A 54,147-nucleotide genomic window follows, 5' to 3' on the forward strand; every position below is an offset into this window, starting at 1 on the left:
TCTGAATCCGGGTATGACATTGATGTAGGTACCAAGTTGAAATGTCGCGTTTTGGGCCCCGAGAATGCAGTGATTCGCACCCATGATCGGGCCCATCCATTGGTCGCCGCGTGTTATTCGTCGGCAATCCGACTGGCGACATCGGCCGCGCCACCCTTGACTCTCAACGCATGCTCGGCGCCGAAGAAGATCTGGGTTTCGTCGGACTGGGCTTCGCGCACGAAAGTTACGCGTTCGGGATTGACGTAGACGGCATTGCCATTCACGTCTTGAAAATGCACAAACTTGGTTGCCATAGGTCTTTCGCTATCGTTATGTGATTGGCAACGCGAGTCGTTGCCGGGCGAAAAACACTATCAGAGGAGGTGCGATTTCACAATCGGGAATCCGGTTTTGCCGGATTGGCTTCGTGCAAGCGCGGGTTTCCTGGCAACCGGAAGCTGCACGACTCGAACCGACTCGAGCGTGTCCGACACCCCAACCAGGATTTGAAGTCCGGCCGCACTGGCGGGGATCGGGGCTGTTGTCGGTGACTGCAGCCATGTATGTCAGCTTTCGCGTCCGAATGCCCCCTCCTCGCCTCGATTTCGCACGCGATGCCGCGCCGCTCGTGCTCGCCGAACAGGCGATGCCCGACGGCAAGATCGATCTGATGTTCCAGGACTATCTGGCCGCGCTCTATCAGCTCGATCCGTCCTATCTCGCCGTGTTCGAAACGCAGGCGTCGGGCTTCTACACGCTGGCCGACGTCGCGCCGGACAACTTCCGGATGACCGAGTACTACCCGCGCTACTTCAAGAAAAACATCGTCGGTGACGAAGTGATGTTCTACGACCCGGGGAGAACGAGCGAGCCCGCGTGACATGCGTGACTCGCGTCCAGATCGAGCCGCAGATTCGTCACGAACGCGGCCCCCGGTTCGCGGGACAGCGTGAATCCGAGCGATCGCGCGAGGCCGGTCATCGCATCGTTCTCGCTCAATGTCGTGCCGACCATGCACTTCATGCCCGACCGTATCGCAAGATCGATCAGGCTCGACAGCAACGCACGGCCGAGTCCTTGCCGTTGCCACGCATCGTCGATCACGATCGCGCACTCGACGACATCGGATTCGCCATCGTTCATTGCGTAACGCGCGACGCCGATCAACCGCTCGCGGCCGCCGGGCCGGATCGTCGCGATCACCGCACCTTCCCGCCGGCGATCGATGCGGGTCCATCGAACCATCTCGTCTTCGGTCGGCTTGCGGGCCGACATCAGCCGCATATAGCGGCTCTGGTTCGACAGCCGGTCGACCAGGTCGCGTTCGATCCCGAGATCGCGGTGCTCGATTGCGCGCAGGAGTACCGGCGTTTTGTCCCGCGCCTCCCAGATGTGCCGGATGCTGAGGGCCGGCGCGTCCGGCATCGCGTCGCGGGACGGGGCTTGTTCGATCTCGATCGTATCCATCCTTGCCTCCGCAGGGTTGACGCTACCCGCCGTGTGTCGGATTTCCTTTCGACACCGAAAGCAAACCGCTGCCGGCTGGCGCTTCGTCATGCACTCAGTCTAGCGATACGCGCGCCTCTCCCCCAGTCGCGCCGGATCAAAGCGGTTTTCCGATCGCATCAATAATGCCGGCCGGTAGGCGTCGTGAGCACGACCGCCCGTCGGCACCGTGCGGCCCCGTCACGCGGGGCCTGCTCCCCGTTCGTCGCCGCTTGCGGCACCCGCATCCCGCCGCGCCGATTATTGACCGATCCGGAATGCCGCATTCATCGCCCCCCTCTTACTCCGCGCCGGAACGTTTCATACAGTGGCATCAAGCCCGGACGACAACGCCTCAGCGACGCCGCCCGGATCTTCCCTCCAGCGCATCGGATACGTCCATGGAACAGCCGCTTTTCTACTTCGACGATTTCACGGTCGGCGACACCTTCGTCGGCGGCTCGGTCGAGGTGACCGAGGCCGACATCAAGCGCTTCGCCGCGGAATTCGATCCGCAGCCGTTCCATCTCGACGACGAAGCCGCGCGCGGCACGATGTTCGGCGGCCTGGCCGCCAGCGGCTGGCATACCGCGGCGATCACGATGCGGCTGCTCGTGCTGAGCGGGCCGAAGCTGGCGAAAGGAATACTCGGCGCCGGCGCCGACGTCGAATGGAAACGGCCGACGCGCGCCGGCGACGTGCTGCGCGTCGAGAGCGAAGTCGTCGAGCTGACGCCGTCCCGGTCGCGCCCGCAGTACGGCGTACTGACGCTGCGAACCAGGACGCTCAATCAGCGCGGCGAAGTCGTGCAGATTCTCACCGCCAGGCTGATGGTCGAGCGTCGCGCCGCGTGACGCGCTCTGCCCTGAACCGCTCAACTAGCGGCGCGCAGCCGGATTGCGGTTTAATGGCGACACCACTCTCGACCGGAGTCGCGCACATGGACCGCATCGCTGCGATGAATGCCTTCGTCCGCGTCGTGGAGGCCGGAACCTTCACGAAAGCGGCCGATACGCTCGACATGCCGAATGCGACGCTGACGCGGTTGATCCAGAAACTCGAGGAAGACCTGCAGGTGCGCTTGCTGCATCGCACCACACGATCGGTGACGGTCACGCCCGAAGGGGCGATCTACTACGAGCGTGTCGTGCGGCTGCTTGCCGATCTCGCGGAAATCGAATCGTCGACGACCCATGCGCGCGCGAAGCCGTCCGGCAAGATTCGCGTGGATACGGCCGCGGCGATCGGCACGCTCGTTCTCGTGCCCGCGCTCGCGGCATTCTATGACGCCTACCCCGACGTCGAGATCGAACTCGATATCGGCAACAAGCGTACCGACCTGATCGCCGAAGGGATCGACTGCGCGATACGCGCGGGCGAAGTCGACGAGCAGTCGCTGGTTGCACGGCAGATCGGCAGCTTCGGCTTCACGACCTGCGCGACGCCGGCGTTTCTCGACACGCACGGCACGCCTGCGTCGCCGGATGCGCTGCGCGATTTTCCGACGCTCGGCATGATTCCTTCCCGCGGCGGCCGCTCGCTGCCGTTTCAGTTCTCGGAAGACGGCAAAAGAAACGATCTCGCATTGAATCATCGGCTCGTCGTGAACGATACGAATGCCTACCTGGCCGCGGGCCATGCGAACCTCGGCATCATCCAGGCGCCGTCCTATTCGGTCCGTGCTGCCATCGCCGCCGGCACGCTCGTGCCGATCCTCGAGGACTGGACGCCCCATGCGAATCCGGTCTACGTGATCTACGCGCCGAACCGCTACCTGAGCGCGAAAGTGCGGGTGTTCATCGACTGGGTCATCGCGCTGTTCGAGCGCGACGAACACCTCAGGCGCCGCTGACGCCGCAAACGCGGGGGTCAACCGATCGCGGCTTCCGCGTTGTCCGCGCCGCGTATTTCGCGCACGAGCCGTTCGATGCCGGCGTCATGGAGACCGAGACGCGCCAATGCCTGCACGGTCGAATCGAAGTAGTCGCGCGACGTGCCGAGCGGGCCGCGGCCGGTGCGGATCAGGTGCGCGACACGGTCGAGCGCGTATCCGCCGAGGTAACGATCGTGCGACCGGTTGACGACGAATGTCAGCGCGCGGATCGCCTGGCCGTCGACCTTCGCCGTAATCCAGCGCGGTTGGTACGAGTCGGCCAGCATTTCGCGCCGCCACAGCAAGCGCAATTCGACTTCGACCTTGGACGCGTCGATCCGGTACAGCACGCCGTCGCATCTGCCGCCGCGGTCGAGCGCGAGCATTGCGCCCGGTTGCTCGGGCGTGCCGCGCGCGATGATGAGCCGCAAGCAGAACGCGCGGTGCCAGCCGTCCACGCGCGCAACCGACGAGCCGGCCATATCGAACGCCGGATTCCACATCAGCGAGCCATATGCGAATACGTGGAGATCGCGCCCGGATGGGTGGCGGTCGAGCGTGGCCTGCAACGTGTGTTCGAGTTCCGCATCGCTTCGCACCGTCATGCCGGCCGGCGGATCCGCGCGCAGCGCGTGCAGCAGCGTGCCTCGCGCCAGACGCTCGCGCGTCATCTCGTAGTCGGAATCGGTGGTGCGTCGATCGTCGGACATGGCCGGATGCGATTGCGCGTCGTGGTGATGAAACGACTGTAGATTGCGCTGCCGGCGCGGGGAAGCCGAGCGCGAACAATGCGCTTTTGTCGCGAATGAAAAAGCGAACGCGATGCGGGCGACATGCGATCAACAGCCCTTTTCATCGGGCGGCACGATCGCTCCGGCATTTTTGTTCCAACTGGAACGTTGAATTGGAGCGACGGCCATTTATCGCGACGTCGTTCGATCCTAAGCTCCGCTCAACGACTGAAACACAGGTCGCTTCGCCGAATATTCCGGAGGTGGTCATCATGAAATCGCTGATTCGCACACTCGTCGTTGCATTCGCACTCGTCGCGCCGGCAGTCGTTTTCGCGCAGGAAACCCAGCCGCTGACGCGCGCGCAGGTTCGCGCCGAGCTCGTCGAGCTCGAGCACGCCGGTTACAACCCGATGGACTACTACTATGCGGAAAGCCTGCAGGCCGCCGAAGCGAAGGTTGCACGCCAGCACGAACTTGACGCGCAGACCGAATCCGGCAGCAAGCAGGTCATGTTTCAGGCGGAAACGCATTCGCCGCTGAACGTCACGCGGAAATGAAGTGTCGCGGTGCACGGGACCCGGCTTCCCGTGCACCAGTCGCTACGCCCTTCTCGCTTGCCTCAACGCGCGACGGAGCACTTTCCCGACCGGCGACTTCGGCAACGCGTCGATAAATTCGAATTGTCGAGGCACCTTGTATGCGGTCAGGTGCTCGCGGGCGAATCGCTGCAGAACGTCTGCCGTGAGTTCTCGCCGCCGCGACACCACGAACACCTTGAGCGCTTCACCCGTCTTTTCGTCCGGAACGCCGATACACGCGCACTCGACGACTGCGTCGTGCAGGCTGATGACGGCCTCGATCTCGTTCGGGTAGACGTTGAATCCGGACACCAGCACGACGTCCTTCTTGCGATCGACGATCGACAGGAATCCGTCCTTGTCGAGCATGCCGATATCGCCGGTTCGAAGATAACCGTCGGCGGTAAAGGTGTCGCGGGTTTCCTCGGGCCGGTTCCAGTAGCCGCTCATGACCTGCGGACCTTTTACCGTGATTTCGCCCGGCGTACCGATCGGCGCCTCGTGCCCCTCCTCGTCCAGCAGCTTGATGTCGGTCGACGGAAACGGCACGCCGACGCTATCCCGGCGCGCGAATGCATGGGGCGGTGTGGCACAGACGCTGGGCGAGGCCTCGGTCAACCCGTATGCACTGAGAAGATGGCAGCCGGTCAGTTCGAGCCACCTTCTCGCGACGCTCGCCTCCACCTGCGCGCCGGCGCCGATCGTTTGCCGGAGGCAACTGAAATCCAGCGCACGAAACGGCTCGTGTTCGAGCAGCGCATTGAACAACGTGTTGACGCCAAGCAGAAACGTAAAGCGGTGGGCGTGGAACGCATCCGCGAAATGTTCGAGATCGCGCGGGTTCGGGATCAGCACGTTCTTGCGTGTCATCGCCACCGAAAAGAAGCAGCCGACGGCCAGCCCCATGATGTGATAGATCGGCAGGACGGTCACGAGACACTCGTCACCCCGGGTGAAATCGGCGCCGAACCAGTCGCACATGATCCGGGTGTTCGCGATGATGTTCCGGTGCGACAGAATGGCCGCCTTGTTTTTTCCCGTCGTGCCGCCCGTGTACTGCAAGAAGGCATTCATGTCCGGTGTCACGACCGGATCGCGATAGGCCACGGTGCGGCCTGTCAGGAGCGCGTCCTTGAACCGGCACCGCTCCCCTTGTACCGGACTCGGAGCCGGCATGGCCGTTTGCCGCGCCCACTGTGCAAACGACGGCATTTCGTCGGCCGCCGCGACGACGACCCGGCAGGGCCGCCCCTCGACGTCGGCCGGCACCACGTCCAGCGCCGATTCCGCCACGACGAGCAGGCTTGCGCCGCTATCCTGCAGATTGAACAGCACCTCGCGCACCGTATAGAACGGATTCAGGTTCACGAGCGTGAGGCCCGCCCGCAGCGCGCCGAACACCACGACGGGATAATGAAGCAGGTTCGGCAGCATGATCGCGACACGGTCGCCGGCATGCTGCCCTTCGACGTCCAACAGGTAGCCGGCGAACGCACGACTGAGCGTATCCAGCTCCCGATAACTCAGTGTCGAGCCCAGACATACCATTGCCGTCTCGTCGGGGCGCGCGTCGGTGGCCCGGGTGAGAAAATCGACCGCCGATCGATAGCCTTCAATGTCGATGTCCGCGGGAACACCTTCCTGGTACTGCCGCTGCCAGATTCTCTTCATGCTGCCTGCCCCCTGACTGGGTTCGTTCAATCGGCTGCGAGTGCGTCGCGAACGAAGTCGAGCCGATCCTGCCCGAAGAACATGTGCTCGCCGACGAACATCGTCGGCGCGCCGAAGAGCCCTCTGGCAACCGCCGCCTCGGTGTCCGCCTTCAGCTTGTCCTTGACCGCCTGATCCTGGGTGATCTCGTAGAGCAGCCGAGGATCGAGATCGGCATCTCGCAAGACCTTTTGCAACGTCTCCATGTCGCCAAGGTTCTGCGGCGTTTCCCACATCGCCCGGAACATCGCGTCGACATATCGCTGGAACAGCGCTTCGTCGCGCATCTGCGTGCCGGTGGCGCCGCGCATCAGGACCAGCGTGTTGATGGGGAAATACGGGTTGTATGCGAAGCGCACGCCGTACTTGCGCGCGAACCGCTCGAGATCCTTGCGCATCCACGCGGACTTGGCGGGGATCGTTGCCGGCGACGCATTGTTCGTCGCCTTGTGGATGCCGCCCAGCAGAACCGGCTTGAAGACGAGCTCCGCCTGATGGTCGGCGGCGATGCCGGGAAGCTGGGTCCACGCGAGGTAGGCCGTCGGGCTGCCGAAGTCGAAGTAGAAGTCGATGCGTTTGCTCATGGAGATTCCTTTTGGATTGCGGGCCGTCGAGACGGATGACTCACCACGTCTCGCGCCACGGCCGCAGATCCAGCTCGTGCGTCCACGCATCGCGAGGTTGGGTATGCAGATGCCAGTAGTTGTCGGCGATGTGATCCGGATTGAGGATGCCGTCTTCCGCCTTCGTCGCGTACCGCTCCGGGAAATTCTCGCGAATGAATTCGGTGTCGATCGCGCCGTCCACCACGACGTGCGCGACATGGATATTCTTCTTTCCCAGTTCGCGCGCCATGCTCTGGGCCAGTGCACGCAATGCATGCTTGGCGCCGGCGAACGCCGCGAAATTGGCTGACCCGCGAATGGCGGCGGTCGCGCCGGTGAAGATGATGGTTCCCCGCTCTCGCCCGACCATGCGCTTTGCCACTTCCCGGCCGAACAGGAAGCCGCTGAAGCAGGCCATTTCCCAGATCTTGTAGTACTTGCGCGCGGTTTCCTCGAGGATGCTGCACGGCACGTTCGCACCGATGTTGAAGACCATCGCCTCGATCGGGCCGATCTCCTGTTCGATCCGCGACACGACATCGATCACGTCTTCCTCCTTGCGCGCATCGGCCCCGAAACCGACCGCCGCCCCGCCCTCGGCCTCGATTTGCCGGATCAACGGTTCGAGCTTGTCCGCCTGGCGACGCACCACGCAGGCCACCAGCCCTTCGCGCGCGAAGCGTCGCGCGATGGCGCCGCCGGTCGCATCGCCGGCGCCGATGACGAGCGCTGCCGGTCGACCCTTCACGATCTCATTGGCCATCTCTCCTCCTTTATTGATTAACGATCGTTTACTTATAGGGCGCCGGTCCCGATCTGCCTAGTCATTGATTACCCTAGTACCGTCCGGATTTCGCGGAAGGCGGCTGACGGCCCCCGGCGGCGCCAGGCGGGCGTGCTAACATCGATCGGCCCTTTTCCGCGTCAACCTTGGCGTTCGTGATCCCAGCGAGTCCAGGCTTGAATGGCTGGCAACTGACGGCTATTCTGAATTTGAATTTTTTGCCAACGATGGATCCCGGCGACCATGCGCTACTCAAGTACCCACAAGGAAGAAACCCGCCAGAAGCTGATCGCCCAGAGCCGAGCGATCGCGAAGCGCGGTGGTTTTGCGACGACGGGCATCGATGCGTTGATGGCGTCGATCGGGCTCACCGGCGGCGCCTTCTATACGCACTTCCCTTCGAAGCAGGCGCTGTTTGAAGCGCTCGTCAGCGAGGAGGTCGAGAAGAGCGCGGAGATGCTGGCCGGGGACGATGCGTCGCCTGCCGACCATGTCGCACGCTGTTTGCGAAACTACCTGAGCTCGGTTCATGCGTTGCACCCGGAGGACGGCTGCGTGCTGCCGACCCTCGGGCCGGAGATCGCACGCGCGGAACCGGAGGTTCGGGAAGTCGTGGAGCAGGCACTCAAGCGCACGCAAAAGAGCTGGAGCGGCCGCACGGGCGATGCCGATGTGGCATGGGCACTGATTGCCCAGTGCGTCGGCGCATTGGTGCTCGCACGCTCGGTGGAGTCGGAGCGCACGCGCAAGGAGATTCTTGCCGCCAGCCGGCGCTTCCTTGGCAAAGCGCTGGCGATCGATTCGCTGCGCTGAGCTGGGTCTTCACCTCTCGCCGGCGCCCGCGCTAGCGCTGCCAGCGCGCCGGCTCCAGCCAGATCGGGAACGACAGGATCACCGCCAGTCCGCGCCCGTCGATACCGTCCGCAACCTCGACCGACCCGCCGTGAGACGCGGCGATCCGCGCGACCAGCGACAGGCCGATCCCGCTGCCCGGCTGCACCGTCCCGGGCACCCGGTAGAAGCGTTCGAAGATCCGCGCACGCTCGTCGACCGGCACGCCCGGCCCGTCGTCCGCGATACGCAGCCTGACCCGCGCGCCATCCGCGTCCGCTGGACTGTCGCACGTGATCTCGACCCGCCCGCCTTCGCGGCCGTAACGCAGCGCGTTGTCGATCACGTTCCGCACCGCAATCGCGATCTCGTCCAGGTCGCCCCAGACGTGCACCGGTTCGACCGCGACCCGCATCGTCTGTCGGCGTGCATGCGCCGCCGCGTCGAAGTCGCTCGCGATCAGCGCAACGAGCCGCGACAGGTCCACCGGCCCGTGCTGCTCCGCGCGCGATCCGGCATCCAGCCGCGCCAGTTCGAGCAATTGCCCGGTTAGCCGCGCGCTGCGCTCGACGCCCGTGGCCAGCCGGCGCAGGGCTGCGTCCTTGTCCGCCAGACTGTTCGCCCGCAACGCCACTTCCGCCTGAGCCGACAACGCCGCCAGCGGAATGCGCAACTCGTGCGCCGCATCGCCGATGAAACGGCGCTCGGTGTCGACGGCCTGACTCAGCCGCGCGAGCAGACGATTGAACGAATCGACGAGCGGCCGAAGCTCGCGCGGCAGCGTCGTCAGCGGCAACGGCGAGAAATCGAATGCGGCCTTCCGCTGGATCGTGCGCTGGACGTCGCGCACCGGCCCGAACGACCAGCGGATCACCCACCAGATCGCGACGCCCAGCATCCCGAGCATCAGCGCCGTATTGAACAGGCCGAGTTGCAGCGCATTGCTCGCCTTCTCCTGCCAGGTCGTGGCCGGGCCGCCCGTCTGAACGCGAATCCGGCGCGCCGGATCCGACAGCGAGTAGACCCGCCAGGTCTCGTCGTGCGCGACGCCGCGCCCGGTGCTCACGCCGTATCCGTCCTGCGGATCGGCCTTGAGCGCCGACCCCGGCGCATCCGCGCTGTGCATCACGTTGCGGCCGTCGACCCAGATCTGGAACGCGACGTCGTATTTGCCGTACGCGGCTTTCGGCAATACCGCCTGAGCGCTTGCTTCGGGCAGCCGATCGATCGCATCGGGCAACGACAACAGCAGCAGTTGCGCGGCGCCCTCGAGCATGCCGTCGCGCCAGCCGCGCTGTTCGCGCCACAGGCCGATGCCGAGAAACGCGCCCCAACCCGCCCAGAACACGATGACCGTCGCCATCACGGTCGCGAGCAGGCGCAGGCGTAGCGACTTCATGCCGTGCCCTCCCCGACGCGATAGCCGAAGCCATGCACCGTCACGATCAGTTCGTCGCCGAGCTTGCGCCGAAGCTGATGGATGTAGACCGCGATCGTGTTGCTTTCGATCGCGCCGTCGTTGCCGTACACGCGCTCTTCGAGTTGCGTGCGCGTGACGATTCGCCCTTGCCGCTCCATCAGCGCGACCAGTGTCCGGTACTCGTGAATGCTGAGCGCAACGGGTTCGCCGGCACGCGTGACTTCCTTGCGCGCCGGATCGACGTGTACGTCGCGGTAGATCAACCGCTCCGACACGCGGCCCTGGCTGCGGCGCGTCAGCGCGCGAAGCCGCGCGTAGAGCTCCTCCAGCTGGAACGGCTTCACCAGATAGTCGTCGGCGCCCGCGTCGAGGCCACGGATTCGGTCGCTCAGCTGATCGCGCGCGGTGACGATCAATACAGGCGTCGCGTCGTAGTTCTCGCGCATCGCGGCGAGCAGCGTGAAACCGGACGCGCCGGGCAGCTGCAGGTCGAGCAGCACCGCGTCGTAGCCGTGATCGACGAGCGCGAGCCGCGCGGCCGGCACGTCGGCCGACCAGTCCGCGCGCCAGCCGTTCTGCGCCAGGCCGGCACGAACGGCATCGGCCAGCATGACATCGTCTTCCACCAACAGGATATGCATCGGTTTCGCTCCTCGAATGACGAGGTCACCAGCCTGACGGACCGCGATTAAAAACTTCTTAAAGCCCGGGGGCCACGATCCGTGTCGATCGCCGCATTGCCGGTGCAATGCATCAGGCGTTTACTCGAGAGGCCCGCCATGACTGTGTTATGTCGTTCGATTCCGTTGCTGCGATGCAAGGCGGCACGGGACTCCACCCTCGCGCTGTCCCGGTGCGGGCCATTCTGGCATGGAATGTCGTGCGCGTTGCGCGCCTGCCATGCGGGAGCGGCGCGATGAACCAGTTCGCCACGCTCGTCCCGTTCGGCCTCGCGCTCAGCCTGGCCGGCACCAATAGCATCGCCTGCCTCGTCGGCCTGTCGCTGATCGAGCGGCTGATCCCCGTGCTGCCATCCCACGTGCTCCTCACGATGATCGGCGTCGCCTGCGCGCAAGGGGCGTGGACGCTGCCGGAAGCGATCGTCGTCACGGTGCTCGGCAGCTTCGCGGGCTGCCTGTTTCATTACGCGCTCGGCAATCTGTGGCCGGAAGACAGCGCGCTGACCCTGCTGCGCCGTCTCGCACCCCTCGGCAGGCTGCAGCCCGCAAGAATGGACGCGCTGATCGCGGGAATCCGCGCGCGGCCCACACGCCTCGCGCTGTGGTCGCAACTGGTGCCGTTCGTCCGGCTCGTCGCGCCGGCACTCGCCGGCTTGCTGGAAACGAGTTTCGCGCGTTTTGCGTCGGGCGCCGCGGCCGGTATCGCGCTATGGAACACGCTGTTCATCACGGCCGGCTATCTGGCCGCGCAAGTCACCATCTAGCCGGACATGAGATGTCCCGATCGATTCCGCCAGGAGCTTGTCGATGCGAATCCCCGAATGGATGCTGTTCCTGCGGTCCTGGTTACGCAATCCGCGCCGGGTCGGCGCGCTCGCGCCGTCCGGCCCGGCACTCGCCGCGCTGATTACCGCATATATTCCGCGCGGCGGCGCATCCGTGATCGAACTCGGTGCGGGCACCGGCGTGTTCACGCGTGCACTGCTCGCGCGCGGTGTCGCGAACGACAGGCTGGTGCTGGTGGAAGCCGATCCGGCTTTCGCGAACGCCTTGCGGCATCAGTTTCCCGCGTTGCGGATCATGCAGATGGATGCGGCCCAGCTCGGCATGACGGGTGATTTCTTCGGCGGGGAGCGCGCCCATGTTATTGTGAGCGGATTGCCACTCGTCGCGATGCCGGTCGAACAGGCCGTCGCGATCGTTCACTGCGCCTTCGCGCGTCACTTGGCTACCGGTGGTGCGTTCTACCAATTCACGTATGTGCCGCGCTGCCCGATCCCGGCGCGTTATCTGGAGGCCATGCGCCTTCGCGCAGTCCGAGTCGGCATCGCGTGGATGAACTTCCCGCCCGCCTTCGTGTATCGCTTCGAACGCCGAATCGATACGGCCGGCCACCAGCGGCCTGGCACGCGGCCTCTGTCAGAGGTAGTCGCGCAAGCCACTTCTACAAACAGCCTCGACACAACCCGATTCTCCCGTACTCCATCACTCGACTCGAGCGGCGCCGGGCAGTCAACAGACGGAAGTCCATCATCATGAACGCTCTCGGGTACTGGCTGATGTTCGGCCTACTACGGTTCCTGTCTTTTCTTCCGTACTCGCTGGTCGCGAGAACCGGCAGCAGCATCGGCGCCGCGCTCTACCGCATACCGAGCCGACGCAAACACGTGGTGCATGTGAACCTGCAACTCTGCTTTCCGCTGAAGACCGACGCGGAACGCGACGTGCTCGCGCGCGCCCATTTCGAACATGTCGTCCGGAGCTACCTGGAGCGCGGATTCCAGTGGTTCGGCAGCGCGCGCTCGATCAATCGGCTGGTTGAACTGGACAGCCACATCGATCTCCACGATCCGGATGCGCCGCCGACGATCTTCATGGGTTTTCACTTCGTCGGCATCGAGGTGGGCTGCATGCTGTATTCGTCGTCGCTGCCCGTGGCGGCGCTCTACACGCGCATGTCGAACCGTCGCATGTGCGATCTCGCCAAACGTCAGCGCGGGCGCTTCGGGGCCGAGATGATCGAACGCAGCGCGAGTGCGAAACACCTCGTCAGGCTGCTGCGCGCGGGCACCCCGGTGATGCTCGCCGCGGACATGGATCACGGCACGACGGGTTCGGTGTTTGCGCCGCTGTTCGGCGTGCAGGCCTGCACGCTGACGTCGGTATCGCGGCTGGCGAAGCTGAGCGGCGCGCGGGTCGTACCGTTCGTGACCGAAGTGCTGCCGGACTTTCGCGGCTACAAGCTGACTATCTTCGAGCCGCTCGGCAGTTATCCGACCGATAGCGACTCGTTCGACGCGCGCACGATGAATGCCTTTCTCGAAGCGCAGATCCTGCGATTTCCCGAGCAGTACTACTGGGTGCACCGACGCTTCAAGCATCGTCCGGCCGGCGAGCCAGGCGTTTATTGACGGCTGCATGAGCGGCACGTCCGGCGGCTGCGGCCGTCATGCGCCGCCGTTCGTGCCGACCAGCCCGGATGCCTGCAGATCGCTCAGGTCGGGAACCGTCGACGAAAACGCCGTCGATTGCATCGCATGCTGCGCGAGACGCGCCAGTCGCGGGAAGGCATCGCCGGTGATCGCGTGCGGCATGACGACCGCGGCACTCTGAAACGCGATGACCGTCATGATGTCGGCTTGCGAAATGCGCGCGCCGAGCAACCACGGTTCCGCATGCGCGTCATTCAGTATGCCGAACCCGGCCTGCATCTGCTCCAGGTAGCCGGCCTGCAGATGCGGCAGCCGGTGAGATTCGGGGCGCAGCATCAGTTCGTCGCAATAGCGCGCCAGCTTGTCGTAGCAAGCCGCCGCATAGCTGACGAGCTGCATCGCGCGCACCCGCTCCGGGCCGCCGGCAGGCATCAGGCGCTGCTCGGCCGGAACGAGGCTGTCGAGATAGTCGACGATTGCGCCGCTGTCGATGAGCACCTGCCCGTCGTCCAGTTGCAGCGCGGGAACGCGCTTCATCGGGCTGAATGCCGCGACGCGCTCCGGTTGCCGGTAAGCGTGATAAGGCAGATGCTCGAACGGAATGTTCAGCAGATTCAAGGTCACGCCGACACGGCGCGTGTACCCGGACAACCATGGCCCCACCAGTTTCATCGCGTACGCTCCACGGACATCGGTTGAACGATCTGAAAAATCCAATGTAAGTCAATTCATTCACGCTCAACGGGCACGCGCGCAGCGGCTGCCGGCCGGCTCATCGCCGACATGAGCAAGTCGGGCAATCACGCAGCCGCCGCGGCGTGTAGCGGCCTTTCCTGCAGCGGTTTAGACTGCGCGCTGGGCGTAACGGCCCGGGTTGCGGCCTCCCACGCGTATCGAACGCGACGGGGGCTTCATGAGTTCTCAACGCGTCGTTCTGAAAGGTCCGCGCCATGGATATCGTGTTGGCCATGAGAGTATTCGCCCGCGTCGTGGAAACGAAAAGCTTCACGCGTGCGGCCGAGACGATGGACCTGACGCGGGGGCGCGTGACCGTGATCGTCCAGAGCCTCGAAGCGCACCTGAAAGCCCGGCTGCTGCAGCGCACCACGCGCAGCCTGAACCTCACGGCGGACGGCGCGGCCTATTACGAGCGATGCGTGCGCGTGCTCGCGGATCTCGACGACATCGAGAATTCGTTTCTCGGCAAGGAACGCTCGCCGCGCGGCAGGCTGCGCGTGGACATGCCCGGCGCGCTCGGGCGCGTCATCGTCATGCCCGCGCTGAGCGATTTTCATGCGCGCTATCCGGACATCGACCTGATGCTCGGCCTCGGCGACAAGCCGCTGGACCTGGTCCAGGAAGGCATCGACTGTGTGGTGCGGATCGGCACGCTGCAGGATTCGTCGCTCGTGGCACGGCGTGTCGGCATCTATCAGGGCGTGACCGTCGCGAGCCCCGGCTATCTCGAACAATCCGGCACCCCGCAGACACTCGAAGAACTCGCCGATCACCACACCGTGAACTACTACTGGGGGCGCACGGGGCGGATCATGCCGCTCACGTTCGACGTCGACGGCAAGGCGGTCGAGGTCAGGATGCGCGGCGCCATTGCCGTGAACGACGCCGAGGCCTATCTGAGCGGTGCGCTGAAGGGCCTCGGCATCGTCCAGGGCGCCCGTTTCCTTGCGCTGCCGCACCTCGAATCGGGCGCGCTGGTCGAGATCCTGTCGCAATGGAAACCCCTGCCGCTGCCGATCTCCGCGGTCTATCCGCACAATCGCCACCTCTCCGCCACCGTGCGCGCGTTCGTCGACTGGATCGCCGAGCTGTTCCGCAACGATCCGCGGTTGTCGAGCACGCCTGAGACCGATGCGCGCTGCGGCCCGGTCAGCATCGACGCGCAGGATGGCGACGCGCTCGACCTGGACGGTGACGAGGAAGAGCCGATAGCGTAGCCAGGCCCCGCCGGCAAAGGCTGCCGAATTGTTCTCGCGGCGAGAACACTGTTGCGGCAAACACGAGATTTATCGGTTCCGCGGTAACAACCAGAATGCGTTCATTGTTCAAGCACATGAGAACGCAGCCGCGTTGACTGGTATGTCTACCGTTTCCCTTTCAGGTTTGCTGGTCGAAGAAGCGCGTATCGCCGGCTACAGCCAGCCGATCGACGTGCGCAGCTTCCGGCCGTCGACGCACAAGCACCCGCTCTCGATCGTCCTTTATTTCCACGGCGGCCTGTTTACCGCCGGCTCGCTCGACGACACGAATGCCGTCTGCGAGATGCTTGCGTTGCAGGCGCGTGCATGGGTCCTCTCCGTCGGCTACTCGCTCGCCCCGGCCTTCCCGTTTCCGAATGCGGTGGAAGACGCGCATCGTGCGTTGCAGTGGGTGCGCGCGGAAGCCAGGGCGATGCGCGCGGACAAGCGGCAGATGGCCGTTGCCGGCCACGACGCGGGCGCGAATATCGCCACCGGCCTTGCCGCGATTGCGCGCGACCGCGGCGACGCCGGCATCCGTGCGCAGGTTCTGCTCGCCCCGCTGCTCGACCCGAGCATGACGCGCATCGGCCGGGACGCGATGCACGCGGCACCCGCGATCGACACGCTGGCGGCCAGCTACCGCGCGTATCTGCCGACGCTGTCGCAGCGCGTTCATCCGTATGCCGCGCCGCTCGAATCGTGCCGCTTGGCCCATCTACCGGCCACGTTCATCGCCACGGTCGAGCACGACCGGCTGCATATCGAAGCCGAACATTACGCCGCGTCGTTGATCGCCGCGGGCGTCCCCACGGAATGCGCGCGTTTTGCCGGCACGACGCGCGCTGGCATCGCAACGCATGCGCCGACGTTGCTCGCGGCCAGCGGCTTCCTGCAGCGCCAGCTTGCGGGCAGCTAGTCGGCCATCGCGTTCGCGGCAGCCCGGTGTACAGCGAATCCGAAGTCCCTTGATCGATCTTCACCCACCCAGGAGCACGCATCATGAAACTCAGCGGAAACACCCTCTTCATCACCGGCGGCACGTCGGGTATCGGCCGTGCGCTGGCGGAAGCCCTCCACCGGCGCGGCAACAAGGTCATCGTCGCGGGCCGGCGCAAGGCGCTGCTCGATGAAATCGCGCAACAGAACCCCGGCATCGACACGGTCGAGCTCGATATCGGCGACGCGGCGCAGATCCGCGCGGTCGCCGCGCAACTGATCGAGCGTTATCCGGCGCTGAACGTCGTAATCAACAACGCGGGCATCATGCCGTTCGACGATGCCGGCGGGCCGCTCGACGACGAACAGGCAGTGCAGCTCGTCACGACGAACCTGCTCGGCCCCGTGCGCGTGAGCGCGGCGTTCGTCGAGCATCTGAAGCAGCAGCCCGACGCGACCATCATCAACAACAGCTCGGTGCTCGCGTATGTGCCGCTCGCCGCGACGGCCCTCTACTCGGCGACGAAGGCCGCGATCCATTCGTACACGCTGTCGCAGCGTTTCGCGCTGCGCGACACCAGCGTGCGCGTGCTCGAAATCGCGCCGCCGTGGGTCGACACCGATCTCGTGCACAAGAGCGGCGACCCGCGCGCGATGCCGGTCGACGCGTTCGTCGCCGAGACGCTGGCGCTGCTCGAAACCGCGACGACGGAGGTGGTCGTCGCGGCAGGCAAGCCGTTGCGCGACAACGCGGGGCCGAACGAACACGCGTTCGTCGAGCAGTTCAACCAGTTCATCGCGGACAACCCGATTCCGGTCGCATGACAGCAGCAAGCGCCTCGTCTTCGCGGCGCGGGAAGATGTACTGAAGACGCTTTTCCATTCACCCTGCGGTGTCGTTCCGGACCCTCGAGCCCGGGCGAAAGCAAACCGGAACGAACGAAACGACACCTCGAATCATCGGAGTCCGAATCATGTCAAAGGCACTGGAAGAAAAGAATATCGCGTTCGTTCTCGACGCGCTCGACACGTTGTTCAACAAGAAGGATTACGACAAGGCCGCGCAGTTCTGGTCCGACGCGTACATCCAGCACAGCCAGCACGTGCCGGCCGGCCGCGACGGCCTGTTCGGCCTCGTAGACTCGATGCCCGACCTGCGTTTCGAGTACGACATGGTGGCCGCCAACGGCGATTTCGTGTGGGTGCACAGCCGCTACAGCAACTCGGCCACGCCCACCGCGCTGATCGCGATGGATATCCTGCGGATCGAGAACGGCAAGCTGGTCGAGCATTGGGACGTGCTGCAGAACGAAGCGGCGCGCAGCGAATCCGCCGGCGGCCATCCGATGTTCGGCGACACGTTCGGCGACGAGCGCTAACGCGCTCGCGACAGGCCGCTCAACCCACGGAGGACGCAATGAGTACGCTGCTCGAACAGGCCATCCACGCGCATGGCGGGATCGACAACTGGGACAGGTTCCGCACGGTTTCGGCGGAACTCGATATCGGGGGCGCCGTCTGGCATCTGAAAGACCAGCCCGGCCTGTTCCAGGGTATCGAGCTGGCGGCCGACCTGCGGCGCCAGCACGTCGCCATCACGTCGAGGGCCGGCGGCTGGCGCGGCACGTTCGAGCCGGACGTCGTCGGTATCGGTGCGCTGAACGGCGCGGCGCGCGAAGAACGGCGCACGCCGCGCGACGCGTATCAAGGCCATACCCAGCAAACCCGTTGGGATCGCCTGCATGCGCTGTACTTCACCGGCTACGCGCTCTGGACCTACCTCACCATTCCGTTTCTCTACGCCCGCCCGGGTTTCCGGACGGAAGAACTGCCCGACTGGCACGAGAACGGCGAAACCTGGCGGCGCCTGAAGGTCACGTTCCCGGAAACGATCGCGAGCCACAGTCGCGAGCAGGTGTCCTACTTCGGCGAGGACGGATTGCTGCGCCGCCACGATTACACGGTGGACGTGATGGGCGGTGCGCGCGGCGCGAACTACGCGTCGGGCTATCGCGACGTTCGCGGCGTGATGGTGCCGATGTCGCGCCGGGTGTTTGCCTATGACGACGCGACGCAAAAGATCGACGAACCGCTGCTGGTGTCGATCGATTTCCGCAGCATCGATTTCCACACCGAATAGGCGCGTGACGCCCTTCACTTTCGCCGGGGATCAAGCCTGAGCGAGCGGACGCGAGGCCTGGTCGGCGCCGCCGAACTCGGCCGGATGAAACCCACGAGCCGCCTCGTCAATACGTCGCGCGGCCCCATCGTCGATACGGCTGCGTTGCTCGCCGCGCTGAAGAGCGGGCAGATCGCCGGGGCCGCGATCGATGTCTCCGATACCGAGCCGCTGGAACCGGCGAACCCGTTGCGCTCGCTGGACAACGTGCTTGCCACGCCGCATATCGGCTATGTGACGCGCGAACTCTACGAGACGTTCTATGGCGATACCGTGCGCAACATCGTCGAATGGCTCGACCAGACGCAATCTCCTGCGCTTCCATGATTTTCGGCAAACTCGGCGCGATCGGACTGCATTCCGACGCGCGTCGAACCAATGCCGGCGCATGCGCTGCATGACCTGATGCGAAAGACGTGACAGAAACGAAAGGCCGCGCCCCGATTCGGGCGCGGCCTTTCAATGCATCGGTCTTCATTCGGCATTCGGCGTTCGACCGACAGAAGCATCACCGCCGAACGCCTGCCCTCCTCCTTTCAGTGCGCGGCCGCCGCCGCGTCGCTCGACCCGCTTGCCTTGCCCGGCTTGGTGATCCAGATGAGCGGGATGATCAGGATCATCACGACCGCCGCGCCGTAGAACACGTCGTTCAGCCCAAGCATCGCCGACTGCGACTGCACGACGTGGTCGAACAACGCATACGACGATCCCTGTCCGAGGCCGAGCAGCGAATGGTAGCTGTCCATCTGCGCATTGAAGAGCGGGTTGGTCGGGCTCGACTGCTGCGTCAGGATCTCGTGGTGCATGATCGTCCGGTTGTTCCACACGACGCCCGCGAGCGACGTGCCGATGCCGCCGAAGAACATCCGCGCGAAGGTCGACAGGCCAGCCGCGGCCGGCACCTTTTCAGGCGGCTGACCCGACAGGATGATCACGGTCAGCGGCGCGAAGAACAGTGCCATCGGGATACCCTGCAGCAGGGTCGGCAGGATGATGTAGCCCTCGCTGATGTCCGTGAAGAAGAACGTGCGCATGTAATAGACGATCGCGAAGCCGACGAACGCGAGCGTGCCGATGATGCGTGCGTCCGAGCGCGGCAGGAGCTTGCCCATGATCGGCGCGCCGATCACCGCGAAGATGCCGAGCGGTGCCGTCGCGAGACCCGAGTCGACGGCGCGGTAGCCGAGATATTCCTGCATCCACTGCGGCAGCAGCACGAGCGTGCCGAAGAAGATCCCGTAGGCAATCGCGATCGAAATCGTGCCGCCGAGGAAATTGCGCTGCTTGAAGAGCGTGAGGTCGACGACCGGATTCTTGTCGGTCAGCTCCCAGATGATGAACAGCACGAGACCCACGACCGCGACGATGGTCAGGATCACGATCGTGCTCGACGAGAACCAGTCGAGATCCTTGCCCTTGTCGAGCATCACCTGGAGCGACGCGACCCAGACGATCAGCAAGGTCAGCCCCACGAAGTCGATCGGCAGTTTCCGGGTGGGTGTGTCGCGCTTGCGGTACAGGAACCAGACCATCGTGGCGGCGAACAACCCGACCGGGATATTGATGTAGAAGATCCACGACCACGCGTAGCTGTCGGTGACCCAGCCGCCGAGCGACGGCCCGACGATCGGCCCGGTCACGACGATCATCGAGAACAGCGATAACGCCAGCGACGATTTCGCCTTCGGCCACGAACTGAGCAGCAGCGCCTGCGACATCGGGATCAGCGGCCCCGCCACGAGGCCCTGCAGCACGCGCGCGCCCAACAGGAACGGCAGCGACGGCGCGATGCCGCACAGCCACGATGCGAGCACGAACAGCAGGATCGAGCCGACGAACAGCTTGACCTGCCCCAGCCGCTGCGTGAGCCAGCCGGTCAGCGGGATCGCGACGGAATTCGCCGCGGCAAAGACGGTGATGACCCAGGTGCCCTCGTCGACCGATACGCCGAGGTTGCCGGAGATGGTGGGGATCGCGACGTTGGCGATCGAGGAATCGAGGACGGTCATGAAACCCGCGAGGCCCACGCTCAACGAGCCCAGTGCGAGTGCCGTCCCCGTCAGCGGAGGAGGATTCGATTGATTGGCGGTCATGGTGATAATCCGGTTACGGTCGGGCCGGCGACGCGGACGCAGGCTGTTTCGCACGCGCGTTCGCCGGGCGTCGGGAGGTCATTTGTTGGCGGCGATGATGGTGGCGATCGCGGCATCGGCCTGATCGCCGTACTTCGCGAACACGTCGGTCTTGTAGATCGACGGCGGATCGGTTTCCGGGCCGGCGCTGCGCTGCTCCTTCACGTTGACGTCGACATTCATCGACAGCCCCACGCGCAACGGATGCTTTTCCAGCTCCTCCGGCGGAACCTCGATCCGCACCGGCAGCCGCTGCACGACCTTGATCCAGTTGCCCGTCGCGTTCTGCGCGGGCAGCAGCGCGAGCGCCGACCCGGTGCCCGGCGTGAAGCCCACCACCTTGCCGTGGTAGACGGCCGACGAGCCGTAGACATCCGCCGTCAGCTCGACCGGCTGCCCGATGCGGATGTGGCGCAGCTGCCACTCCTTGAAGTTCGCGTCGACCCATACCTGGTTCAACGGCACGACCGACATCAGCGCGGCCCCCGGCGACACGCGCTGGCCGACCTGGACCGAGCGCTGCGCGATGTAACCGGTGACCGGCGCCGGCAGCGTCGTGCGCGAATAGGCCAGGTACGCGTCGCGAACGCGCGCGGCGCTCGCCATCACGTCCGGATGCTGGTCGACGGTCGTGTTCGACGTCAGCGCACGATTCGAGCCGAGCTGCTGCTTCGCGGCGTCGAGCGCGGCCTGCGCCGACCGCACGGCGTCCCGTGCATGCGAGATGTCTTCCTCCGACACCGCGCCCGTCATGCCGGTCGACTGGCGGCGTCGCAGGTCGTCCTGCGCCTTCGCGAGATCGGATTGCCGCTCCGCGATGTTCGCGCGGTACTTATCGTCGTCGACATACAGGCCGTGAACCTTGCGCACGGTCTGGCCGAGATTCGCTTCCGCCTGCTGCAGCCCGATCTTCGCGTCGGCGGGATCGATCTGCACGAGCGGCTCGCCGGCCTTCACGATCTGCGTGTTGTCCGCGTTCACCGCGATGACCGTGCCCGATACCTGCGGCGTGATCTGCACGACGTTGCCGTTGACGTACGCATCATCGGTTTCGACGTGATATCGCGCGTCGAGGAAGTAATAGGCGCCGTAAGCGGCGCCGGCGACACCGAGGGACGCGGCGACCAGTGCGAGCAGCGCGCGGCGCTTGCCCGGTTGTTTCGGTGCGTCGTCGATCGGCTGTGAATCGGGGGTGTTCATGAATGGCTCCAGTCAAGGTTGAGGTTCAAGGTTTTCCGTTCGGCGCGCGCGAGAGCCGCCGAATCAATCGATCAGTTCGACGCCACGGGGCGCGACGGCGCGGGAATCGGCGTTTCGGCACTCGCCGCGAGACCGGCATGCGACGCATCGAAGCCGCCGCCGAGTGCCTTGATCAGCCCGATCTGCTGGCTGCGACGACCCATCTCGAGATTGACGACGGCCGTCTCGGCCGCCAGCCGGTTGTCGTCCGCGTTCAGTACCTGCAGTTGCGGGTTCAGCCCCGCCCGGTAGCGGGCGATCGCCAGTTGATAGGCGGTGGTTTGCGCATCCAGCGCCTTGCGCGCATCGACCAGTTGAAGATCGGTCGAGCGGATCTGCGTGACCTGCGTGGCGACGTCGGACAGTGCGCCGATCAGCGTCTGGTTGTAGGTCGCGACGTCGTAGTCGAAGTCCGCATAACGACCCTTCAGTTGCGCGCGCAGCGCGCCGGCGTCGAAGATCGGCAGGTGAATGGCCGGGGCCGCCTGGAACTGCCCGCTGCCGGCCGTCAGGAAACGGCCCCAGCCGAACGCGTCGAGCCCGGCCGCCAGCGACAGATTGACGTCGGGGTAGAACTCGGCCTTGGCTTCCTTCACGTCGTGAACGGCCGCGTCCACCTTCCAGTAGGCCGCGACGATGTCGGGCCGGCGCGACAGCAGGTCGGCCGGCAGGTTGTCGGGCAGCGCGACGACGTCGCCGCCATGCAGTGCCGGCGCGGCGATCGCGAGGCCGCGATCCGGGCCCGCGCCGAGCAGCGCGCCCAGCTGGTAGCGCACCGTCTTGATCTGGCCGTCGAGATCGCTGACGCTGGAACGGCTCGTCGCGGTTTCGCCGTACGCGGTCTGCCGCTCCACGTTGCTGTCGAGGCCCGCATTGACGCGGCCTTCGGTGAGGTGCGAAATCGTCTCGCGGTTCGATACTTCATGAACCTGGATGTCGCGCAGCGCGTAGAGCAGCGCGAGCTGGTTGTAGGTGCTCGCCACCGACGCGGCGAGCGTGATGCGCACCTCCTCGGCTTCCGCGTCCGCCACCTTTTCCCCGGAGACGGCCTGACGCAGCCGCTCGCGGTTCTTGCCCCACAGGTCGAGATCCCACGACACGCTCGCCAGCAGGCTGTTCTCGCTCTGCCACGAGCCGCCGTACGGCGGCGGCACGATGCCGTTTTCGGTGTAGCGCTGGCGCGTCCACGTATAGCTGCCGTTCGCATTCGGATAGAGCGCGGATCGCGCGGTGCCGATATACGCCGACGCCTTCTCGATCCGCGCACGCGCCTGGTCGATCGTCGGATTGCCGCGCAACGCTTCGTCGATCAGCGCCGGCAGCTGCGGATCGCCGAACTGGCTGGCCCAGTTCATCGCCGGCCACTTGCCGCCCTCGGCCGGCAGGCTCTCGGTCGACGCGAACTGCGTCGGGGCCGCCATCTGCTTGTCGCTCTTGATGCCCGCGTAGTTCACGCAGCCGGCCAGGCTGAACGCCAGCGCCGCGGCGGCGATCCATCCCTTACGAATGCCCGACTGCGGCCGGGCGAGCGAGTGATACGTCATCGTTTCCATTTCCATGTTTCCCTGAGTCATCAAGTCATCGAACGATTAATGAGTGCATATGCACAAGTTAGCGATCCGGCAGTCGTGCATCAATGTCTGGAACGGCATGAATGAGTTGTCGGGGCGGCTAACTGTCTGACGTGTCGTGCGTCATGCGAAACAGTTCGCGACGCAGATGTGCCGCCTGTTGCGAGCCGAATTCGCGTTCGAAGCTGGCCTGCGCCCTCGCCCAGTGAACGGCGGCTTCATCGAGCTTCTTCGATCCATGCGCGGTCAATACGACCTGCAGCCGACGATGGCGCTTCCCTTCGGCGGGCGCCGCCACCAGGCCGCGCCGCAGCAACGGCTTGAGGGCGCGCACCAGCGTCGTTCGGTCCATCACCATCGCTTTCGCGAGTTCGGCCATCGTCAGGCCGGCCCTCAGGCCGAGCGTGCCGAGGATGCTGAACTGCGTGGGCGTGATGCCGACGGCGGACAGGTGGTGCTCGTAAAGCTTCGAGATATGCCGCGAAGCCTGGCGAAGCGCGAAACAGTCGTCGTCGAGGAAGTCGATTGAGTGCATGCGCACAGCGTAGTGCGCGGCCTGCCGCGGGGCGATGGCAGGCGGGTTATCAGATTGTTGTCGCTGGGAGCAGGAATGGCGCGCGGGCCGCGGTTTACCGGGTTCGCGCTGTCTCGAAGAAATCGACCGCGTGGTCGATGAACGCGCGGACCTTGGCGGGCAGCAGCGTCCGGTTGCTGTAAGCGAGTTGAAGCTCGATGCTCTCGTCGATCAGCGGGAACTCGGCGAGCAGCCGCACCAGCCTGCCGGACGCCAGGTCGCTTTCGACCAGCGCCAGCGGCGTGATGCCGATGCCCAGCCCCTGCAGCACCATTTCGCGGTTGAACGCGGGACTGTTGGACGAAATGTCGAAGCTCAGCGCGATGGCGAGCTCCTCTCCGTCGATGCGGAAGCGGAGGTCGGGACGGCGCATCGACGCCGACAGCGGCACGAAATGGTGGCTGGCCAGATCCGACGGATGCACGGGTGTCGAGCTGGCCTTCAGGTAGTCGGGCGTCGCAACGAGGACGATCGGAATCCGGTCGAGCACCCGGATGACTGTCGTTTCGCTCATCAGCATGAAGGGCACGACGATGCCCAGGTCGTACCCTTCGCCGACCAGGTCGACCGGCCGTTCCGTCAGCGTCACGTCGAGCGTGACCTTCGGATGGGCCCGCTTGAATCCGGCAATGAGCGGGACGAGGCGATGTATCGTCGCGGTCGCATGCGCGACCAGGCGCAACACGCCCTGGGCCTCCCGCGTCTGGTTCGCGACCGCCGCCTCGACCGTATCCACCTCTTCGAGAATGCGCACGCAGCTTTCGTAGAACCGCTCCGCGGCTTCCGTGAGCGATATCCGGCGGGTCGTCCGGTTCAACAGCCGGCACCCCATCCGCTGCTCGAGCGCCGAGATCGCCCGCGATACAGCCGGCGGCGCCATGCCGTGATGATCGGCTGCGCGGGTGAAGCTCTTCAGTTCCACCACCGTCCGAAAAATACGCATGCTTTCGATGTAATCCATGGCCGCATCTCGAGAACGGGTAGAGGTCAGACGCAACACGGGCGTGCTTCAAGGGGGCTTGTGACGCGAAACGGTGTTGCAGGCTTGTTCGCAGAAATATAGCAAAACCGGACCGCGGGGCCGATGCAGGCGTGCTGTCGAAGACCGCTGCCCTGCCCTCGAATCGATCATGGGTTGCATCTGAATGGTCTGGATGGAGACGTCAGACGCGTTTCTGAAATGACGAGTTTGGATTTGCGATAGTGCTATTGTGATAAGAAAAGTTATCCAAATGACATTTTCAAGATTCCATCCTTGAGTGCGAGCAACTCGTTATTGGTCGCTTCGCTCGTGGCAACCCATTGCGTGCCCAGACGTGCGCGCCACATCGCATCGAATCCGGGTGCAGGCGCTGACTGCGGCGACGATAGCTGCTGGGCCTCGGGCCTCACCATGCTGGCATAGCTGGCGCTTAACGCATCGCGCTTCAGCAGATAGCGATAGCTGTACGCCTGCCCGTTCGGGTCGATGCCCGAAATCACCTTGAACGCATAGCTCGCCGGGTCGCCGCCGCTCCACCACCAGCCGTCGCTGCGGTACTGATTATCGCGCCGCGCCGTCAACGAGCGGCTTCCACCCGCCCTCCCCTGCGTCATTCATCGCATACTGGTTGAGCGCGAAGCTGTTGTCCGTATCGACCACGACCTGGATCACTTTGTCGTGGCTGCCATAGATGCCGGCGGCCGATGCCACGTCGGCGCGGTGGACGCGATCTGCCTGCCCTGGAACACGTCGCGGTTCAGGAGGATTTGCGCGAGCTTCATCATGTCGGCGGACGTGGTGTTCAATTCGCCGCTCGCGTAACCGTTCACGAATTCCAGCGTGTCGAGGAATCGGCCTTTCAGGTAGGGCATCGCGTACGAACTGGCGGGCGGCGACGCGCTCGTGAGGAACCCCGAGTTCGTCATGTTCAGCGGCGTCAGAATGTTCTGCTGCACGAAATCGACATAGCTTTGTCCCGTCACCGCCGCGACGACGTGTTCCACCATCGCAAAACCATCGTTGCAGTACACGGCCATTTCGCCTGGGAGATGTTTCAGGTGCGAATTGGCGAGCATGGCCTGCGTCGCTTCGGCCAACCCGGCAAAAGGCGCGCCGAGCGTGTTCGCGTTATGCAGTGTCATTCCGGGAATCCCGGACGAATGCGACAGCAAGTGGCGCATCGTTATCTGCGTGTATTCGGGTGACAGCATCGTGAACGACGGCAGGTACCGGACGATCGGCGTATCGAGATCGAACTTCCCGCGATCCTGCAGGATCAGGCCCGAGAGTGCGGCCATGACCTTGCTGACCGAGTTGATGTTGAAGCGTGTCTGGACATTGGTTTTTGTCATTGGCAGACGCGTAGAGCAAAATCGCCGACTGGCGAACGTACTATGACGAGGTTCGCCCCACTCTGTATTGCAGTGGATAAAGCCCGCAGAATTCCCCCGTCAGCCACGGGAAACCGCTTCACCTGACAACTCAACCAAGCCGGAAATTTCCACTTCCGACCGAAACCAATTCTGGTTAAGGGTCGGATTGATATAGTTTTTTTATGAATTATTCGATCGGGATCATTTTTGCGAATATTTCACGAATTCAAGTCGATTCTCTTGGTTGAACCGGATTGAGGGGGCTTTGAGTTTTATGGGAATGGTTAAAATACCAATGCCGATCATTGATTGCGGCTCCCTTGATCTTCTAAATGCAACCTACTATATTGATTTCGTTATTCATCGGGCGACGATTGCGGCGATAAATTAAGGAAGTGCTACGTGATGAATTTTCTTTTGCCATGCATCGAACCAATGCCAGTTGCTGTAAGTTTGATCGATGGTCGACGCTAGCCAACTGAAGCGGAATGTTGCCGGGGAAAACTATGCTCGCGAGTCATACGGAACGTAGCCGCTTGCTATTGCATACGGCCCGATTTGCAACGCTTGCAAGTGTATCCGTAGAAGGTGATCCTTGGGCGAGCGTCGTGAATTTTGTCACGATTTCCCCTCCAATTCGAATTATTTGGTATTCGTTGAAAGAGGCGCTGCATTCCCGCAATCTGCTCCACCGGCCAGATGTTTCAGGCGCCATCTACCGGGCGGATCTCGGTGATGTGTCGCCGCTAGGCCTAGATGGTGCGCAATTCACTGGAAAATGTCGCGTCATTCCGGACGACGAAGCCGAGGATATTCATCGGCAATATTATTGTTTGAATTTCCCCGATGCGACGGTTCGTCACGCGTGGATGTTGCCTCTCGATAGCTTCGTTGGCGAAGGTTCAAGACGATTTTACGAAGTCGCGATAGAGGCGTGGTGGCTGTTCGATATCGACGGCTGGTTGAAGGACAAATGCGACCGACGCATCCCGGTGGCAATCGAGACTATTTGAATTCCGGTATGACCTATGAACGCAAAAGAAATTTTGTCGGGGAAACTGATTGTCTCATGCCAGGCGCTTCCGGATGAACCATTGCACGGCGGCGTCTTCATGGAGAGAATGGCCGCTGCCGCAAGCCAGGGTGGCGCTGGCGGAATTATTGCAAACGGCCCCGATGACACGCGTGCAATCAAGCAGGGAACTGTTGCGTTGCCCGTTATCGGCGTGCTGAGTCGTGCCTACCCGAATTCGCCCGTCATGCTTACTGCGACGATGCGCGAGGTTGATGAACTGGTGGAGGCCGGTGTCGATATCGTTGCACTCGATGTCACGGCGCGACTGCGCCCGGCTGGCGAATCGCTGGCCCAATTGGTTTCCCGAGTCAGGCGCAAATACAGTGCTTTACCGCTGATAGCTGAAATTTCGACGTTCGACGAAGCCCTGCAGGCCGAGTCACTCGGATTTGATTGCATCTCGAGCGCGATGGTTGGCTATACCGACTCGACCAGAGGGCGCACCAATCCAGACGACGATTTTGCATTGATTCGATCTCTTCGGGCGCGATCGTCATGTTTCTTGATTGCAGAAGGCGGCATTAAAACACCTGAGCAAGCTGCCGCCGCGATGCGAGCAGGTGCACACGCGGTTACCGTCGGTTCTGCCATCACGCGCCCGCAGTTCATTACGAGCTGGTTTTCCCGTGCGGTGCGAGATGCAATAAAGAATAACGTCGACGCAGTCGAAAGCGTCGATCGATAGAAATTCGCCTTATTCGAAAACCATTCCGCATTGATGATATGCATCGCACAAGCTCACCGTCTGCGGTTCATGCAGAAATTGCTCCTGTCACAGGTCGTCTATAACCACCCTGGAGGCAACATGGAGAGTCAATTCGACGATCTCCCCTCTCTATATGAGAATATGGCCGAATGGCCATTTCGGCGCGACGTCGAGATTCCGAACGTCTTCGCGACCTTGGGAGACGTTCGCAACCGCGACATCTTGGACTTCGGATGCGGAAATGGCATGTATTCGCGCTGGCTAAAGAAACGCGGAGCGGACAAAGTCGTGGGCTACGACGTTTCGGAAGGCATGCTGAGGTATGCGCGTCGGTGGGAAGAAGAAGATCCGGTCGGCATCGAATTCATCTCGAACCTACCGCCTGAATCGGATGGGCAATTCGATATCGTGCTTGCGGTTTATGTATTGCCATATGCAAGGACCGTCGACGAGCTGCGCAAGCTTTGCGCACAGATGACTCGCCCGCTTAAGCCCGGCGGCCGCCTGATCACGCTCCCGATCCATCCCGACTACGTCCGGGACCGCCGATACTACGAACCGATGGGCCTCAGGCTTGCCCCGTTCGGCGATGACGTCGACGGCGGCAAGGTCCAACTAGACTTGTTCATGGGGTCATTCAGCGCTCAGGTTACCGCATATGTCTGGAGTCGCGAGAGTCTGGACGACGCGCTCTATCGAGCGGGTTCATCTATCGTCCAGTGGGTCGAGTACGGGCGAATGAGAGACGGACAACACCCGACCGTTGATTCGTCGTTGCAAGCCTATTTGGATAAGCCTCACGCGGCTCTTCTGAACTGCGTGATCGGAGCGCATAGTGTTGACGCTGCCGGATGACACGCGTGCCGACGCCGCTGTCCATGCGACCACTTTATCGTCGGCGGGCGACGTCGCTCGTCATGACTGGGACACGCTCGTCTCGGACGGCGACTTCTTTCACAGCCACGGTTGGCTTCACAGTCTCGACGAAGCACTCGGACCGACACCGCTTGTTGCTGTATCCGGTCCGGCCGGCTTGATGGCGGGCTGCGCGATATGGGGCGGAGAGGCGCGTCCCGGGCTCTTTCATTTGCCGGATTTCTTTCCCGCCGTACCAGGACCGTGGGAGCGCGAGTTTCTGTGGGTCGGCGCGCGTCGCTCGACGCACAATGAGATTCCGTGCGTGATCGGCAAGCGCCGTGCCGATGCGCAGCGTGCGTTGCTGCGCGCGGCGCTCGACGCCGCCGAAGGTCGCAAGCGTGCCGGTGTCATCATCCCGTACATGCCGCTTGCCCAGGCCATTGAAATGGCTGCCGCCGACGAGCGCGCGCGTGTGCTGCTGCATTCGGCCGAAGCAACGCTCGACGTGCCGGACGGCGGGCTCGCGAGCCTGCTGGCCAGTATCGGTACGCGACGTCGCTGGAAGGTGCAGAACGAGCTCACCCGATTCTCGGAAATGGGCAATGTAATGCGATGGTCGCCCGTCACGCCGGAGCTCGAGGACGTCGCAGCGGAACTGATTGCCCGGAATCGCGCCAAGTACGGCAGCCATCAGGGCGCCGACTGGATGCGCAGCATATTCGCAGGGCAGCGCCGAACCGGGATTCTCAATAAAGCGGTTGCGGCACTCGCTCTACGCGATCAACAGATCGTTTCGATCGCGGTCTCCTATCGTTTCGGCGACCATTTGCATCTTCGCTATTTCGGCGCCGACTATTCCGTCGACCACAACGATTTTCGCTACTTCGTCCTGTGCTACTACGCACCGCTCGACTACGCCGCGGCGCACGGGATCCGGACCTACCACGAGTCGATCGCATCACTCGAAGCCAAGTCGGCACGAGGAGCGAAGGTCGAGCCCCTGGCCGCCGTCGTAGCCACCACGGACGGCATTGCCGTCACGCGTGATGTCGCCGCCAGGCACAACCAGCTGTTCGCGCAGGCGTTCCGCGAGCAATTCTCATCCCGCCTCGGCAGCGACTGGTCGATATGTTCCGAGTGACCCAATGGAGAACCTCATGCTTCATCTCGTTTACACGATGCAACCGACATTAAATGCGCGCCGCAATCTCACCGCATTTTGGCAATGGGTAAAGCAGCGCGAGGCATGGTTTTACGACGGACTCGATATGGCGATGAATCCGCAATGGCGTGTGCAGACCATCGGACCGCGCGTGCATGCGCTCGAACATTCGATTTCCTTTGCCGATGAGGCCGCGTGGGGCACATACCGGAGAGCTGTTGCGCAGCGGTCGCGCGATCCGGAATGGGAGCGACGCCGCGTCGAACAGGACGAATGGTGGGAGCTGATCGACGCGCGCATCCTGACCGATGCGCCGCTGCCGCAATCGGAGTGATTGCGGCCGGTCCAGCCGAGGCAGCGCGAACTCGTTGCCGGCGGCCAGGTTCGTGCCGCCGATTACGGGTATGAAACCGAAGACCGATGCGCGAAAACGGGACCAGTCGACGCAGGCGCACCTAAGAAAGATGGTGGTGCAAGCGGTGCGTGACGCGATGACGCAAGTCGATGTTGCTCGCACGTACGGTGTGAGTCCGCGAGCGGTCAGCAATCAGCAGAGTAAGACAATTTTGGCGAATATTTCACGAATCCCGGCTGACTCTCATTGAAGGTCGAGAGAATCTATCGGAACCACTACGAAACGCGCGCTCAAGCCCGCCTGGATATCGTCGATCGGATCCAGGACTATTACAATCGGCGACGCATGCATACCTCGATCGACTACCTTACCCCCATCGCCTACGAGGCTGGGTTGATTGCCGCGTTGCTGTACGTGAAAACGGCAGGGTCACGAGTCGTGGGCGGCGGATCCGCCGTCGACGAGCCGCGGAACCTGCCGCTGCTCGCAGGCCCGGTGTCGCCGACGCTGCGCTGCCGCTCGTCTCGACGCCGTTCACGTTCGTCAGGCTGATTTCGAACAGGTCGCGGCCAAGCATGGCCGGCACCGTGACGGACATGCCGCAGCGATCGCCGCCGCGCAGTAACCGCCGGGGTTTCAGCGGCTCGGCCCGTCAGGCCGCGGAAAAATCAACCTCGTCGATGAGCGCGCCACGCTTCAAACCCGCCCTCCCCCTTCATTTGTTCCCCCGACGCAAGACTGTTGCTCCACGGTGGGTGTTCGAAATCGCGATCGGCACGCCTACAGTCTGCTCATCGGATTCATCGATCCGGTCGGCACTGAAGCCGAACACCCACTACTTATCGAGGCATGTCATGAGCGCATCCAAAGTCATCATCGTCACCGGCGCATCGCAAGGCATCGGCGCGGAAACGGTCAACGCATTCCGCGCACGCGGCCATCGCGTCGTCGCGACGTCCCGGTCGATCGGCCCGTCGAACGACCCCGATCTCGTCACCGTCGCGGGCGACATCGGCGATCCGGCCGTCGCGCGGCGCGTGGTCGATGCGGCAATCGAACGCTTCGGCCGCGTCGACACGCTCGTCAACAACGCCGGCGTGTTCGTCGCGAAGCCGTTCACGCAATACACCGCGGACGACTACGCGCAGATCACGAGCGTCAACCTGAACGGCTTCTTCCACGTCACGCAGCGCGCGATTGCCGCGATGCAAAAGCACGGCAGCGGCCACGTGGTCAGCATCACGACGAGCCTGGTCGATCACGCGAACAGCAACGTGCCGTCGGTGCTCGCATCGTTGACGAAAGGCGGATTGAATGCGGCGACGAAATCGCTCGCGATCGAGTATGCGAAGGCCGGCATCCGCGTGAATGCCGTGTCGCCAGGCGTCATCAAGTCGCCGATGCATGCGCCCGAAACGCATGCGACGCTTGCGTCGCTGCACCCGGTCGGCCGCATGGGCGAGATGAGCGACATCGTCGGCGCGATCCTGTATCTCGACTCGGCGCCGTTCGTCACCGGCGAGATCCTGCACGTCGACGGCGGCCAGAGCGCCGGGCATTGAGTGCAGCGTCGAAAGAACGCGCCGGCGTGCCTATCGCGATGCGGTGGCGCGTTTGGTGCGCGCACTGCCCGCCTGCCTGGCGGGCGCGCGCTCCAGATGCTCGACGAGAAAGTCGACAAACACGCGCACGCGCGACGACAGAAAGCGCGCATGCGGGTACAGCAGCATGAACGGCCGTGACCGGCCCCCAAGGCCGGGCAGCACCTCGACGAGCGTGCCGGCGTGCAGATCCTGTTCGACGATGAAGCGGTAGGTCTGGAACAGGCCCGCGCCGCTGCGCGCGAGCGTCACGCCGGCAAGGACGTCGCCCGACGCACTGTAGTTGCCGGTCGTCGCGATCTCGATCTCGTCCGATCCGTCGTCGAACAGCCAGGGAATCGGCCGCCCGCTGCTGGGCAGCTCGAACTGGATGCATTCGTGCGCATGCAGATCGTCGATGGCGGCCGGCGTGCCCGCACGCTTCAGGTAGCCGGGCGTCGCGACGACCACGAGTTCGGCGTCCTCCAGCTTGCGCGCGACCAGCGTCGAATCGGCCGGTGTGCGGCCGCGGATCGCGAGATCGAAGCCTTCCTCGGCGAAGTCGATGTTGCGGTTGCTCAGGTGGGTTTCGACACGCACGTCCGGATACCGCTCGCGAAACGCGGGCAGCAGCGGCAGCACGCGATAGTGCCCGTACGGCGTCGGCATGCTGATCCGGAGCACGCCGGCGGGTGTCGCCTGCTGGCCGGTCGCTTCGCGTTCCGCGTCGACGAGCTGCGACAGCGCATCGCGGCACTGCTCGAAATAACGCCGGCCGGAATCGGTCAGGCGGATCTGCCGTGTCGTGCGCACGAACAGCCGCACGCCGAGACGTTCCTCGAGCCGCGCCACCGACCGGCTGACCGCGGCCGGCGTGACGCTTGCCGCGGTTGCCGCCAGCGTGAAGCTGCCGAGTTCGGCGGCGAGACAGAACAGCTCGATGCTGCCCAGCAGCAGATCGTCGAATTTGCGTTGCATGGGGCGGTTCCTGCCGTCTCCGGCGTGTGGCGCGCGATGGAGCAACGAGTGTGCATGAATATCGCTCGGGAAACCAGCGAGCGTACGTGGGCGAACGCGGCCCGCATCGGGCCGTCGCGCGCGTTGCGTCATGCGTTACACCGCGTTGTGAATCAATTGCGCCGCTGACATTTACCGGCTTCGGCCGCATCACTAGAGTGACTGACAGGCAATACCGATCGCCCGATCCATTTTCCCGCAAGGAGCACGACATGACCGTCGAACAGAAACTGGCCGAACTCGGCCTCGCGTTACCCGAACCGCCGCAACCGCTCGGCAGCTATACGGCCGCAAGCGAAGCCGGCAACCTGCTGTTCGTATCGGGGCAACTGCCGCTCGTCGACGGCAAAGTCGCCTACACCGGCCGCGTCGGCGACCAGTTGAGCGTCGACGAAGGGCGGCATGCGGCCCGGCTTGCGGCGCTGAACGTGCTCGCGCAGATCCATCTGCATCTGGGCGGGTTCGACCGGCTGCGCAAGATCGTGCGCGTTGAGGGGCACGTAAGTTCGGCGGACGGTTTTTACGGGCAGCCGGCCGTGATCGACGGCGCATCCGACCTGTTCGCCGCCGTGCTGGGCGGCAAGGCGGGACACGCGCGCTCGGCGTTCTCCCAGCGCCAGTTGCCGGCCGATGCGGCCGTCATCCTCGTCGTGATCGCCGAGATCGACCCGGCCTGACGTATCGGCCGCCCCGCGCGGCCGCAAGCCATTCCCGCGGGCGTGTTCGCCCGCCCTGCCCGGGTTTCGTCGCCTGCCTCGTTATCGTGGATATCGGGGCTCGATCGTCCGGAGGCCTTATCCAGCCAAGCCGGACACGTTCCGGATACATTGAAATACAAAATATCGTATGCGATCTAATCGAATGCGCTTGACATGGGTGGTCGCCTCGACGAAACTCCATCGCATGCGATCGAATCGCATCAGAGAAAACCTGCTGAACCAACTGACGGAGCAAATGATGAGCAAGATCGAAAAAGTGCTGTACACGGGCAAGACGCATACGACTTCGGGCGGCCGCGACGGCACGGCGCGCAGTTCCGACGGCCGCCTCGACATCCAGTTGTCCTCGCCGGGCAGCGCCGGCACCGGCACCAACCCGGAACAGCTGTTCGCGGCCGGCTGGTCGGCCTGCTTCATCGGCGCGATGCAGCTTGCGGCGCGCGCCGCGAAGGTGACGCTGCCGGAAGATCTGGCCGTCGACGCCGAAGTGGATCTCGGCACGGCCGGCAACGCGTACTTCCTGCAGGCACGTCTGAACGTGAGCGTGCCGGGGCTCGACCGCGACGTCGCGCAGCGCCTCGTCGATGCCGCGCATCAGACCTGCCCGTATTCGAAGGCGACGCGCGGCAACATCGACGTCGAAATCCGTATCGCATGAACGTGGCATCGGGCGGCCGATGTGCCGCCCGCCACATTCCAGAACTTTTTCCAATCAAGGTAAATGATGAAAACCCAACTGATCGCTGCCCTTCTCGTCGCTGTTTCGGCTTCTGCCGCCGCACCGGCGTTCGCCAATGAAACCACCGTGACCCGTGCGCAAGTGCGCGCCGAGCTGACCCAGCTTCAAACGGCCGGCTATCCGCTGAATCGCGCTTCCGATGCGACCTATCCGAACGATCTGCAGGCCGCGCTGACGCAGATCCATGCAGCCGACGCGGTCGCGGCCAACGAGCGGGCTTCCGGCTACGGCAGCAACGGCGACGCGGCGACGCAAGCGGGCAGCCGGCACGCCGTCAGCGTGGCCGACCGCTCGGTGTATTTCGGGCATTGAGCGCCGCGCGCCGATACCTGAACGCTGAATCCTTTCCATTCCAGTTCTGAATCGAGGTAAATGATGAAAACCCAATTGATCGCCGCCCTTCTCGTCGCTGTTTCGGCTTCTGCTGCCGCACCGGCGTTCGCCCATGAAACCACCGTGTCCCGCGCGCAAGTGAGTGCCGAGCTCGTCCAGCTCGAACAAGCCGGTTATCGGCCGGGCCGCGCGAACGATCCGCACTATCCGGACGACCTGCAGGCCGCATTGACGCGCGTTCACGCGAACGACGCCGTGACGGCCGATTCGGCGGCATCCGGTTACGGCCGCGATGCCGTCGCCGCCACGCAGTCGGGCAGCCGGCCCGCGACGCGCATCGCCGAGCGCTCGATCTACTTCGGTCATTGAACGAAACCGCGATCGGCGCCGATTGCCGGCGTGCGGTGCGCGACTCCCGAATTCCTGATTTCCTGTCGAGGTAAAAAATGAAGACCCAATTGATTGCCGCCCTCCTCGTTGCCGTGTCGGCCGTCGCCGCCGCACCGGCGAACGCCAGCGAAAGCACCGTCACGCGTGCGCAAGTGCAAGCGGAACTGGCCGCGCTGCAGAAGGCCGGCTACCAGCCGAACCGGCCCAATGACCCGCACTACCCGGACAATCTCCAGGCAGCGCTGAGCCGGATTCACGACGATGGCGCAGTCGCCGCGGATACGCAGGCGTCCGGTTACGGCCGCGACGCAGACAGCTCGGCCCAGTCCGGCAACCGCAGCGTGGTTCGCGTGGCCGAGCGCTCGATCTATTTCGGTCATTGAGCGTGGCGCGACGCAATCGGTCGCCAACGTCCGTCACATAAAGCGCATGCGATGTAATCGTGTGCGCTTTTCTATTTGGGGCGCCCCGGTTTGCAGCGCCAATTCGAGCGACCGCAGTGCAACGTCCCCGCCCGATCCGGTCTATTCTGTGCGGCACGCAATCTTCAATCGAGAGGCAGCCGATGCCGGATACCACAACCGGAAACGCGACAAGCGGCGCACACGCGCTCGACCAGGTCGTCTGGAACGCGCTCACAAGCAAGCAGCGCCACTTTGCACTCGGCAACGACCGCGCGTTGCGGTTTCCGGCGGCCGTTGCGCCGTTCGCCGCGCTCAAGGACACGAGCCCGGCATCCTTCGACGCGTTGCACGAGCTGATCGCGGCGCACGGGCCGGCGGCGCTGGTCACGCCGGACGAGGTCCGGCCGCCGGCGGGATTGTCGGTGATCCGGCGCGCGACGTTGTTGCAAATGGTCTGGCAAGGGACGCTCGAACCGGCATCCGCATCGGAGCACGTGACGCTCGGCGAAGCCGATGTGCCGGACATGCTCGCGCTGACCACCGCTGCGCAACCCGGCCCGTTCGGCCCACGCACGTTCGAACTCGGCGGCTATATCGGCGTACGCAGCGAAGGCCGGCTCGCCGCGATGGCGGGCGAGCGGATGCGGCTCGACGGTTATACCGAGATCAGTGCCGTGTGCGTGGATGCCGCGTTTCGGCGGCAAGGTCTTGCGGCGCGATTGATCCGTGCGTTGATCGCGACCATCGGCGCACGCTCGGAAGCACCGTTCCTGCACGTCCTCACGACGAACCAGGTTGCGATCGAGCGCTACCTTGCTCTCGGTTTTGTCGTGCGTCGCGAGATGAACCTGCTGGTGCTGGGGGAAGCGCAGGCGTGACGATGCCGGCCGACGCCGCTCGGGCGTCGGCCGGCTCTTGTATGGCGTTTATTCTTCGGTCGACCGGATCAGGTTGCCGCGCAGCGTGACGATCGCCTTCTGCATCTTCGCGAATTCGTCCGGCTTCAACCCGGTGGCCTCGACCAGATTCATGTCGAGCCCCTTCTCGCGCACGCGGCGGCCGCTCTTCGTCAGGCTGACGAGCACCTGGCGTTCGTCCGTCGGATCGCGGTGCCGCTCCAGATAGCCCATCGCCTCGAGCTTCTTCAGGATCGGCGTCAGCGTATTGGATTCGAGGAACAGCTTCTCGCCGAGCTGGCCGACCGTCTGGTTGTCCTGCTCCCACAGCGCAATGATCGTGATGTATTGCGTGTACGTGAGGCCGAGCTCGTCGAGGATCGGCTTGTACGCCTTGCCGAACGCGAGGTTCGTCGAGTAGATCGCAAAACACAGGAAATCGGACAGCTTCGGTGCGGCGGGCGATGGTGCGTCGGTCGGTTTCATGAACTTCCTCCAGCGACGCGAACGGTCGCAGATAAGCGCATTATATATCGCGTGCGATCTTATCGGAAGCATGATAATCGGTCTCGATGAACTGGCGTGACGGCGCAACACGGCCCGATCGCCGTCAGCCCTGCCTGCGGCGCTTGCCGGTCTGCACGCGGCTTTCCGAGCGCAGCGAGCATTGCACCGGATGGGCGATTTCGGTCGCGAGCCCGCCTGCGGCAAACAGCAGGATCATCAGCCAGCGTTTCATGCGTCCTCCACGACCGACAGGCTCGCGCCGTTGGCGACCGTCGCGTCCAACGCATACGGATCGATGCCGTCGAGGCAACCGAGATTGACGCGCCAGCATGCCGGGTCCATGCGCGTCCGATGGAACGGATAGATGCCGCAACGACTGCAGAAGTAGTGACGGGCCGTGTGTGTGTTGAAGTGGTAGCACGTCAGCGCGCCCTCGCCTGCGACGATCTTCAGGTCGTCAGCGGGGAACATCGGGCTCATCAGCGCGCCGCGGCGGCGGCACAGGCTGCAGTTGCAGCGGGCGGCCGGCGCAATGGCTGTCCGGACTTCGAATTTGACGGTCCCGCAATGGCAGGACCCTTTGAACCAGGTTGCAGACATGGTGCGCTCCCGAAGAGGTCATGCCTGCGTTATAGCGGACCCGCGCAGCCGCGTTGTATCGCACTGTATCCGCGGTCCGAGCAGATACAGAACATTGCAAATCGGCGGCCGGCGGCGCAGGTTCGCGCGCTGATCGCCGGCATGTGTGCGCGGCTTGCGAACCGCGCGCGGTCAGTCCAGCGCGTGCTGCAACCGCGCGATCGCGGCCCGCGTTTCGCGCTCGAGCGTCGCGAACAGCTCGGCGGCCGGCAGTGCGCGCACGAGCGGCGCCGCCTGCCCGGCCCACTGCGCGCCGTAGCCGAATTCGCCCTTCGCCTTTGCCGCCGCATGCAGCGCCTTGCCCGCGTCGTACGCGATCGGATACGCGGGCGTGGCCGGCGCATGCGGGTCGTCGCCGAGCGCGGTCAGCCGGTTCGCGATGCCGCGCGCGACCCGGCCCGAGATCGCGGTCGTGAACGTGGTGCGGCGTGCCGCGTCGCCGAGGATCGCGCGGCGATAACCGTCGTCGATCGACGTCTCCGGGCAGGCGACGAACGCGGTGCCGAGCTGCGCGGCCTGCGCGCCGAGCGCGAGCGCGGCGGCGATACCTTCACCGTCCATGATGCCGCCGGCCGCGATCACGGGCAGCGCGCATTCGCGCACGATCAGCCGCGTCAGCGCGAACGTGCCGAGGCGATCGTCGCGGGCGGTCGAATCGAACACGCCGCGGTGTCCGCCGGCTTCGATGCCTTGCGCGACGATCGCGTCGATGCCGGCGGCGGCGATCTGCCGCGCCTCGTCGAGATTCGTCGCGGCCGCGAACAGCGTGATGCCCGCGCGCTTCAGCGCGGCGATCACGTCCGCCGATGGCAACCCGAAATGGAAGCTGACGACGGCCGGCGTTTCCTCGACGAGCATCGCCTGCATCGCGTCGTCCGCGACGAAACTCGTATAGATCTCGGCCAGCGATGCGGGCGGCGTCGCGCCATATTCGCGGAACGCCGGCGCGAGCCAGTCGAGCCACGCGCGTTCGACGGTCGCGTCGGCCCGGGCCGGATGGTGGCAGAACACGTTGATGTTGAATGGCCGGTCGGTGAGCGCGCGCGTGTCGCGGATCATCTTGCGCGCGCCGTCGGCGTTCGTCGCGCCGACGCCGAGCGAGCCGAGCCCGCCCGCGTTCGACACGGCGGCCGCCAGCGCCGGCGTGCTGACGCCGGCCATCGGCGCCTGCACGATCGGCGCGCGAATGCCGAGCGTGCGCAACAGCGTCCGGTTATCGGTCGATTGATTCATGTTGCTTGCCTCCTGCACGATCCGTCATCGAAATGCGTCGGCCGCATGCCGGCCGACGCGTGTTGGTCGGGTCCGGCACGACGTGCGTTCGTCGTTCTTCGCGCGCAGCCGGACATGTGAAAGCGGTGTCGATAATGATGGGCAGCGTTAAGGTACGGTGCACGGAAGGCTCGGCGACGGTGTGTGTTATCGCAGCTTCCGGGTGCGCATCCGCAACTGCGACCATCCTACGCCACACCTCGATCCGCGGGCCAGCCGCTATCGGCCGCGCGCCCAGTGCGCGAGCACCGCGCAGGCCGCCAGCAGCGCGCCCGTCACGAAGAACACCGAATGCAGGCCGAGCGCGACGCCGATCTGCCCGCCGATCACCGGGCCGATCACCTGCCCGCTGAACTGCGCGGACTGCAGGTAGCCGAGCATCTGCCCCGTCGCGCGCTCGTCGACCGACTGCCGGACGAGCTTGCCGATCGACGGCAGCAGCCCCGCAAGCGTCATGCCCATCAGCACGCGCAGCGCGGCAAGCTGCCACCAATGCGTGACGAACGCCTGCGGCACCATTGCGAGCGCGGTCAGCAGCAAGCAGCCGACGATCACGTTCCAGCTGCCGATCCGGTCGGCCAGCGCGCCGAGCCGCGCGGCGGTCAGCATGCTGCCGAGCGCCGAACACGCCATCACGACGCCGGCGATGCGCGCGAGGCCGTCGCTGCCCACGCCGAGGCCGCCGATATAGACCGTGATGATCGGCTCGATCGACATGTTCGCGAGCAGCACCATCATCGCCGTCACCAGCAGCGCGGCGACCGCCGCGCGATTCGTGCGTTGCGCCGTGCCCGCGGCCGCGCCGGAGGCGCGTGCTTTCGCGTCGGTATCCGCGTGGAAGTCTTCCTTCACGAAGAAGATCGTCAGCAGCGCGGCGACCGCGATCATCGCGCCGCCGGCGAAGAACGTGCCGCGAATGCCGACCCAGCCCGGCAGCAGCCCGCCGACGAGCGGCCCGACGAGATTGCCCGCGAGCGCGCCGGTCGACAGGATGCCGAGCGCCCAGCCAGCCCGTTCGCGCGGCGCCTGCGTGCCGACCATCACGGTCGACGCCGACGCGTAACCGCCGACGAGCCCCGCGATCAGTCGCAGCGCGACAAGTTCGAACACGTTGTGTGCGATACCGATCAGCGACATCACGATGGCCATCCCGATCGCCGCGCGCACGAGCATCGGCTTGCGGCCGAAACGATCCGCGAGCCGGCCCCACAGCGGCGCGGTGACGGCCGTGCCGAGAAACGTCGCGCTGAACGCGACGCCCGACCACTGGATCACGGCCGACTGCGAGTCGACGCCGAGTTGTCGCACGTACAGCGGCAGGAACGGCAGCAGCATGCTCAGGCTGACGAGCGTCGTGAACGATCCGAATACGCAGACGGCGAGATTGCGCCGCCAGTAGCGCGCGTTGCGTTCCGCATAGCTGGCGGCGGGCCGTTCGGCGAGCGTCGGCGCCGGCGTCGGCAAGTGTGCCGTCGTGCTCATCGCGACCTCGCAATACGAATCGGGCCGACCGGGCCTGCGCCGGCGGCACACGGCGTGCCGCGCCGCACGTTGAGCGCACGTGCACACGGCTGATCCAGAAGGGCTTGATGCATGTCGACCTCCATTCGCTGGACGGGCGCCACGCGCGTCCGTCGGTTGAAGGAAGTCTAGATTGAGTCGAATGTCGAGAGAATCCCCGTCACACGAAAGCCATTCTTCCGCGTTTCGGTTCAATCGCCGTCGGTGATCGCAGCCAGCCGTGCGAAATGCTCGCGCAGGCGCGGCGCCGCGAAATCGACGAACGCGCGCACCTTCGGGACCGACAGCCGTCCGTAAGGTGTGACGAGATGGATGGGCAGCGGCGCATGTTCGCTGTCGCTCAGCACGATCCGCAGCGTGCCGTCGCGCACCGGTTCGGCGACGTGATACGAAAACAGCCGCGTGACGCCGTGGCCGGCGACGGCCGACGCGACCGCGCCGCGGATCGTGTTGATGATGAAGCGCGGCGCGAACTGGACGACCTGCGGCAGCGCCGATGGCCCGGACGGCGGGAAGCTCCACGAGTCGAGCCCGAAGTGCGTCATCGAGATGATCCGGTGCTGCGCGAGATCGGCCGGCGTCTCGATCGCGGCATGCTTCGCCAGGTAATCGGGCGACGCCACGACGACGCGCCGCACCGTGCCGACCGGAATCGCGACGAGTGTGGAATCGGTCAGGTGCGCGATGCGCAGCGCGACGTCCATCCCTTCGTCGATCAGGCTGACGGGACGGTCGAGCAGCTGCAGGCGGATCGACACGGCCGGATGGCGCTCGATGAATTCGTCGAGCAGCGCGCGCAGCACGTCCTCGCCCGCGGCGACCGGCGCGGTGATCGTCAACATGCCGCGCGGCGCCGAACGTTCGTCGGCGACCAGCATGTCGGCTTCCTCGAGATCGGACAGGATGCGGCGGCACGCGGCCGCATAGCGTTCGCCGGCCTCGCTCAGCCGAATCGTCCGGGTGGTCCGGTACAGCAGCGCGGTGCCCGTGTGCGCCTCGAGAAAGGCGATCGCACGGCTGACCGCCGCCGGCGAGCGGCCGAGCCGCCGGCTCGCGCCCGCGAGGCTGCCCTCGTCCAGCGTGGCGACGAACACCTTCATCGCGTCGATTCGATCCATGGCGTGTGAATGGGGCGAGCGGTCGTGTGATTGGCGGCGGGCCAGCGAGCGTGCAGTCTACCGCACGCGGGCGCGGTGCCTTGCCGGGGGGATGCTGCAGTCGCGGTTTTGGCCCTACAATGCGCAGGCGAAGAAACCGCACGAACGGCCGTCACGGCGCCGCGTTCATCGAACGCGGCGCCGGACATTCAAGCGGTTGCGCTGAATAACGAACAACAACCTGAACAGCACTCATGAAAAGAAGAACATTCCTCGCGCTGCCCGCCGTGGCAGCGTCCGGCATGCTTGCCGGCTGCAGCGATTTCGGCCCCGTCACCAATCGCATGATGAAGGACCCGGAATACCGGGAAACGCTCTCGGCGTTTCTGATCAGTGCGGACGGGAAGAAACTCGTCGTGCTCGGCAAGCAATATCACTACATTTTCGATGTGCCGCCGGCCCTCGCCGTCAACCTCACGGCACCCTATCGCCCCAAGCTGTATACCGATCTCGACGATTTCGAGACGCACGGCGACAAGATCACGGGGCGTTACCAGATGCACCTGTCGCGCGAGGATGCGCCGCCCGGTTCCGAACTGCGCGAGCGCGCGCTCGCGGACGGCTTCAAGGACACCCGTTTCGAGCTGGTGGCGAGCGGCACGATCAGCGGCACGCGTTACCAGCCGAACGACGTCACGCCGGCCTCGGTTCCGCAGGCGTTCAATCACGCGTACGGCGTCAAGGTGATCGAGCGGCCGTCGGTGCTCGGCAAGGGGGTAAAGCTTGTGCTGTCGCCGATCACGATGGCTGCCGACGGCGCACTCGGCCTGCTGGGCGTCGCGCTGGCCCCGATCGCGCTCACCACGATCATCGTCCTGGCCCACTAAGACCGTCGCGTTGCGGTGATGCTTGGCGCAATGCGACGGCGCACGCTGCGCTCCAACGGAATCAATGATGAGATCTCCCGCCCGAAAGCTGTTCCGGATCGGCTGCGTGGCCGGTTGCCTGGCATTCGCGCAACACGCCATCGCTGAAAGCGACTGGGACGCCGCGCGCCATGTCCGCACAGACTGGGTGTTCGCGTCGATGAAGGAAAGCGACGTGCGGCCGACGCTCGATCGCACGCTGAAGGATCAGGTGCGCTGGGCCGACCTGCCCGGCAATGCCCCCGATGCGGGCAACTTCCAGTGCACGAAGCTCGCGCTGCCACCGCCGTCCGCCGAAGCACAGGCCGCGTTCGACGCAGCGCCGTCGCCGCGCGGCCGCGACGCCGACAAGGCCTATGCGAAGGCCGCATCGCTCGGTTCGTGGCGTGCGGCCGCGCGTCTGGTGAACAGTTCGCTCGACGACGAGGATTGGGAAGGCGCGCAGCCGGTCATCGCGTGGCTGCTCGTTCATCACGTGCCGGCCGGATACAACAAGCTCGCGGACGTGCTGCAGGCGATGTCGGGCTACGACGGCGAAACGCCCGGTGAGCGCATGCGCGGGATGATCCCGTCGTTGCGCTGGCGCGCGGCGCGCGAAGGCGATCCCGTCGCGCAGATGGAGATGGCCGATCTGTTCGAGAAGCTGGGCAAGACGGATCTCGTCGCCGCGCTGCGCGCGTGCGCGACGCAGCAGAATCCGGAATTGAAATGATGCGCTTTGTGCCGGTACGCCGCCCGTGAGATTCGGCGTACCGGCGCGAGCAACGGCGCTGTCGTTTCAGACTTCGTATCGCACCGCATGCGCGTCAGATGCGCGCCGGCAACGGCGGCTGCAGCATTTTGCGCTGGAGCGCGGTAACCCCGTGCGCGTGTTTCATGGAATCGCGTTCATACCGGCCGATTGAGTGCGGCGGACGGGCAATCGGGCTCATGGTTTTCCCGGCCCGCCGGCTGCGCGCTCGCACAACCGGATCCAGTGCACAACCACCCGCCACGCAGGCTGCACCGGCCTGCCGCACGCATGCGGGCCGCCGCGCGATCCCTACCCTTTCTGCACGGGAAAGGACGCTTGAGACATCCGCAATTATCACGTGCTCCGGATTTGCCCACCATGTGTCGGACGATCGGCGCAGCCCGCATGGCCGGCCCTTTACGGGCCTCGCGGTGCCTGCCGTCGCGTCGTGCGACCGGCCGCATTGCGCGACGGCATATCGATAATCATCAGGAGACACGATGAACAGCCAATCCCTCGATCTGGGCGGCAACGCCGGCGGACCCGCGCCCGCCCGGCCGCCGGCCGCTCCCGCTGGCGTCGGCGCCGATGCGGCGGCCCTCCCCGCCCGCCGCGTCACGCTCGGCGATTTCATGGACGACCTGCCGGTCGGTGCCTTGCACCGGTTCGTCGTCTGGGTGATCGGCATCGGGCTGTTCTTCGACATGTACGAGATCTTCCTCGTCAGCACGATCGGTTCCGCATTGCAGAACGAATACGGGTTGAGCCGGCAGAGCGCCGATTTCAAGCTGCTGCTGGCATCGGCGTTCATCGGGATGTTCGTCGGCGCGATGTGTCTCGGCAGCCTCGCCGATCGCATCGGCCGGCGCAAGGCGTTCCTGCTGACGCTCGTGTGGTACAGCGCGTTCTCGCTGGTCGGCGCGTTTTCGGTGAATGCCGACATGCTGGTCGCGTGCCGGTTCCTGACGGGCATCGGCGTCGGCGCGATCTATCCGGTCGCCGACAGCTTCCTGTCCGAAATCCTGCCGAAGGAAAAGCGCGGCCGGCTCGCCGCGTGGGCCTATACGACTTCCTATGTCGCGGTGCCGCTCGTCGGTTTCCTCGCGCTGTGGCTGAACCCGCTGCATGTGGGCGGCGTGGCCGGCTGGCGCATCATCCTCGCGATCGGCAGCCTCGGCGCCATCTACGTGCTGCTCGTCCAGCACCGGTTGCCGGAGAGCCCGCGCTGGTTGCTCGCGCAAGGCCGCACGGCGGACGCGCACGCGGCGCTGCGGCGCTTCGCGGAGGGCACCGGCGTGCGCGTGCCTGAGCAATTCGCGGAACCGGCCGAGCCGCAGCGGCCGCTCGGGCTCGGCGAGCGCATCGCGCTGCTGCGCCGCGAACCCTACGGTGCGCGCTACCTGATGCTCGCGATCTTTCACCTGTTGCAGGGCTTCGGTTATTACGGCTTCGGCACGCTGGCCGGCACGGTCGTGAAGAGCCGCGGCTTCGACGTGACGGACAGCACGCTGTTCATCGCGCTGTCGTTCGTCGGTTATCCGATCGGCTCGCTGCTGTCGATTCCGCTGCTCAACTGGATCGAACGCCGCACGCTCGTGATCGTGTCGATCCTGTCGATCGCGGTATTCGGGCTCTGCTTCGCGTATTCGGGCAATACCGTGCTGATCGTCGGCTTCGGGTTGCTGACGACCTGCGCGTCGAACGTGTTCAGCAATGCGTATCACGTGTACCAGGCCGAAATCTTTCCGGCGCGTGTGCGCTCGACGGCGATCGGCAGTACGTACGCGCTGTCGCGCATCGTCAGCGGCGCGCTGCCATTCGTGTTGCTGCCGGTGCTCGTCAGCCACGGCGCGGGCGCGATGTTCGGCGTGATCTCGATCGCACTCGGCATCGTCGCGATCACGCTGCGCGTGCTCGGACCGCTGACCACGCGGCGCAGCCAGGATGAGATCAATCCGGTTTGAGCGTGTGCCAACCGATGGCGGGCGCAGTCCGACGCGAGATGCGTGTCGATCGATGGCTGCGTCCTTCAGTCCGAGCCTGCGGGGCAAGGATCCGTCGACGACATTCCCGCTTGAGAAACGACGACCGTGAATTCGATCCCCGATTCAAAATCCAGTGTCATGGTCGAGAACCGCGGATCGTCATCGAGGTAGTGCTTGTACGGCCGAACGGCGTCCTCGGCCGTGTACATGTTGTCGGCCAGGACGATCGATCCCGGGCGCAGCAGGCGCTCGATCCCCTTGAACAACTTCAGATAGGCGTCGGCCCATACGTCGATGAAGACCATGTCGAAGCGACCGTCCAGTTCGGCAACGGTGTCGAATACATCGCCCTCGCGCAGGTCGACATGGACGTCCAGGCCCGCCGCCCTGACGTGATCGCGCAATCGTGCGCACTTGAGCGCATCGCGTTCGGTCGCGACGACCACGCCACGGCCCAACGTGCGCAGCGCCTCCGCGAAATACAGCGTGGACACGCCGCATGAACTGCCGAGTTCGAGGATTCTGGCCGGCCGTTGCGAGAGCACCATGTTGCGCAAGAATCCTCCCGTTTCCGGCGACACGGCCAACGATAACGAACTGCCGTGCGACGACTCGAAGTCGTCGGTGGACAGCCCGAGCGTTTCGAGAAACCGTCCCCGCAGACGGGGGGCGATCGCTTCGTATTCGTCGGCTAACGACAGGAAATCCTCGTTCGATCCCTGGAACTGTGCGCGGGCGCGTGCGATGACTTCGGTTCGGCTCTCTTCGTGGAGCCGTCGCAGAAGACCGAGGGTGGGTGAAGCTGAAGTCATGTGCGTTCCTGGACGAGATTGATCACGTCGACGCGGTATCCGGCGACTGCGCTTCCCGTCAGGGTTGCTGCGCGGTCGCTCGATCGCGGCGATACACGGGGGTTGCTAAACCGTTCGGGCGAGCGTGATGGCGCGCTCGGGGCACGCCGTCACACACAGTCCGCATGACCGGCACGCATCCGCATTCGGCGTGTAGGCGACTTTCATGCCATGCACGCGCAGCTTCAAGCGATGCATCAGATCAAGGCCGACGTAATCGGCGTTGTCGATGCGCCGGATCTCGAACACGTTCTCAGGGCACACCGTGACGCAATCCCCTTTGCCTTCGCAACGCTTCAGATTGACGACCGGCGCGATCACGCCCGGTTTCTGTTTGCAGTCGCCCGTTGATGTTTCGCGCACGTTCACTCTCCCGTGGGCCGGTTGCTGCCGGCTTGCCACGCGGTCCGGAAATGCTCGCGTTCCTCGGGTGTCATGGATTCCCACTTGCGCCAGTGGCGCCGGCCGCGCCAGCCATGGTGTCCGCGGAATCCGCCGAATAGGATGCGGCTCAACACGAGCAGGCCCAGCGCATGGGCGAAGTCGATCGTCCGGGCGCCGACGAACAGCGCCGGAATCACCCAGTTCCATAACATCATGACGACCCATCCGAGCACGCCTATGGCGATCACGACGAACAGCGCCTTGCCCGCACATCTGATTCGAAAATTCATCTGTCGACTCCTCTAGGTATTGTCCAATTCGTCATAAATGAGCTGCAGTCGGGCACGCAGATGCAAGACCGCATAGCGTTTTCGAGCGAGCAGCGTATTGAGCGCGACACCGCTTTGCGCGGCCATCTCCTTGAAGGACTGGCCGTCCAGTTCGTGCGCGACGAATACCTCGCGCTGATTCGCCGGCAACTCGTCGAGCGCATCCTGCAAGGCCTTGAGCAAGAGCGTGCGAGCGTAGAGCGCTTCGGGGCCGGCATCGTGTGCCGGTAACGCAAGGTCCAGGCGATACTCGCTGTTCGCTTCGTCGTCGGCCTCGAACAGGTCCGTCAGCGGCTGCTCCTTCTTCTTGCGAAAGCGGTCGACGATACGGTTGCGCGCGGCACGGAACAGCCACGCGCTCACCTGTTCAATGGGCGCGGGAAGCCGGTAAGCCTGAACGAATTCGTGAAACACATCCTGCAGAATGTCCTCGGCATCGTCCGGATCACGTATCCGACGCCGGATAAAGCTCACGAGTCTCGTTCGCTCACGCGTCACGATCGCGGTGATGTCGCGGTCTGGGTCGGTCATCGTGCGTGAAGTGGGTGGCGATTCCATGTGCCTGAAGACGTTTCAGGCGCGCGAATATTGTGTCGAGTGCGAAAAATGACTGCCGAGCGCGTCGGCTTCACGGGGCGATGTCGATCACGCCGCCAAGCCAGCGGAATACCCGTTTGTCCGGCCCGGAGGTCATCGCCGACACAGCCGGGAACGGTGTAAAGATAGTGCAAGGAACGAACCCGCGACGGCAACGCGGAAAATGCGCTTCGCGGCAGCGAAACGTGCGGGCGGCGGGCGTGTACCCCGGCATCGGCCTTCCCGGGGCGAAATGGGGAAGCGCGTGCCGTGCTCGCGATTGTCGGCTGCAATCGAACCGTACGACGCGACGGAAGTTCGCGGTCGCCTGCCGGTCGGTCTGGCGCGGATGCGTCGAATCGGCTTCCTGCAGCGGTGGGCTGAACGCGCACCGATGATCGCCCTTCCTCGAAGCCGCATCGCGCCAACTTCTACCGCTTGCGGGCTGGCCTCAACGCGCCGACATGAAATCGAACAGCTTCGCGATGTCGGTCGACAGCACGGTGCCGGCCTTCACGCCGACCCACAGCGTGCGCGTCGCCCACGCATCGTCGAGCTTCACGACCCCGAGCCGCGCCGCGCGCTCGCCGGTCACCGCATCGCGCGGCAGGATGCCGATACCGAGCCCCGCCTCGATCATCCGGCTCACGCCGTCGAAATTCGATACCTGGATCCGCAGCTTCAGCGAACGCTCGACCGCAAACGCGGCGTCGGTCATGCGCGCGAGCAGCGAACTGCCGTCGCTGAGGCCGACGTAGTCCTCGTCGAGCGTGTCCGCGAAGCGGATGCTGTCGTGCGTGGCGAACCGGTGCTTGCGCGGTACGAGCAGCACGAGTTCGTCGCGCCGATACAGCCGCCGTTCGATGCCGGGCGCCGGCACGTTGTCGGCGAACACGCCGAGATCGGCCTTGCCGGACGCGAGCGCATCGACGATCTCGTGGCTCAGCCGTTCCTCGAGACTTACCTTGATGCCCGGATTGACGGTGAGGAACGCGGCGAGATCGGCGGGCAGGAACTGGACGATCGCGGACGTGTTGGTCCATACGTGGACATGGCCGCGCACGCCGGCGACGTAGTCGCTCATCTCGTGCGCCATCCGGTTGACCTGCTCGATCACCTTCGCCGCGTGGTCGAGCAGCGCGCGGCCCGCGGGCGTCAGCTCGACGCCGCGTGCATGCCGCACGAACAGCGCGCTGCCCGTCACGCTTTCGAGCTCGGCGATGCGCTTGCTGACCGCGGACAGCGTGAGCTGGCCGTGTTCGGCAGCCTTCGTCAGGCTGCCGTGCTCGGCGACGAGCGCAAACACGCGCAGCGACTGCAGATCGAAATGAAGCGGGTTCACCATGTCGTGGGTCCTGGGAAGGCCGTTCGGCGCAAGCAAATCATCGCGGCGGCCTGACGCCGATCATACGCCCGGCCGTGTGCGCGCGGTATGGCGTGGCTAACGCGGCGCGATTGCCTGCAACACGGCGAGCATCTCGCCGTGCGGGTTCGCGAGATCGTCGAGCACGTCGAAGTGTTTCATGCCCGGCAGCCGCACGTGCGCGATCGGTTCGCCGGCTGCGTCGCATGCCGCCGCATAGTCATGCGCTTGCCGAATCAGTTCGGGCAGTTCGGCGTCGCCGACCGCGACGACGGTCGGCACACCCGGCCCGATATGGCGCAGCGGGCTGCAGGTATCGATTTCGTGCGCGGTGAGCTGCAGCTTGTCGTTCAGGCAGCACAGCGAGATCGGTTCGAGATCGACGAGCGGACTGATCGCAAGCGCCGACACGACAGCCGGATGCGCGCGATGCATGGCCGTCAGATGGCCGCCTGCCGAGTGGCCGCTCAGGTGGATCGGCCGCTGCGCGGTGCCCAGGCCGTCGGGATCGGCGGCGAGGTAGTCGAGCAACGCGCCGATCTCTGCGACGATATCGGCCATCGACGCGACCGGCGCCAGCGTGTATTCGGCAAGCACGACGTCGAAACCGCGCGCGAGCGGTCCGCTCGCCGCGTACGCGAAATCCTCTTTCGCGCAGTGCTGCCAGTAGCCGCCGTGAATGAACACGAACAGCGGCGCGCCGGGTTGTCCGCACGACAGCCAGTCGAAGCGCTGCGCGGGGCGCGTGCCGTAACGCAGGTCGCGGCGGCCCGGCGTCGCGTCGTACAGTGCCGCGCTGCGCGCCTGGCACGATGCGAGCACGGCCGGGAAATCGGGAATGGCCTTCGTGTTCAGGTAGGCGGCGTCGAGCGCCGCGCGGTCCATGCCGCGATAGAGGATCGTCATTTGGGGAGCACCTGGGTCGGATTGCGGATGCGCGGGGCAGGTTTGCGCTGCCCGCTGCTGCGAAGGCGGCGGCCGGGCCGACGCCGTTGCGTCATTATCCGCAGCGTGGCCGGGGCCGGCTATCCGGAATCGGCGAGCACGGCGCTCGGCTGTCCGCTTTCGGCGAAGGACTGCGCCGCCGGGCGGAGCGATACGCCGACGCGGCGCGGCCGGCGACGCGAAAGGCCAGCCGCCGCCAGTCAGATCAACTCGGAGATCTCGATCAGGTTCAGGTCGGGATCGCGCACGTACACCGAGCGGATCCTCTGCGTCGCGCCGGTGCGCTCGACCGGCCCCTCGACGATCGGCCAATCGACGCGCTTCAGGTGCGCGATCACGTCGTCGAGCGGCACCGATGCGATAAAACACAGGTCGAGCGCACCGGGCACCGGCACATGCGCTTTCGGTTCGAACTCCGCGCCGCGTACGTGCAGGTTGATCTTCTGGTTGCCGAAGCGGAACGCGAGCCGGCCGGCACCGAAGGTTTCGAGCTGCATCTGCAGCACCTCGGTATAGAAATGCCGGGTCCGCTCGGGATCGACGCAGGTCAGCACGAGATGATCGAGGTGGTCAATCAGCGCCATGGGATTCGCTCCTGTTCACGAGAAAGCGCGTTGCGCGGGCATGTCGCCGGCGTCGGCACGCGGTGGCGGATGAAGATCCGAGCGGCGCCCGGCCTTCAGGATCTGGCTCGGCACGTCGTGCCCGATCAGTGCGGGCAGCCGTGCCGATGCGGCAAGCACGGCCGCGAGATCGATGCCCGTATCGTAGCCGTCGAGGTCGAGCATGTGCACGAGTTCCTCGGTGCAGGCGTTGCCGGTTGCGCCCGGTGCGTACGGGCAACCGCCGAGCCCGCCGAGCGACGCGTCGAAGCGGTCGATGCCGGCATCGAGCGCCGCGAGCGTGTTCGCGAGCGCCATCCCGCGCGTATTGTGAAAATGCAGCGTGAGCTGCAACGCGCCGAAGCGCTCACGCGCGCGTTCGCACAACGTGCGCACCTGCGACGGAAACGCCATGCCCGTCGTGTCGCACAGCGTGAAGCCGTGCACGCCGAGATCCGCGAAGCGCTGCATCCACGCGAGCACCGATTCGGCCGGGACGTCGCCTTCCATCGGGCAGCCCATCGCGGTCGACAACGACACGTTGATCGCGGTACCCGTGCCGCGCACCGCGTCTATCACGTCGCGCAGTTGCGCGAACGATTGCTCGCGCGTCATCCGCAGGTTCGCGCGGTTGTGGCTTTCGCTCATCGACATCACGAGGTTCACTTCGTCGACTCCGCACGACAGCGCGCGCTCGGCGCCGCGCACGTTCGGCACGAGCACCGTATAGACGATGCCCGGTGCGCGCACGATGCCGTGCATCACGGCCTCCGCGTCGCGCAGTGCGGGGATCGCCTTCGGCGACGTGAACGAGGTGACCTCGATCTTCGCGTAGCCGCATGCGCTTAGCGCATCGACGAGCGCGATCTTGTCGTCGGTGTCGACGAATGCCGCTTCGTTCTGGAAACCGTCGCGTGTCGCGACTTCCTGGATGTAGAGCCGTTTGCGTTGCGTGCTCATGTCGTCGTCTCCCGTATTCCGTTCAGATCACGCCGCGCGTGCGCCAGTCGCCGCGCGTCGCGGCATCGATGCCGATCGATTCGAGCACCGCATCGGTATCCGCGCCGAGCGCGGGCGCCGCGCGCTCGATGCGCCCTGGCGTCGCGCCGAGTTTCGGCACGATGCCCGGCACCAGCACGGGCGTGCCGTCGGGCAGCGCGGCGTCGACGATCATGTCGCGTGCTCGGTAATGCGGGTCGGCCGCGATGTCCGCGACGTCGTAGATGCGCCCGGACGGAACGCGCGCGTCGTTCAGTGCGGCCAGCACGTCGTCGAGATCGCGGCGCGCGCTCCATTCGCCGATCGCCGCGTCGATGCGCTCGACCTGTGCGACACGCCCGTCGTTGTGCGCGAGCGCGGGATCGTTGCCGAGATCGGGCCGGCCGATCAGCTCCATCAGGCGCCGGAAGATGCTGTCGCCGTTGCCGGCGATCAGCGCGTATTTGCCGTCGCGGCAGCGGTACGCGTTGGTCGGTGCGATGCCGGGCAGGCTGCTGCCGGCCGGCTCGCGCACCGCGCCGAATGCCGAGTATTCGGGCAGCAGGCTTTCCATCATGTTGAACACCGATTCGTACAGCGCGACGTCGACGACCTGCCCTTTACCGCCCTGTTGCTCGCGATGCCGCAGCGCAAGCAGCACGCCGATCACGCCGTGCAGCGCCGACAGCGAATCGCCGAGCGAGATGCCGACGCGCACCGGCGTGCGGCCGGGTTCGCCGGTCAGGTGCCGCAAACCGCCCATCGCCTCGGCGATCACGCCGAAACCGGGGCGGTCGCGGTACGGGCCGGTTTGTCCGAAACCCGAAACGCGCAGCATCACGAGCCCCGGGTTGATCGCGGACAGTGCGTCCCAGCCGAGCCCCCAGCCCTCGAGCGTGCCGGGCCGGAAGTTCTCGATCAGCACGTCCGTCTCGGCCACCAGACGGCGCACGACGTCCTGTCCTTCCGGCGTGCGCAGGTCGAGCGTGAGCGAGGTCTTGTTGCGCGACTGCGCGGCCCACCATACCGATGTGCCTTCGTGCAGCAGCCGCCATTTGCGCAGCGGGTCGCCGAGGCCGGGCGGCTCGACCTTGATCACGTCCGCGCCGAATTCGGCGAGCATCCGGCCCGCGAACGGCCCGGCGATCAGTTGGCCGAGTTCCAGCACGCGGATGCCGTCCAGGGGTCGCGTCATGACTGTCTCCGATGAAATCGTGTTGTCGATGACGGCGATCATGACGGCGTTCGCGCACGGCGAAAATCGATCGATGCTCAACCAGCCTTTCCGAAACGGAAAGGCGCGGGCCGGTGCGATTGCCGCAGCCGTTCTCGTGCGGGTGCGTCAGCCTTTCCATCCGGGAAAGTGCGCTCGCGCAACGGTCAAACGACCGCGTGCAAACCGGCGGCAGAATCGAACCCGTTCCGCGCCCGCCGGGCGCCTGTCAGCGAGACCCGCCATGTTTTCTGTTTCCTCTCCCGCGAAGATCGTGTTTCTCGACCGCGCGACGCTGTCGCCGCAGACCGTGCTGAAGCCGTTCCCGTTTCCGCACGAACTGCATGCGTTCGAACGGACGGCCGCGCACGAAGTCGCGGCGCGCATAACCGACGCCGACATCGTCGTGACCAACAAGGTGCGGCTCGACGCGGCGGCACTCGCCGACGCACGGCGCGTGCGCATGATCGCGATCGCCGCGACGGGGACCGACATCGTCGATCTCGACGCGTGCGTGTCGCGCGGAATCGTCGTGAGCAACATACACGGGTATGCGGTCCGCACGGTGCCCGAGCATACGTTCGCGCTGATCTTCGCGCTGCGCCGCAACGTCGTTGCCTACCGCGACGCGGTGCGCGCGGGGCGCTGGCTCGACAGCGGGCAGTTCTGCTTCTTCGATCACCCGATCCGTGACCTGGCCGGTTCGACGCTCGGGATCGTCGGCGACGGCGTGCTCGGGCGCGCGGTGGCCGGCATCGCGCGTGCGCTCGACATGCGCGTGCTGTTCGCGGCGCACGGCAATGCCGAGGGCGCCGACTACGCGCCGCTCGACACGCTGCTGCGCGACAGCGACGTGATCACGCTGCACTGCCCGCTCACGCCCGCGACGCGGCACCTGATCGATGCGGCCGCATTCGCGCGGATGGCGCGCCGGCCGCTGCTGATCAATACCGCGCGCGGCGGGCTCGTGGACGAAAGCGCGCTGGTCGACGCGCTGCAGTCGGGGCAGATCGCGGGTGCGGGGTTCGACGTGGTCACGCAGGAGCCGCTGCCGGCCCGGCATCCGTTTCACGCGATCCTGTCGCATCCGGCGTTCATCCTCACGCCGCACGTCGCATGGGCGAGCGACGAGGCTATGCAGGCGCTCGCCGATCAGCTCGTCGAGAACGTTGCCGCGTTTGTCGGCGGCGCGCCGCGGCACGTGGTGTGACGCGTGTGATGGATGTCGCTGAGCGAGATCGTTTCAGCCGCGCAAACAGAAAAGCCCCGCTCGATTGCTCGAAGCGGGGCTTTCTGAATCAGGGGCTGCTTGCGCCAGCGACTCGGCACATGCCGGGTTCGTGCATCCGCGCTGTCTTGCGGCCGGTATTTGAATGCCTGGTGGGTGTTGCTTCAACGCATTAAGACCGACGGTGATGCGAGGCGAGCCGGAAAGCGGCTTAGTAAGCAGACATCTCGACGCAAGGATCGACCTTGGACGGCGAGCAGATGACCGAATACTTGGCGCTCTCGCGCATCAGCGCTTCGCCTTCGTGCAGTGCGATCTTGATCTCGGGGTGACGCTCGTACGCGAGGAATGCCGAGCACACGACCGCGGACATCACGATCAGGGAAAACACAAATTTTTCAAGGGTTTGGAAACGTTCAGGCATGGTTCGACCTTTCTCTTAGCCCGTGATTATACCCTGAGATAAGGGTTTTCCCTATAACCCTGCCCGCATACCGAGGATGTCTTCGACCGATGGCGGGCCCAGTGCTTGCGCCCTTTTTAGTTGATCCGTGCTTGAGCGCCGGTCGCGGGCGCCGAACGACGCCTGCCCGTGCGAAGGTGGTGCTCGCACGGGCACCGTCATCGATGGATTGCTGTCAGCGGAGCGCGTGGAACGGCGCGGTCTTCATGAACGAGAGACCGT

Annotated in this window: 62 protein-coding genes and 3 pseudogenes; 32 read left to right on the forward strand and 33 right to left on the reverse strand. The window is 64.9% G+C overall.

The genetic code is table 11. From position 1 onward, the window contains the following. Window positions 1-113: 113 nt before the first annotated feature. Entirely contained in the window at window positions 114-296 is a 183-nt protein-coding gene (locus VL15_RS03600; protein ID WP_048243158.1) for a hypothetical protein, read from the reverse strand. Between the two features lie 284 nt (window positions 297-580). Here VL15_RS03600 and VL15_RS03605 point away from each other — a divergent pair. Then, window positions 581-829: pseudogene (locus VL15_RS03605) on the forward strand (helix-turn-helix transcriptional regulator); the annotation flags it as partial. Here VL15_RS03605 and VL15_RS03610 read toward each other — a convergent pair. Then, window positions 829-1,449, reverse strand: coding sequence for a GNAT family N-acetyltransferase (locus tag VL15_RS03610; protein ID WP_053077571.1), 621 nt, complete (start codon window positions 1,447-1,449; stop codon window positions 829-831). The pseudogene VL15_RS03605 and the gene VL15_RS03610 overlap by 1 nt on opposite strands. A 419-nt stretch (window positions 1,450-1,868) precedes the next feature. Between VL15_RS03610 and VL15_RS03615 the strand changes: the two genes are divergently transcribed. Then, window positions 1,869-2,321 carry a MaoC family dehydratase gene (locus VL15_RS03615; protein WP_048243159.1) on the forward strand — a complete coding sequence of 151 codons (453 nt, stop codon included), beginning with the start codon at window positions 1,869-1,871 and terminating at the stop codon, window positions 2,319-2,321. 86 nt (window positions 2,322-2,407) lie between these two features. Next, window positions 2,408-3,319 carry a LysR family transcriptional regulator gene (locus VL15_RS03620; RefSeq protein ID WP_048243160.1) on the forward strand — a complete coding sequence of 304 codons (912 nt, stop codon included), beginning with the start codon at window positions 2,408-2,410 and terminating at the stop codon, window positions 3,317-3,319. 17 nt (window positions 3,320-3,336) lie between these two features. Here the strand turns inward: VL15_RS03620 and VL15_RS03625 are convergent, their stop codons facing one another. After that, complete coding sequence (locus VL15_RS03625; RefSeq protein ID WP_048243161.1) at window positions 3,337-4,050, reverse strand: gamma-glutamylcyclotransferase; 714 nt, start codon at window positions 4,048-4,050, stop codon at window positions 3,337-3,339. Between the two features lie 293 nt (window positions 4,051-4,343). Here VL15_RS03625 and VL15_RS03630 point away from each other — a divergent pair, with 293 nt between their 5' ends. After that, window positions 4,344-4,631 carry a DUF4148 domain-containing protein gene (locus tag VL15_RS03630; protein ID WP_080970702.1) on the forward strand — a complete coding sequence of 96 codons (288 nt, stop codon included), beginning with the start codon at window positions 4,344-4,346 and terminating at the stop codon, window positions 4,629-4,631. Between the two features lie 42 nt (window positions 4,632-4,673). On the opposite strand, the gene VL15_RS03635 is transcribed toward VL15_RS03630, so the two are convergent. Genes VL15_RS03635 through VL15_RS03645 form a run of 3 tightly spaced genes read right to left on the reverse strand, consistent with a single transcriptional unit; the run spans window position 4,674 to window position 7,730 of the window. Next, a complete protein-coding gene (locus tag VL15_RS03635; RefSeq protein ID WP_048243162.1) occupies window positions 4,674-6,323 on the reverse strand; it encodes an AMP-binding protein in 1,650 nt (549 codons plus the stop codon). A 26-nt stretch (window positions 6,324-6,349) separates the two neighbouring features. Beyond that, the gene (locus VL15_RS03640; protein ID WP_048243163.1) at window positions 6,350-6,946 is read right to left on the reverse strand and encodes a 2-hydroxychromene-2-carboxylate isomerase; all 597 of its coding nucleotides are present in this window, start codon (window positions 6,944-6,946) and stop codon (window positions 6,350-6,352) included. A gap of 40 nt (window positions 6,947-6,986) precedes the next feature. After that, entirely contained in the window at window positions 6,987-7,730 is a 744-nt protein-coding gene (locus tag VL15_RS03645; protein WP_048243164.1) for an SDR family oxidoreductase, read from the reverse strand. Between the two features lie 264 nt (window positions 7,731-7,994). Between VL15_RS03645 and VL15_RS03650 the strand changes: the two genes are divergently transcribed. Further along, on the forward strand, window positions 7,995-8,564 hold the full coding sequence (locus VL15_RS03650) for a TetR/AcrR family transcriptional regulator (protein ID WP_048243165.1): 570 nt from the start codon (window positions 7,995-7,997) through the stop codon (window positions 8,562-8,564). 31 nt (window positions 8,565-8,595) lie between these two features. Here the strand turns inward: VL15_RS03650 and VL15_RS03655 are convergent, their stop codons facing one another. Continuing rightward, window positions 8,596-9,981, reverse strand: coding sequence for an ATP-binding protein (locus VL15_RS03655; protein ID WP_048243166.1), 1,386 nt, complete (start codon window positions 9,979-9,981; stop codon window positions 8,596-8,598). After that, window positions 9,978-10,643, reverse strand: coding sequence for a response regulator transcription factor (locus VL15_RS03660; protein WP_048243167.1), 666 nt, complete (start codon window positions 10,641-10,643; stop codon window positions 9,978-9,980). The genes VL15_RS03655 and VL15_RS03660 overlap by 4 nt, the downstream gene beginning before the upstream one ends. A 275-nt stretch (window positions 10,644-10,918) precedes the next feature. Here VL15_RS03660 and VL15_RS03665 point away from each other — a divergent pair, with 275 nt between their 5' ends. From VL15_RS03665 to VL15_RS03675, 3 genes are read left to right on the forward strand one after another with little or no spacing between them, the layout of a single operon-like run. After that, window positions 10,919-11,446, forward strand: a complete 528-nt coding sequence (locus VL15_RS03665) for a DedA family protein (protein ID WP_048243219.1) — start codon at window positions 10,919-10,921, stop codon at window positions 11,444-11,446. Between the two features lie 43 nt (window positions 11,447-11,489). Then, the gene (locus tag VL15_RS03670) at window positions 11,490-12,221 is read left to right on the forward strand and encodes a class I SAM-dependent methyltransferase (RefSeq protein WP_048243168.1); all 732 of its coding nucleotides are present in this window, start codon (window positions 11,490-11,492) and stop codon (window positions 12,219-12,221) included. Next, window positions 12,218-13,093 (forward strand): lipid A biosynthesis lauroyl acyltransferase, encoded by an 876-nt coding sequence (locus VL15_RS03675; RefSeq protein WP_048243169.1) that lies wholly within the window; start codon window positions 12,218-12,220, stop codon window positions 13,091-13,093. Before VL15_RS03670 ends, VL15_RS03675 begins: the two co-directional genes overlap by 4 nt. A 36-nt stretch (window positions 13,094-13,129) precedes the next feature. On the opposite strand, the gene VL15_RS03680 is transcribed toward VL15_RS03675, so the two are convergent. Next, window positions 13,130-13,786 (reverse strand): glutathione S-transferase family protein, encoded by a 657-nt coding sequence (locus tag VL15_RS03680; protein WP_048243170.1) that lies wholly within the window; start codon window positions 13,784-13,786, stop codon window positions 13,130-13,132. A 278-nt stretch (window positions 13,787-14,064) separates the two neighbouring features. On the opposite strand from VL15_RS03680, the gene VL15_RS03685 reads away from it, so the two are divergent. From VL15_RS03685 to VL15_RS03710, 6 genes and pseudogenes are all read left to right on the forward strand, one after another. Continuing rightward, window positions 14,065-15,069: a LysR family transcriptional regulator gene (locus VL15_RS03685; protein WP_048243171.1), complete on the forward strand. Its 1,005-nt coding sequence runs from the start codon at window positions 14,065-14,067 to the stop codon at window positions 15,067-15,069. 142 nt (window positions 15,070-15,211) lie between these two features. Continuing rightward, window positions 15,212-16,009, forward strand: coding sequence for an alpha/beta hydrolase (locus VL15_RS03690; protein ID WP_048243172.1), 798 nt, complete (start codon window positions 15,212-15,214; stop codon window positions 16,007-16,009). A gap of 83 nt (window positions 16,010-16,092) precedes the next feature. Next, complete coding sequence (locus tag VL15_RS03695) at window positions 16,093-16,854, forward strand: SDR family oxidoreductase (protein ID WP_048243173.1); 762 nt, start codon at window positions 16,093-16,095, stop codon at window positions 16,852-16,854. A 149-nt stretch (window positions 16,855-17,003) separates the two neighbouring features. Next, entirely contained in the window at window positions 17,004-17,408 is a 405-nt protein-coding gene (locus VL15_RS03700; RefSeq protein ID WP_048243174.1) for an ester cyclase, read from the forward strand. A gap of 38 nt (window positions 17,409-17,446) precedes the next feature. Then, window positions 17,447-18,169, forward strand: coding sequence for a hypothetical protein (locus tag VL15_RS03705; RefSeq protein WP_048243175.1), 723 nt, complete (start codon window positions 17,447-17,449; stop codon window positions 18,167-18,169). A gap of 36 nt (window positions 18,170-18,205) precedes the next feature. After that, window positions 18,206-18,535 (forward strand): annotated as a pseudogene (locus VL15_RS03710) (NAD(P)-dependent oxidoreductase); the annotation flags it as partial. A gap of 209 nt (window positions 18,536-18,744) precedes the next feature. On the opposite strand, the gene VL15_RS03715 reads toward VL15_RS03710, so the two are convergent. From VL15_RS03715 to VL15_RS39040, 7 genes are all read right to left on the reverse strand, one after another. Continuing rightward, window positions 18,745-20,301, reverse strand: coding sequence for a DHA2 family efflux MFS transporter permease subunit (locus VL15_RS03715; RefSeq protein ID WP_048243176.1), 1,557 nt, complete (start codon window positions 20,299-20,301; stop codon window positions 18,745-18,747). A 78-nt stretch (window positions 20,302-20,379) separates the two neighbouring features. Then, the gene (locus tag VL15_RS03720; RefSeq protein WP_048243177.1) at window positions 20,380-21,540 is read right to left on the reverse strand and encodes an HlyD family efflux transporter periplasmic adaptor subunit; all 1,161 of its coding nucleotides are present in this window, start codon (window positions 21,538-21,540) and stop codon (window positions 20,380-20,382) included. 71 nt (window positions 21,541-21,611) lie between these two features. After that, window positions 21,612-23,123 carry an efflux transporter outer membrane subunit gene (locus tag VL15_RS03725; protein WP_048243221.1) on the reverse strand — a complete coding sequence of 504 codons (1,512 nt, stop codon included), beginning with the start codon at window positions 23,121-23,123 and terminating at the stop codon, window positions 21,612-21,614. A 127-nt stretch (window positions 23,124-23,250) separates the two neighbouring features. After that, window positions 23,251-23,685 carry a MarR family winged helix-turn-helix transcriptional regulator gene (locus VL15_RS03730; protein WP_048243178.1) on the reverse strand — a complete coding sequence of 145 codons (435 nt, stop codon included), beginning with the start codon at window positions 23,683-23,685 and terminating at the stop codon, window positions 23,251-23,253. Window positions 23,686-23,779: 94 nt separating this feature from the next. Continuing rightward, window positions 23,780-24,685: a LysR family transcriptional regulator gene (locus tag VL15_RS03735; protein ID WP_048243179.1), complete on the reverse strand. Its 906-nt coding sequence runs from the start codon at window positions 24,683-24,685 to the stop codon at window positions 23,780-23,782. A gap of 263 nt (window positions 24,686-24,948) precedes the next feature. Further along, entirely contained in the window at window positions 24,949-25,287 is a 339-nt protein-coding gene (locus VL15_RS39035) for a hypothetical protein (protein ID WP_053077574.1), read from the reverse strand. Between the two features lie 87 nt (window positions 25,288-25,374). Beyond that, entirely contained in the window at window positions 25,375-26,058 is a 684-nt protein-coding gene (locus VL15_RS39040) for a serine hydrolase domain-containing protein (protein WP_053077575.1), read from the reverse strand. Window positions 26,059-26,585: 527 nt separating this feature from the next. Here VL15_RS39040 and VL15_RS03745 point away from each other — a divergent pair. The 8 genes and pseudogenes from VL15_RS03745 to VL15_RS03770 all read left to right on the forward strand — a co-directional run bounded on the left by VL15_RS03745 (window position 26,586) and on the right by VL15_RS03770 (window position 31,797). Beyond that, a complete protein-coding gene (locus VL15_RS03745; RefSeq protein ID WP_048243222.1) occupies window positions 26,586-27,092 on the forward strand; it encodes a pyridoxamine 5'-phosphate oxidase family protein in 507 nt (168 codons plus the stop codon). Window positions 27,093-27,107: 15 nt separating this feature from the next. After that, window positions 27,108-27,839, forward strand: a complete 732-nt coding sequence (locus VL15_RS03750; RefSeq protein WP_048243180.1) for an N-acetylmannosamine-6-phosphate 2-epimerase — start codon at window positions 27,108-27,110, stop codon at window positions 27,837-27,839. A gap of 120 nt (window positions 27,840-27,959) precedes the next feature. Next, window positions 27,960-28,715, forward strand: coding sequence for a class I SAM-dependent methyltransferase (locus VL15_RS03755; RefSeq protein WP_053077578.1), 756 nt, complete (start codon window positions 27,960-27,962; stop codon window positions 28,713-28,715). Then, the gene (locus tag VL15_RS03760) at window positions 28,696-29,859 is read left to right on the forward strand and encodes a peptidogalycan biosysnthesis protein (protein ID WP_230684332.1); all 1,164 of its coding nucleotides are present in this window, start codon (window positions 28,696-28,698) and stop codon (window positions 29,857-29,859) included. The genes VL15_RS03755 and VL15_RS03760 overlap by 20 nt, the downstream gene beginning before the upstream one ends. Window positions 29,860-29,863: 4 nt before the next feature. Next, window positions 29,864-30,214 carry a hypothetical protein gene (locus VL15_RS03765; protein WP_230684334.1) on the forward strand — a complete coding sequence of 117 codons (351 nt, stop codon included), beginning with the start codon at window positions 29,864-29,866 and terminating at the stop codon, window positions 30,212-30,214. Between the two features lie 70 nt (window positions 30,215-30,284). Next, a complete protein-coding gene (locus tag VL15_RS41695; protein ID WP_155420109.1) occupies window positions 30,285-30,485 on the forward strand; it encodes a hypothetical protein in 201 nt (66 codons plus the stop codon). After that, window positions 30,479-30,640, forward strand: a pseudogene (locus VL15_RS39530) (IS3 family transposase); the annotation flags it as partial. The gene VL15_RS41695 and the pseudogene VL15_RS39530, both read left to right, overlap by 7 nt. A 449-nt stretch (window positions 30,641-31,089) precedes the next feature. Continuing rightward, on the forward strand, window positions 31,090-31,797 hold the full coding sequence (locus tag VL15_RS03770) for an SDR family NAD(P)-dependent oxidoreductase (RefSeq protein ID WP_048243182.1): 708 nt from the start codon (window positions 31,090-31,092) through the stop codon (window positions 31,795-31,797). A 30-nt stretch (window positions 31,798-31,827) separates the two neighbouring features. On the opposite strand, the gene VL15_RS03775 is transcribed toward VL15_RS03770, so the two are convergent. Beyond that, entirely contained in the window at window positions 31,828-32,793 is a 966-nt protein-coding gene (locus VL15_RS03775; RefSeq protein WP_048243183.1) for a LysR family transcriptional regulator, read from the reverse strand. A gap of 251 nt (window positions 32,794-33,044) precedes the next feature. Here VL15_RS03775 and VL15_RS03780 point away from each other — a divergent pair, with 251 nt between their 5' ends. From VL15_RS03780 to VL15_RS03805, 6 genes are all read left to right on the forward strand, one after another. Beyond that, window positions 33,045-33,509, forward strand: a complete 465-nt coding sequence (locus VL15_RS03780; protein WP_048243184.1) for a RidA family protein — start codon at window positions 33,045-33,047, stop codon at window positions 33,507-33,509. A 280-nt stretch (window positions 33,510-33,789) separates the two neighbouring features. Continuing rightward, on the forward strand, window positions 33,790-34,209 hold the full coding sequence (locus VL15_RS03785; protein ID WP_048243225.1) for an organic hydroperoxide resistance protein: 420 nt from the start codon (window positions 33,790-33,792) through the stop codon (window positions 34,207-34,209). A 66-nt stretch (window positions 34,210-34,275) separates the two neighbouring features. Then, window positions 34,276-34,602: a DUF4148 domain-containing protein gene (locus tag VL15_RS03790; protein WP_080970704.1), complete on the forward strand. Its 327-nt coding sequence runs from the start codon at window positions 34,276-34,278 to the stop codon at window positions 34,600-34,602. A gap of 63 nt (window positions 34,603-34,665) precedes the next feature. Further along, a complete protein-coding gene (locus VL15_RS03795; protein ID WP_080970705.1) occupies window positions 34,666-34,992 on the forward strand; it encodes a DUF4148 domain-containing protein in 327 nt (108 codons plus the stop codon). 77 nt (window positions 34,993-35,069) lie between these two features. After that, window positions 35,070-35,396: a DUF4148 domain-containing protein gene (locus VL15_RS03800; RefSeq protein ID WP_048243187.1), complete on the forward strand. Its 327-nt coding sequence runs from the start codon at window positions 35,070-35,072 to the stop codon at window positions 35,394-35,396. Between the two features lie 182 nt (window positions 35,397-35,578). Beyond that, window positions 35,579-36,295 carry a GNAT family N-acetyltransferase gene (locus VL15_RS03805; RefSeq protein ID WP_048243188.1) on the forward strand — a complete coding sequence of 239 codons (717 nt, stop codon included), beginning with the start codon at window positions 35,579-35,581 and terminating at the stop codon, window positions 36,293-36,295. Window positions 36,296-36,343: 48 nt separating this feature from the next. Here VL15_RS03805 and VL15_RS03810 read toward each other — a convergent pair whose 3' ends face one another. From VL15_RS03810 to VL15_RS03830, 6 genes are all read right to left on the reverse strand, one after another. Beyond that, window positions 36,344-36,799: a MarR family winged helix-turn-helix transcriptional regulator gene (locus VL15_RS03810; RefSeq protein WP_048243189.1), complete on the reverse strand. Its 456-nt coding sequence runs from the start codon at window positions 36,797-36,799 to the stop codon at window positions 36,344-36,346. A 124-nt stretch (window positions 36,800-36,923) separates the two neighbouring features. Next, on the reverse strand, window positions 36,924-37,052 hold the full coding sequence (locus tag VL15_RS43555) for a hypothetical protein (RefSeq protein ID WP_268991160.1): 129 nt from the start codon (window positions 37,050-37,052) through the stop codon (window positions 36,924-36,926). Next, the gene (locus VL15_RS03815; RefSeq protein ID WP_048243190.1) at window positions 37,049-37,420 is read right to left on the reverse strand and encodes a GFA family protein; all 372 of its coding nucleotides are present in this window, start codon (window positions 37,418-37,420) and stop codon (window positions 37,049-37,051) included. Before VL15_RS03815 ends, VL15_RS43555 begins: the two co-directional genes overlap by 4 nt. A 171-nt stretch (window positions 37,421-37,591) precedes the next feature. Beyond that, window positions 37,592-38,692, reverse strand: coding sequence for an NAD(P)H-dependent flavin oxidoreductase (locus tag VL15_RS03820; protein WP_048243191.1), 1,101 nt, complete (start codon window positions 38,690-38,692; stop codon window positions 37,592-37,594). Window positions 38,693-38,950: 258 nt separating this feature from the next. Next, window positions 38,951-40,213, reverse strand: coding sequence for an MFS transporter (locus tag VL15_RS03825; protein ID WP_155420110.1), 1,263 nt, complete (start codon window positions 40,211-40,213; stop codon window positions 38,951-38,953). 230 nt (window positions 40,214-40,443) lie between these two features. Beyond that, complete coding sequence (locus VL15_RS03830; protein WP_048243192.1) at window positions 40,444-41,370, reverse strand: LysR family transcriptional regulator; 927 nt, start codon at window positions 41,368-41,370, stop codon at window positions 40,444-40,446. Window positions 41,371-41,603: 233 nt separating this feature from the next. Here VL15_RS03830 and VL15_RS03835 point away from each other — a divergent pair, with 233 nt between their 5' ends. The 3 genes from VL15_RS03835 to VL15_RS03845 all read left to right on the forward strand — a co-directional run bounded on the left by VL15_RS03835 (window position 41,604) and on the right by VL15_RS03845 (window position 44,972). After that, complete coding sequence (locus VL15_RS03835) at window positions 41,604-42,236, forward strand: hypothetical protein (protein ID WP_048243193.1); 633 nt, start codon at window positions 41,604-41,606, stop codon at window positions 42,234-42,236. Window positions 42,237-42,303: 67 nt separating this feature from the next. Further along, on the forward strand, window positions 42,304-42,987 hold the full coding sequence (locus VL15_RS03840; protein WP_048243194.1) for a hypothetical protein: 684 nt from the start codon (window positions 42,304-42,306) through the stop codon (window positions 42,985-42,987). 521 nt (window positions 42,988-43,508) lie between these two features. Then, window positions 43,509-44,972, forward strand: coding sequence for an MFS transporter (locus VL15_RS03845; RefSeq protein WP_048243195.1), 1,464 nt, complete (start codon window positions 43,509-43,511; stop codon window positions 44,970-44,972). Window positions 44,973-45,037: 65 nt separating this feature from the next. Here VL15_RS03845 and VL15_RS03850 read toward each other — a convergent pair whose 3' ends face one another. The 9 genes from VL15_RS03850 to VL15_RS03890 form a co-directional block, all read right to left on the reverse strand. After that, window positions 45,038-45,805 (reverse strand): O-methyltransferase, encoded by a 768-nt coding sequence (locus VL15_RS03850; RefSeq protein ID WP_048243196.1) that lies wholly within the window; start codon window positions 45,803-45,805, stop codon window positions 45,038-45,040. Window positions 45,806-45,910: 105 nt separating this feature from the next. Beyond that, window positions 45,911-46,207 carry a 4Fe-4S dicluster domain-containing protein gene (locus VL15_RS03855; RefSeq protein ID WP_048243227.1) on the reverse strand — a complete coding sequence of 99 codons (297 nt, stop codon included), beginning with the start codon at window positions 46,205-46,207 and terminating at the stop codon, window positions 45,911-45,913. A 2-nt stretch (window positions 46,208-46,209) separates the two neighbouring features. Further along, on the reverse strand, window positions 46,210-46,518 hold the full coding sequence (locus VL15_RS03860) for a hypothetical protein (RefSeq protein WP_048243197.1): 309 nt from the start codon (window positions 46,516-46,518) through the stop codon (window positions 46,210-46,212). Window positions 46,519-46,530: 12 nt separating this feature from the next. Continuing rightward, window positions 46,531-47,115, reverse strand: coding sequence for an RNA polymerase sigma factor (locus VL15_RS03865; protein WP_196319537.1), 585 nt, complete (start codon window positions 47,113-47,115; stop codon window positions 46,531-46,533). Between the two features lie 469 nt (window positions 47,116-47,584). After that, on the reverse strand, window positions 47,585-48,478 hold the full coding sequence (locus VL15_RS03870) for a LysR family transcriptional regulator (RefSeq protein WP_048243199.1): 894 nt from the start codon (window positions 48,476-48,478) through the stop codon (window positions 47,585-47,587). A 96-nt stretch (window positions 48,479-48,574) separates the two neighbouring features. Continuing rightward, entirely contained in the window at window positions 48,575-49,402 is an 828-nt protein-coding gene (locus VL15_RS03875; RefSeq protein WP_048243200.1) for an alpha/beta hydrolase, read from the reverse strand. Between the two features lie 239 nt (window positions 49,403-49,641). Then, window positions 49,642-50,025, reverse strand: coding sequence for a VOC family protein (locus tag VL15_RS03880; RefSeq protein WP_048243201.1), 384 nt, complete (start codon window positions 50,023-50,025; stop codon window positions 49,642-49,644). Between the two features lie 15 nt (window positions 50,026-50,040). Next, window positions 50,041-51,003: a hydroxymethylglutaryl-CoA lyase gene (locus VL15_RS03885; protein WP_048243202.1), complete on the reverse strand. Its 963-nt coding sequence runs from the start codon at window positions 51,001-51,003 to the stop codon at window positions 50,041-50,043. A 22-nt stretch (window positions 51,004-51,025) separates the two neighbouring features. After that, window positions 51,026-52,216 (reverse strand): CaiB/BaiF CoA transferase family protein, encoded by a 1,191-nt coding sequence (locus VL15_RS03890; protein ID WP_048243228.1) that lies wholly within the window; start codon window positions 52,214-52,216, stop codon window positions 51,026-51,028. 262 nt (window positions 52,217-52,478) lie between these two features. Between VL15_RS03890 and VL15_RS03895 the strand changes: the two genes are divergently transcribed. Beyond that, entirely contained in the window at window positions 52,479-53,444 is a 966-nt protein-coding gene (locus VL15_RS03895) for a D-2-hydroxyacid dehydrogenase (protein ID WP_048243203.1), read from the forward strand. A gap of 229 nt (window positions 53,445-53,673) precedes the next feature. Here VL15_RS03895 and VL15_RS03900 read toward each other — a convergent pair whose 3' ends face one another. Beyond that, a complete protein-coding gene (locus tag VL15_RS03900) occupies window positions 53,674-53,886 on the reverse strand; it encodes a hypothetical protein (protein WP_048243204.1) in 213 nt (70 codons plus the stop codon). Window positions 53,887-54,147 lie beyond the last annotated feature (261 nt).

Source organism: Burkholderia cepacia, assembly GCF_001039005.1.
GTDB lineage: Bacteria > Pseudomonadota > Gammaproteobacteria > Burkholderiales > Burkholderiaceae > Burkholderia > Burkholderia theae.

Bases quoted from the DNA above. Each gene is read 5' to 3' on its own strand.
- VL15_RS03600 (WP_048243158.1), bottom strand. From the start codon at position 296: ATGGCAACCAAGTTTGTGCATTTTCAAGACGTGAATGGCAATGCCGTC.
- VL15_RS03610 (WP_053077571.1), bottom strand. From the start codon at position 1,449: ATGGATACGATCGAGATCGAACAAGCCCCGTCCCGCGACGCGATGCCG.
- VL15_RS03615 (WP_048243159.1), top strand. From the start codon at position 1,869: ATGGAACAGCCGCTTTTCTACTTCGACGATTTCACGGTCGGCGACACC.
- VL15_RS03620 (WP_048243160.1), top strand. From the start codon at position 2,408: ATGGACCGCATCGCTGCGATGAATGCCTTCGTCCGCGTCGTGGAGGCC.
- VL15_RS03625 (WP_048243161.1), bottom strand. From the start codon at position 4,050: ATGTCCGACGATCGACGCACCACCGATTCCGACTACGAGATGACGCGC.
- VL15_RS03630 (WP_080970702.1), top strand. From the start codon at position 4,344: ATGAAATCGCTGATTCGCACACTCGTCGTTGCATTCGCACTCGTCGCG.
- VL15_RS03635 (WP_048243162.1), bottom strand. From the start codon at position 6,323: ATGAAGAGAATCTGGCAGCGGCAGTACCAGGAAGGTGTTCCCGCGGAC.
- VL15_RS03640 (WP_048243163.1), bottom strand. From the start codon at position 6,946: ATGAGCAAACGCATCGACTTCTACTTCGACTTCGGCAGCCCGACGGCC.
- VL15_RS03645 (WP_048243164.1), bottom strand. From the start codon at position 7,730: ATGGCCAATGAGATCGTGAAGGGTCGACCGGCAGCGCTCGTCATCGGC.
- VL15_RS03650 (WP_048243165.1), top strand. From the start codon at position 7,995: ATGCGCTACTCAAGTACCCACAAGGAAGAAACCCGCCAGAAGCTGATC.
- VL15_RS03655 (WP_048243166.1), bottom strand. From the start codon at position 9,981: ATGAAGTCGCTACGCCTGCGCCTGCTCGCGACCGTGATGGCGACGGTC.
- VL15_RS03660 (WP_048243167.1), bottom strand. From the start codon at position 10,643: ATGCATATCCTGTTGGTGGAAGACGATGTCATGCTGGCCGATGCCGTT.
- VL15_RS03665 (WP_048243219.1), top strand. From the start codon at position 10,919: ATGAACCAGTTCGCCACGCTCGTCCCGTTCGGCCTCGCGCTCAGCCTG.
- VL15_RS03670 (WP_048243168.1), top strand. From the start codon at position 11,490: ATGCGAATCCCCGAATGGATGCTGTTCCTGCGGTCCTGGTTACGCAAT.
- VL15_RS03675 (WP_048243169.1), top strand. From the start codon at position 12,218: ATGAACGCTCTCGGGTACTGGCTGATGTTCGGCCTACTACGGTTCCTG.
- VL15_RS03680 (WP_048243170.1), bottom strand. From the start codon at position 13,786: ATGAAACTGGTGGGGCCATGGTTGTCCGGGTACACGCGCCGTGTCGGC.
- VL15_RS03685 (WP_048243171.1), top strand. From the start codon at position 14,065: ATGGATATCGTGTTGGCCATGAGAGTATTCGCCCGCGTCGTGGAAACG.
- VL15_RS03690 (WP_048243172.1), top strand. From the start codon at position 15,212: ATGTCTACCGTTTCCCTTTCAGGTTTGCTGGTCGAAGAAGCGCGTATC.
- VL15_RS03695 (WP_048243173.1), top strand. From the start codon at position 16,093: ATGAAACTCAGCGGAAACACCCTCTTCATCACCGGCGGCACGTCGGGT.
- VL15_RS03700 (WP_048243174.1), top strand. From the start codon at position 17,004: ATGTCAAAGGCACTGGAAGAAAAGAATATCGCGTTCGTTCTCGACGCG.
- VL15_RS03705 (WP_048243175.1), top strand. From the start codon at position 17,447: ATGAGTACGCTGCTCGAACAGGCCATCCACGCGCATGGCGGGATCGAC.
- VL15_RS03715 (WP_048243176.1), bottom strand. From the start codon at position 20,301: ATGACCGCCAATCAATCGAATCCTCCTCCGCTGACGGGGACGGCACTC.
- VL15_RS03720 (WP_048243177.1), bottom strand. From the start codon at position 21,540: ATGAACACCCCCGATTCACAGCCGATCGACGACGCACCGAAACAACCG.
- VL15_RS03725 (WP_048243221.1), bottom strand. From the start codon at position 23,123: ATGACGTATCACTCGCTCGCCCGGCCGCAGTCGGGCATTCGTAAGGGA.
- VL15_RS03730 (WP_048243178.1), bottom strand. From the start codon at position 23,685: ATGCACTCAATCGACTTCCTCGACGACGACTGTTTCGCGCTTCGCCAG.
- VL15_RS03735 (WP_048243179.1), bottom strand. From the start codon at position 24,685: ATGGATTACATCGAAAGCATGCGTATTTTTCGGACGGTGGTGGAACTG.
- VL15_RS39040 (WP_053077575.1), bottom strand. From the start codon at position 26,058: ATGACAAAAACCAATGTCCAGACACGCTTCAACATCAACTCGGTCAGC.
- VL15_RS03745 (WP_048243222.1), top strand. From the start codon at position 26,586: ATGCTCGCGAGTCATACGGAACGTAGCCGCTTGCTATTGCATACGGCC.
- VL15_RS03750 (WP_048243180.1), top strand. From the start codon at position 27,108: ATGAACGCAAAAGAAATTTTGTCGGGGAAACTGATTGTCTCATGCCAG.
- VL15_RS03755 (WP_053077578.1), top strand. From the start codon at position 27,960: ATGGAGAGTCAATTCGACGATCTCCCCTCTCTATATGAGAATATGGCC.
- VL15_RS03765 (WP_230684334.1), top strand. From the start codon at position 29,864: ATGGAGAACCTCATGCTTCATCTCGTTTACACGATGCAACCGACATTA.
- VL15_RS41695 (WP_155420109.1), top strand. From the start codon at position 30,285: ATGAAACCGAAGACCGATGCGCGAAAACGGGACCAGTCGACGCAGGCG.
- VL15_RS03770 (WP_048243182.1), top strand. From the start codon at position 31,090: ATGAGCGCATCCAAAGTCATCATCGTCACCGGCGCATCGCAAGGCATC.
- VL15_RS03775 (WP_048243183.1), bottom strand. From the start codon at position 32,793: ATGCAACGCAAATTCGACGATCTGCTGCTGGGCAGCATCGAGCTGTTC.
- VL15_RS03780 (WP_048243184.1), top strand. From the start codon at position 33,045: ATGACCGTCGAACAGAAACTGGCCGAACTCGGCCTCGCGTTACCCGAA.
- VL15_RS03785 (WP_048243225.1), top strand. From the start codon at position 33,790: ATGAGCAAGATCGAAAAAGTGCTGTACACGGGCAAGACGCATACGACT.
- VL15_RS03790 (WP_080970704.1), top strand. From the start codon at position 34,276: ATGAAAACCCAACTGATCGCTGCCCTTCTCGTCGCTGTTTCGGCTTCT.
- VL15_RS03795 (WP_080970705.1), top strand. From the start codon at position 34,666: ATGAAAACCCAATTGATCGCCGCCCTTCTCGTCGCTGTTTCGGCTTCT.
- VL15_RS03800 (WP_048243187.1), top strand. From the start codon at position 35,070: ATGAAGACCCAATTGATTGCCGCCCTCCTCGTTGCCGTGTCGGCCGTC.
- VL15_RS03805 (WP_048243188.1), top strand. From the start codon at position 35,579: ATGCCGGATACCACAACCGGAAACGCGACAAGCGGCGCACACGCGCTC.
- VL15_RS03810 (WP_048243189.1), bottom strand. From the start codon at position 36,799: ATGAAACCGACCGACGCACCATCGCCCGCCGCACCGAAGCTGTCCGAT.
- VL15_RS43555 (WP_268991160.1), bottom strand. From the start codon at position 37,052: ATGAAACGCTGGCTGATGATCCTGCTGTTTGCCGCAGGCGGGCTCGCG.
- VL15_RS03815 (WP_048243190.1), bottom strand. From the start codon at position 37,420: ATGTCTGCAACCTGGTTCAAAGGGTCCTGCCATTGCGGGACCGTCAAA.
- VL15_RS03820 (WP_048243191.1), bottom strand. From the start codon at position 38,692: ATGAATCAATCGACCGATAACCGGACGCTGTTGCGCACGCTCGGCATT.
- VL15_RS03825 (WP_155420110.1), bottom strand. From the start codon at position 40,213: ATGAGCACGACGGCACACTTGCCGACGCCGGCGCCGACGCTCGCCGAA.
- VL15_RS03830 (WP_048243192.1), bottom strand. From the start codon at position 41,370: ATGGATCGAATCGACGCGATGAAGGTGTTCGTCGCCACGCTGGACGAG.
- VL15_RS03835 (WP_048243193.1), top strand. From the start codon at position 41,604: ATGAAAAGAAGAACATTCCTCGCGCTGCCCGCCGTGGCAGCGTCCGGC.
- VL15_RS03840 (WP_048243194.1), top strand. From the start codon at position 42,304: ATGAGATCTCCCGCCCGAAAGCTGTTCCGGATCGGCTGCGTGGCCGGT.
- VL15_RS03845 (WP_048243195.1), top strand. From the start codon at position 43,509: ATGAACAGCCAATCCCTCGATCTGGGCGGCAACGCCGGCGGACCCGCG.
- VL15_RS03850 (WP_048243196.1), bottom strand. From the start codon at position 45,805: ATGACTTCAGCTTCACCCACCCTCGGTCTTCTGCGACGGCTCCACGAA.
- VL15_RS03860 (WP_048243197.1), bottom strand. From the start codon at position 46,518: ATGAATTTTCGAATCAGATGTGCGGGCAAGGCGCTGTTCGTCGTGATC.
- VL15_RS03865 (WP_196319537.1), bottom strand. From the start codon at position 47,115: ATGGAATCGCCACCCACTTCACGCACGATGACCGACCCAGACCGCGAC.
- VL15_RS03870 (WP_048243199.1), bottom strand. From the start codon at position 48,478: ATGGTGAACCCGCTTCATTTCGATCTGCAGTCGCTGCGCGTGTTTGCG.
- VL15_RS03875 (WP_048243200.1), bottom strand. From the start codon at position 49,402: ATGACGATCCTCTATCGCGGCATGGACCGCGCGGCGCTCGACGCCGCC.
- VL15_RS03880 (WP_048243201.1), bottom strand. From the start codon at position 50,025: ATGGCGCTGATTGACCACCTCGATCATCTCGTGCTGACCTGCGTCGAT.
- VL15_RS03885 (WP_048243202.1), bottom strand. From the start codon at position 51,003: ATGAGCACGCAACGCAAACGGCTCTACATCCAGGAAGTCGCGACACGC.
- VL15_RS03890 (WP_048243228.1), bottom strand. From the start codon at position 52,216: ATGACGCGACCCCTGGACGGCATCCGCGTGCTGGAACTCGGCCAACTG.
- VL15_RS03895 (WP_048243203.1), top strand. From the start codon at position 52,479: ATGTTTTCTGTTTCCTCTCCCGCGAAGATCGTGTTTCTCGACCGCGCG.
- VL15_RS03900 (WP_048243204.1), bottom strand. From the start codon at position 53,886: ATGCCTGAACGTTTCCAAACCCTTGAAAAATTTGTGTTTTCCCTGATC.